Raw genomic sequence first — 57131 nt, forward strand, 5'->3', positions numbered from 1 at the left:
GCTGGCCGTCATCCGATATTGATTTGGGGGGTAACCCGGCAGGACGCCGGGTTAGCCGCGCTGGGCCATGGATGGCCCATCGCGGCGGCCCCCCAAATCAATGTCGGATGACGGGCACACCGAGCCTAGGCGAGGTGCCGAGTGGTGGGGCAAGAGCCCTTTTGGTTACTTTTGGGGCTCTTTTCCAAAAGTGACCCGCCGTAAGGGCGGAACCCTAAGTGGCCGTGACCGCAGCAACGGATATGTACACAAACCCAAGAAGCACCAGAGAAAAGAGTTATGTAGAAACTCATGCCCATCGCAGCCTCACCAAAGCTCAACAGCTCCCACATTAGGTCAGTGTGACACTCGACCATTCCTCGCTCAATTGCGCTGCTTGCAGACGGCTGGCGCACACCTAGGTATAGTGCCGCCCCTCTTCGCATGCACGATCGTCAGCCGCATGCGAACGCCGAACTAATAACAACCCGCGACATGGAACCGGGACGAGCCCTCGCCCCACCTATCGTGCTGTCTGCGAAATGGTGTGGAGTCGAGCCGTCCGGCTTTTGCCTTTACAGAAAACAGCGAGGAATACTCCATGCTAGAAGTCATCAACGACTTCCTCTCAGGAAAAGTACTGATCGTGCTCATTGTCGGGCTCGGTGGTTACTTCACGATCCGCTCGCGTTTCGTTCAGTTTCGTCACTTCTTTCATATGTTCGCGGTGTTTCGCGACAGCCTGAAAAGCAGTGCCGGCCAACTCAGTTCGTTCCAGGCGCTGATGCTCAGCCTGGCCGGGCGGGTGGGTGCCGGTAACATCGCCGGAGTCGGCATTGCCGTGACCCTGGGCGGCCCGGGCGCAGTGTTCTGGATGTGGGTCACCGCGCTGGTAGGCATGTCCTCGAGCTTTATCGAGTGCTCCCTGGGCCAGCTCTACAAACGTACCGACGCCGAAGGCACCTACCGTGGCGGCCCGGCCTATTACATCCAGCACGGCCTGCAAAAACGCTGGCTGGGGATGGTCATGGCGTTTCTGCTGCTGGTGACCTTCGGGTTCGCCTTCAATGGCCTGCAAGCCCATGCCGTGACCCACTCGCTGAACAACGCCTTTGGCTTCGACACCACCTACACCGGCCTGGCGCTGGCGGTGTTGCTGGGCCTGGTGTTTATCGGCGGGATCAAGCGCATTGCCTCGATTGCCGACCTGCTGGTACCAGTCAAGACCCTGGTCTATATCGCCGTGACGGTCTACGTGATCGTGCTGCAATTCGACCAGGTACCGGCCATGCTCGCGACCATCGTCAAGAGCGCCTTTGGCCTGGACCAGGCCTTCGGCGGCCTGGTGGGCAGCGCGATCATCATGGGTGTGAAGCGCGGCGTGTTTGCCAACGAAGCGGGCCTGGGCAGCGCGCCCAACGTGGCAGCCGTGGCCTCGGTGGAACACCCGGTCGCCCAAGGTGTGGTGCAAGCGTTCAGCGTGTTCCTCGACACCTTCATCATCTGCACCTGCACCGCCCTGCTGATCCTGCTCTCGGGCTTCTACACCCCAGGCTTTGAAGGCGACGGCATTGCCCTGACCCAGAACTCCCTGGCGGCGGTGGTCGGTGACTGGGGCCGGATGTTTATCTCGGTGGCCCTGGCGTTGTTCGTGTTCACCTCGATCATGTACAACTACTACCTGGGCGAGAGCAACCTGCGCTTTTTGGTGGGCAACAACCGCAAGGTGCTGATCGGTTATCGCGCGCTGGTGCTGGTGCTGATCTTCTGGGGTTCGATCGAGAACCTGAGCACCGTGTTCGCCTTCGCCGACATCACCATGACCATGCTGGCGTTCGTCAACCTGTTCGCCCTGGCGTTCCTGTTCAAGATCGCCATGCGCATCCTCAACGACTACGACAGCCAGCGCGCGGCGGGCATCAAGACCCCGGTGTTCGATTCCAGCCAGTTCCCTGACCTGGACCTGGACCGCAAGGCCTGGCCGGCCAACCCGGTGCAGCCGGAGCCAACGGTTCAAGCGACTGCTGAACTGAACGCCCAAGTGCAACGCTGAGCCTAGATAGATGACACGCCGCCCGGCCTTGGGCATGCTCTGGGCCCGGCGGCGTTTTTCGTTCAGGAGATTCTTCGATGTCCAAAGCTAACACCATCATGGTGCTCTACACCGGCGGCACCATCGGCATGCAGGCCAGCGCCAACGGCCTGGCGCCCGCTTCGGGCTTTGAAGCGCGCATGCGCGAACAGCTTGCCCACCTGCCAGCGCCAGCCTGGCGCTTTCGGGAAATGTCGCCGCTGATCGACAGCGCCAATATGACGCCCGCCTACTGGCAGCGCCTGCGCAGCGCCGTGGTCGAGGCTGTCGACGAGGGCTGCGATGGCGTGCTGATTTTGCATGGCACCGACACCCTGGCCTACAGCGCGGCAGCCATGAGTTTCCAACTGCTGGGCCTACCGTCGCCCGTGGTGTTCACCGGTTCAATGCTGCCGGCCGGCGTGCCTGACAGCGATGCCTGGGAAAACGTCAGCGGCGCCCTGGCAGCGTTGGGCGAAGGCCTCGCGCCCGGTGTGCACCTGTACTTCCACGGCGCACTGATGGCGCCGACCCGCTGCGCGAAAATCCGCAGTTTTGGCCGCCATCCCTTTGCTGCACTGCAGCGCAACGGTGGCGTGGCCAAGGCCCAGGCCCTGCCCGCCGCCCTGGACTACCGCCAGCCCAAGGCCCTGGCCAATGTCGGTGTGTTGCCGCTGGTGCCGGGCATTGATGCCGGGCAACTGGACGCCCTGGTCGCCAGCGGCATCCAGGCGCTGGTGCTCGAATGCTTTGGCAGCGGCACCGGGCCCAGCGATAACCCGGCGTTCCTCGCCAGCCTGCAGCGCGCGCTGGATCGGGACGTGGTGGTGGTCGCAATCACCCAATGCCATGAAGGTGGCGTGGAACTGGACGTGTATGAAGCGGGCAGCCGCTTGCGTGGGGTCGGCGTGTTGTCCGGTGGCGGCATGACCCGCGAAGCTGTGTTCGGCAAGCTGCAAGCCCTGCTCGGCGCCGGGCTGCCCAACGACGCAGTACGGCGCCTGGTCGAACTGGACCTGTGCGGCGAACTGAGCTGAGCGGCATATAACTTGCTCCACTTCCAGCCATCCCCTGGCTGGAAGTTCCCATGCTGCACTCCCACCTCACCACCCTCAATGCCGTTTCCCTGGTGCTCAGCACCTTCAAGGCCGAAGGCTTGCCCGCCGAAGCGCTGCTGGCCGGCAGTGGCATCTGTGCGGCGGACTTGAGCCGCGCCGACACACGCATCGCCACGCACCAGGAAATGCAGGTGTGCGCCAATGCCGTGGCCTTGCAGCGTGATATCGGGCTGATCGTGGGGCGACGGATGCACGTATCGGCCTACGGCATGCTCGGCTATGCGCTGCTCACCAGTGCCACTTTCGGTGACGCTTTGCGCCTGGCCCTACGTTATCCGGCGCTGTTGGGAACACTGTTCGAGCTGAGCCTGGAGCAAGACGGTGAGCGTATCTGGTTCACCGCCAGCGATTACCGCGAAAGCCCGGCACTGACCGCCTTCAATGTGGAGCTGTGCCTGGGATCGCTGAAGGTAATCTGCGACGACTTGCTCGGCCACCCGCTGCCGCTGCTGGGTGCGCGCTTTGAGCATGCCGCGCCGGATTATCAGGCGCGCTACGCCGAGTGTTTCGACTGCCCGCTGCAATTCCAGGCCACTGCCAATGCGTTCGCCTTTGACCAACGCTGGCTCGCCCAACCGTTGCCCCTGGCCGACACGGTGACCCATCGGGCGATGGCCGAGCGCTGCCGCAAACAGAACACCGAATTCACCGGGCGCGAGGCCTGGCTGGGGCGGGTGCGCCAGTTGCTCGCGGCGCAACTGCACGCCGCCCCCGGGCTGGATGGCCTGGCCCAGCAGATGAACTGTTCACCCCGCACCCTGCGCCGGCACCTGCATGACCTGGGCTGCAGCTACCAGGAACTGCTGGACGAACTGCGCTTTGAGCGCGCCAAGCAACTGTTGGCGCAAGACCAGTGGCCGATCTACCGCATCGCCGAGCAGTTGGGTTTCAGTGAGACCGCGAGCTTCCGGCACGCCTTTGTACGCTGGAGCGGTGTAGCGCCGAGTCAATTTCGAGCATGACGCCCCATGTAGGGGCGAATTTCGGACAGACAATTTGGCCATATTTATCCCCTTTTGGCCGCTCCTGCCGTTCTCCAAACCTGCGTACACCGCAACACTGCAAGGCATCCCAACCTGCCTGCGGAGAACAATAAAAATGCTGACGATCTACTCGGACGATCACCACCTGCACCATGGCCGTTGCGAATTGATGGACGGCCAGTTGATGCCCTGCTTCGAAATGCCTTCGCGCGCCGACCATGTGCTGCAACGGGTCAAGGACCGTGAACTGGGCCCGGTGCAAGCGCCGCAGGACTTTGGCCTGGCGCCGCTGCAACGTATTCACAGCCGCGACTACCTGGAGTTTTTCAAAGGGGCATGGCAACGCTGGACGGCCTTCGGCCAGGACGGTGACCTGCTGCCCTACACCTGGCCCGCCCGCACCCTGCGCCGCGTATTGCCCACCAGCCTGCATGGTCAACTGGGCTATTACAGCTTCGATGGCGGTGCGCCGATCACCGCCGGCACCTGGCAAGCCGCCTACAGCGCAGCGCAGGTCGCGCTGACCGCACAACACGCGATCCAAAACGGTGCCCACAGTGCCTTCGCCCTGTGCCGCCCGCCGGGGCATCATGCCGCCAGTGACTTGATGGGCGGTTATTGCTACCTCAACAACGCCGCCATCGCCGCCCAGGCCTTTCTCGATCAGGGCCACAAAAAGGTCGCGATCCTCGATGTCGATTACCACCACGGCAACGGCACCCAGTCGATTTTCTATGAGCGCAGTGACGTGCTGTTCACTTCGATCCACGGGCATCCGGAGGCAGAGTTTCCGTTTTTCCTCGGCTACGCCGATGAGCTGGGCGACGGTGCCGGTGAAGGCTTCAACTTCAACTACCCACTGCCGGCCGGTTCCGCCTGGGACACCTGGAGCGCCGCACTGGAGCAGGCCTGCCAGGCAATCGAAGGCTATGGCGCGGACATCATCGTCGTGTCCCTGGGCGTCGACACATTCAAGGACGACCCCATCTCGCAGTTCAAGCTCGACAGCCCGGACTACCTGGCCATGGGTGCGCGTATCGCTCGCCTGGGCAAGCCGACGCTGTTTGTGATGGAAGGCGGCTATGCGGTGGAAGAAATCGGCATCAATGCCGTCAACGTTCTCGAAGGTTTTGAGGGGGCTGCCCAATGAACATGCTCAAGTCGCTTGTGCTCTGTGCCGCCGTGCTGAGCACCGCCGCCCACGCCGAAGAAAAAACCCTGCGGGTCTATAACTGGTTCGACTACATCACCCCCAAGGCCCTAGACGACTTCAAGGCCCATAACCCGGCGATCAAACTGATCTACGACATCTTCGACACCAACGAGGCCCTGGAGGCCAAGCTGCTGACCGGCAACTCCGGCTACGACGTGGTAGTGCCGTCCAACGTGTTCCTGGCCAAGCAGGTCGAGGCCGGGGTGTTCCAACCCCTGGACCGCAGCCAGTTGCCGAACTGGAACCACCTCGATCCCAAGCTGATGCAGTTGATTGAAGCCAACGACCCGGGCAATAAATTCGCCGTGCCCTATATGTACGGCACCATCCTGATTGGCTTTAATCCGGACAAGGTCAAGGCCGTGCTGGGGGCCGACGCGCCGGTGGACAGCTGGGACTTGATCTTCAAGCCCGAGAACATCAGCAAGCTCAAGCAATGCGGGGTCGCGCTGCTGGATTCGCCATCGGAAATCCTGCCCCTGGCCTTGCAGCACCTGGGCCTGGACCCCAACAGCAGCAACCCCAAGGACTATGTAAAAGCCGAAGCGTTGCTGATGAAGATCCGCCCCTCCATCACCTACTTCCACTCCTCCAAGTACATGGCCGATATCGCCAACGGTGACATTTGCGTGGCCGTCGGCTACTCCGGCAGTTTCTCCCAGGCGGCCAACCGCGCCAGGGAAGCCAAGAACGGGGTGATTGTCGACATGCGCCTGCCCAAAGAGGGCGCGCCGATCTGGTTCGATATGCTGGCCATTCCCAAGGGCGCGAAAAACCCGCAAGACGCCTACACCTTTATCAATTACCTGCTGCAACCCCAGGTCATTGCGCCTATCAGCGACTTTGTCGGCTATCCCAACCCGAACAAGGACGCGACCGGGCTGGTGGATCCGGCAATCCGCAACAACCCTAACCTGTACCCGACCGAGGCGGCGATGGCCACGCTCTACACCCTCAAGCCGCTGGCCCGTGACGCCGAACGCGCCAGGACCCGCGCCTGGACCAAGATCAAGTCCGGGACCTGAGCAATCATGGCCGGGGAGCACCCTCTCCGGCCCCGGCGCCACCTCACCGAAAGCGATCGCGCGCCCAGATCATCCCACCCGCCAGGCCTTGCGCAGCCGCGCCAGGGCCTGGGCGATAGCCGCTTCGGGCACGGCGGCAAACCCCAGCACCAGGCCGGCGCGCTGGGCCGGTGCCGAGTGGGTGTCGGGCAGCCAATAGCTGCTCAGGGCGTTGATTTCTACATCCGCTGCCAGGGCCTGGGCGACTAACTGCGCCTCACGGGCCAGGCTTTCCACCCGTACTGTGAGGTGCAAGCCTGCCGCGACACCGGGCAGGCTACCCACGCCAGGCACGTCGTCGGGCCAACCGGCCAGCAAGACATTGCGACGACTCAAGGCGGCGCGGCGCATGCGCCGGATGTGCCGCTGGAAGTGCCCCGCTGCCATGAACTCGGCCATCACCGCCTGGGTGCTGACCTCCGAATGCCGCACGTCCACGGCGCGCCGCTGGGTGAAGGCGCTCACCAAGCCCGGCGGCAGCACCAGATAACCCAGGCGCAACGCCGGGAATGCGACTTTGCCGAAAGTCCCCACATAGAGCACCCGATCACTGCGATCCAGGGCCGCCAGCGGTGCCAGGGGCGCGCCGCTGTAACGGTACTCACCGTCGTAGTCATCCTCGATGATCCAGCCGCCCGTGCGCTCGGCCCAGGCCAGCAACTCCAGGCGCCGGGCCAGGCTCATGACCACCCCCGTCGGGTACTGGTGGGAAGGCGTGACATAGGCCAGGCGGCAGTCGTTGAGCGCGTTCAATGCCGTGCAGTCGATGCCCTCTGCGTCCACCTCCACGCCCTGGAGTTTTGCCCCGGCATTGGCAAACGCATGCCCTGCCGCCCGGTAGCCGGGATTTTCAATTGCCACGCTATCCCCAGGGCCCACCAGTAGCTGTGCACAAAGGCTGATTGCCTGTTGCGCGCCGCTGGTGATCACAATTTGCTCAGCGGTGCATTGCATGCCTCGCGAGCTGCGCAAGTAAGCCGCGATCAGCCCACGCAATCGCTCATCCCCGGCCGGGTTGCCGTAACACAGTTGTTGCAGGTCAGGCTTGCGCCAAAAAGCCGCATTCAGCTTGGCCCAGACGTCAAACGGGAACAGATCGAAGGCCGGTACACCGACACGAAAAGCCCGTAGAGGGCCACTGGGTGGCAGCGGTAAATGGTTGTTTTCCAGACGACCCAGAGCGGGACTGTGGATAACTTCACTGGATAAATTCCCAGTTATATTTGCGGGTTTTGTGGATAAGGCTGGGGATAAGCCTGTTGATAACCCTGTGGACACTTTTGTGGATAATTTTTTTGTGCCCGGGTCGGTGGTGGGCAATTGCGCCACATAGGTCCCATCGCCCACGCGGCCTTCGATAAAGCCTTCGGCATACAACTGATCGTAGGCCCGCACCACACTGTTGCGGGAAATCGACAACGCCGCCGCCAGATCCCGGCTGGCTGGCAGCCGGGTCCCACTGGCCAGCCGCCCGTCCAGCACCCGCTGGCGCAGGGCCTCGTACAGCTGGCGTGTCAGGCCCTGACGGCGATCCAGTTCAATACCCGCAGGGTTGAATGACATGGGCGACATATTGGACCTATGAAATTGGCCTTAGATGGCTCTTACAACAGACCATTAGCCTGCCTAGGATGCAGGCATTCGCCAAGGAAAATATTTATGTACACGCCTCGCGCCTTTGCCCTCGACGATTTGCCCGAACTGCAGCAACTGATCCGGCACACGCGCCTGGCGCAGTTGGTGACCTTTGGCGAGCACGGCCTGCAGGCCAGCCATTTGCCGCTGCTGCTCAACCCCGATGAAGGACCCAATGGCACCCTCTACGGCCATCTGGCCAAGGCCAATCGCCAGTGGCAAGACCTGCAGAACGGCAGCGAGGCCCTGGTGATTTTTGCCGGTGCCGAGGCCTATGTCAGCCCAGGGTTTTATCCGGCCAAGGCCGAACACGGCAAAGTGGTGCCCACCTGGAATTACCTGGCGGTCCACGCCTATGGCCAGGCCGAGGTGTTCACCGATGCCGAGCGCCTGCTCACACTGGTCAGCGCCCTGACCGACCGCCACGAAAACGGGCGCGCCCAACCGTGGAAAGTCAGCGATGCCCCGGCGGACTACATCGACGGCATGCTCAAGGCCATCGTCGGGTTCGCCCTGCCGATCCAGCGCCTGCAAGGCAAGCGCAAGCTCAGCCAGAACCGCAGCGCGGCGGATATCGCCGGCGTACGCGAAGGGCTGGCCGCAAGCTTTGACGTGCGTGACCAAACCCTCGCCCGATTCATTCCCAAGGAGCCCTTATGAGCCAGATCGACATCCGCCGGGTGCAAGCCGCCGACCACGCTGCCTGGTTGCCACTGTGGCAGGCCTACCTGCGCTTCTACGACACGCAGTTGCCGGACGCCGTCAGCACCAGCACCTGGCAACGCCTGCTCGACCGCAACGAGCCGACCCATTCGGCCCTGGCCTGGCAGGACGGCAAGGCGGTGGGTATGGTCAACTTCATCTATCACCGCTCCAACTGGAGCATCGAAAGCTCCTGTTACTTGCAAGACCTGTTCGTGGACGCCGCCCAGCGCGGTGCCGGAGTTGGTCGCAAATTGATCGAATTCGTCTACACCACCGCCAAGGCCGAGGGGTGCTGCAAGGTCCACTGGTTGACCCATGAGACCAATACCACTGCGATTGCGTTATACGAACGCATCGCCGAACGTCCCGGCTTTATCCAGTTTCGCAAAGGCCTATAAGGAGCACAGCATGTCGACCTCACTCGCAGACTGGAAAGGCGCCCCGGCGCCCACCGCCCAACTGATCGAAGGGCGCTTTATCCGCCTGGAAAAGCTCGACCCGGCCCGCCACACCGATAGCCTGTGGCAAGCCCTCCAGGGCCCCGGTGCCGACCCCAAGCTGTGGGACTATTTGCCCTACGGCCCGTTTACCGAGCGCGCCGTTTTTGATGCGTGGCTGAACAACCATGCGGCCAATAGCGATCCGTACTTTTTCAGCGTGATCGACCGCGCCAGCGGCGACGTGCAGGGCATCCTCAGCCTGATGTCGATCGTCCCGGCCCAGGGCCGCATCGAAATCGGCCACGTCACCTTCGGCGCCCCAATGCAGCGCTCACCGAAAAGCACCGAGGCCGTGTATCTGCTGGCCCGGCACGCGTTTGAGCTGGGCTACCGGCGCCTGGAATGGAAGTGCAACAACGGCAACGCCCGCTCCAAATACGCAGCCGAGCGCCTGGGGTTCAGTTTTGAAGGGGTGTTCCGCCAGCATATGGTGGTCAAGGGGCAGAACCGCGACACGGCGTGGTACTCGATCCTCGATGGAGAATGGCCGAAGGTCGGCGCCGGGTTTGAGGCCTGGCTTGGGGAGGCTAACCAGACGGCCGATGGGCAGGCGAAAACCCTGACTGAATGTCGGGGCTGACGTTCAGCTCAACGGACGCCGAACCTTGACCACGCCCATCTGCAAGCCGAACGGCCGGAACACCGCGTTCAACAACTTGAGCGTCTGATTGCCCTCGCCGTGCTCGATATGCACCAGGGTGCGCAGGGAAATCCTGCACATCCTGGCGAACTGGCCCTGGTGCAGGCCGGTGACCTCCACGCGCAGCCGGCGCACGGCTTCGCCGACCTGCAGGGTACCCTCGGCCAGGCCCTGCTCCACACTCTCGATCAACAAGGCGCGTGTATCCAATAAAATACACCTTCCTCCAGGCCACAACCCTTACGCCTTTATTCACCTGGCACTGAAGATCTCTCCCGCAAACCGCAAACGCTTACCCTGACAGTTATCCCTCCAGCGCCTCGCTAAATTTCCCGCCTCACATCTCAGAGGTTCGGACCTATGCCCTGCACATCCAAACGACTCGCCCTTGTCATCACTTTCGCGCTGAGTGCGTTGAGCATTCAATTGGCCGCTGCACGCGGGGATATGGGGCCGCCGCCCAGCGAACCTGAACCGGCCAGTCCTTTTTATTTCATTGACTACGCCACCACCGGCAATGGCCGGGCTGTGGCCCAGGTGCTGGACCGTGCGGTGGATGCGTTGCTGGAGTCGGGCGACCTGAGCGCGCGAGAAAAGTATCTGATTGCAGATGACGCCCGCTATATGGGCAACCTGGCCCCTGGAAGAATCGGCGCGGTGCTGGAGCAACTGGCTGCCAGCCAGAACGCCAACCTGGGCAGCGCCACCCAGAACAGCCTGAAGCCACTGCAGAGCAGTTTGCTGGCGGCCATGAGCGACGTGAGCGGCGATGCCAACGGTCGTGTCTGGCTGCAGGGCCTGGGCAACGCCGGCAGCCTGGACGGCCAGCACGGCGGTGGCGATTTGCAACAGCGTAACCAGGGCGTGGTGCTGGGCGCCGATTGGGCCGTGGACCCCGCCTGGCGCATGGGTGTGATGGGGGCCAAGACGACCAGTGACCTGAGCGCCAAACGCTTCAAGGCCGCGCTCGACAGCTGGCACCTGGGGGCTTACGCGGTGCGCCAGGATGGGCCGCTGGCCTTGCGCCTGGGGGCGATCCACAGCAACCACGCCGGGTTGAACAAGCGCAGCGTGGATTTTGATTTCATCGACCATCGCGAACAACTCAAGGGCAAGTACACCGCGCAAAGCCAGACGGTTTTCAGCGAAATGGGCTATCGCGCGGACCACGGCAGTTTTACCGTCGAACCGTTCGCGGGCATCGGTTATCAGCGCTACCAGCGCGAGCGCTTCAAGGAAAAAGGCGGCCTCAGCGCCCTGAGTGTCGGCGAGCAGACCCAGCAGAACCTGAGCAGCACCTTCGGCCTGCGCATGACCAGCCTCTATACCCTGGACAACCAGATGCCCCTCAAACCCCATTTCAGCGCCCGCTGGAAACACCTGTATGGCGATGTCGGCAACCGCGTGCGCCAGTCCTCGGCCTGGGTGGACAGGTCGGTGTTCAACAGCGATTTCACCATCGAGGGCACTGCCCTGGACCGCAATAGCATGGCCCTGCAAGCCGGGCTGGGGCTGGGCGTATCGACCACCCAGAGCGTGGGCCTGACCTACACCGGCGATTTTGGCGCGCGCAGCAGCAACCAGGCCGTGATGGGCCAATGGACCCTGACGTTCTGATTTCGCACGGTTTGCAGACAAAAAAAAGGGGGCACATGCCCCCCCGAGGATTAAGCGGTAGTCTCGAAGGCTGGGGATCAGCCTTCGATTTCGATCAGGATTTCACCCGGGTTGACCCGGTCGCCCTTGGCTACGTGAACGGCGGTGACTTTGCCGGCGATGGCCGCCTGCACTTCCGTCTCCATCTTCATCGCTTCAGTGATCAGCACAGCCTGGCCGGCCTTGACCACGTCGCCTTCCTTGACCAGCACATCCACGATATTGCCCGGCATCGCCGTGCTCACATGGCCCGGCTCGCTGGCCTGCTTGCGCTTGCTGGTGCCGCCGCCGACGAATTCGTTGAGCGGTTCGAACACCACTTCTTCCGGCATGCCGTCGATGGACAGGTAGAAGTGACGCTTGCCTTCGGCCTTGACGCCAACACCAGTGATATCCACGCGGTAGCTTTCGCCGTGCACGTCGATCACGAACTCGGTCGGCACACCTTCACCGCCGGCACGGGCCACGCCGCCGGCTTCCGGGATCGGCAGCAATACTTCTGGGGCCAGGGTGCCGGCGTCGCGCTCTTCAAGGAACTTGCGGCCGATGTCCGGGAACATCGCGTAGGTCAGCACGTCTTCTTCGGACTTGGCCAACGCGCCGATTTCGCCACGCAGCTTGGTCATTTCCGGCTTGAGCAGGTCGGCTGGGCGCACGTCGATCACGTCTTCGCTGCCGATGGCCTGGCGACGCAACTTCTCGTTCACCTTACCCGGCGCCTTGCCGTAGCCGCCTTGCAGGTACAGCTTCACTTCGTTGGTGATGGTCTTGTAGCGCTCGCCGGCCAGCACGTTGAAGAACGCCTGGGTGCCGACGATTTGCGAGGTTGGCGTGACCAGCGGCGGGAAGCCGAGGTCTTCACGTACCCGTGGGATCTCTGCCAGCACTTCGCTCATGCGGTTGAGAGCGCCCTGCTCTTTGAGCTGGTTGGCCAGGTTGGAAATCATCCCGCCCGGCACCTGGTTGACTTGCACACGGGTGTCGACGGCGGTGAATTCACTTTCGAACTGGTGGTACTTCTTGCGCACGGCATAGAAGTACAGACCGATCTCCTGCAACAGCTCCAGGTCGAGGCCGGTGTCGAACTCGCTACCTTTGAGGGCGGCGACCATCGACTCGGTACCCGGGTGGCTGGTGCCCCAGGCGAAGCTGGAGATGGCGGTGTCGATATGGTCGGCACCGTTTTCGATAGCCTTGAGTTGGCACATCGCGGCCAAACCGGCGGTGTCATGGGAGTGGATAAAGATCGGCAGGCTCTGCTCGGCCTTCAGCGCCTTGACCAGTTCGCCGGTGGCATACGGGGTCAGCAGGCCGGCCATGTCCTTGATCGCAATGGAGTCGCACCCCATGGACTCCAACTGCTTGGCCTGGGCCACGAACGCCTCGATGGTGTGCACCGGGCTGGTGGTGTAGGCGATGGTGCCCTGGGCGTGTTTGCCGGCCGCTTTTACCGCTTCGATGGCCACGCGCAGGTTACGCACGTCGTTCATGGCGTCGAAGATACGGAACACGTCGATGCCATTTACCGCTGCCTTTGCCACGAAGGCTTTGACCACGTCGTCGCTGTAATGGCGGTAGCCCAGCAGGTTCTGCCCACGCAGCAGCATTTGCAGGCGCGTGTTGGGCAACGCGGCGCGCAGTTTGCGCAGGCGCTCCCACGGGTCTTCTTTCAAGAAGCGTACGCAAGCGTCGAAGGTCGCGCCGCCCCAGACTTCCAGGGACCAGTAGCCGACTTTGTCGAGCTTGTCGCAGATCGGCAGCATGTCGTCGGTGCGCATGCGGGTGGCCAGCAACGATTGGTGGGCGTCGCGCAGGATGGTGTCGGTAACGAAGATCTTCTTGCTCATTGTTATATTCCTCACAGGCCTGCGTGGGCGGCGATGGCGGCGGCGATGGCCAGGGCCAGCTCTTCGGGTTTGCGCTTGATCGAGTAGTTGGTCAGCTCAGGATGGCTTTCCACAAAACTGGTGTTGAACTGGCCGCTGCGGAATTCCGGGTTGCGCAGGATTTCCTGGTAGTAGGCGGCGGTGGTCTTCACGCCTTGCAGGCGCATGTCGTCCAGGGCTCGCAGGCCGCGGTCCATGGCTTCTTCCCAGGTCAGCGCCCATACCACCAGTTTCAGGCACATGGAGTCGTAGAACGGTGGGATGGTGTAGCCGGTGTAGATTGCCGTGTCGGTACGCACGCCGGGGCCGCCGGGGGCGTAGTAACGGGTGATCTTGCCGAAGCTTGGGAGGAAGTTGTTCTTCGGGTCTTCGGCGTTGATACGGAACTGCAACGCAAAGCCACGGTGCTGGATATCTTCCTGTTTTACCGACAGCGGCAGGCCGGACGCGATGCGGATCTGCTCGCGAACGATATCAATGCCGGTAATTTCTTCGGTGATGGTGTGTTCCACCTGCACCCGGGTGTTCATCTCCATGAAGTACACCTCGCCCTCGGCGAGCAGGAACTCCACGGTGCCGGCGTTCTCATAGCCCACGGCCTTGGCCGCACGCACCGACAGGTCGCCGATGTAGGCACGCTGTTCGGGGGTCAGTTGGGGGCTGGGGGCGATTTCGATGAGCTTCTGGTTACGGCGCTGGATCGAGCAATCACGTTCGAACAGATGCACCACGTTGCCAAAGCTGTCGCCGAGGATCTGCGCCTCGATGTGCTTGGGATTGACGATGCATTTTTCCAGGAACACTTCCGCCGAACCAAAGGCCTTGGTGGCCTCGGAGATGACGCGGGGGAAGGCTTGTTCGAGTTCTTCACGGCTGTTGCAGCGACGAATGCCGCGACCGCCACCACCGGAGGTGGCCTTGAGCATCACCGGGTAACCAATGCGGTCACCTTCGGTCAGCGCCTCGGCGATGTCGGCGACGTTGCCTTCGGTGCCCGGCGTCACCGGCACGCCGGCCTTGATCATGCTGCGGCGCGCTTCGGTCTTGTCGCCCATGCGGCGAATGACTTCGGCCGATGGACCAATGAATTTGATTCCACGTTCGGCGCAAATGTCCGCCAGTTCGGCGTTTTCCGAGAGGAAGCCGTAGCCAGGGTGCAACGCGTCGCAGCCGGTTTCCACAGCCAGGTTCACCAGCTTGCGCGGGTTCAGGTAACCGGCCAGGGGCTCGGCACCAATGCTGTGGGCCTCATCGGCGCGCTTGACGTGCAAGGCGTGCCGGTCAGCGTCGGAATAGACCGCCACCGAACGAATACCCATTTCGGCACAGGCCCGCACAATGCGGACGGCAATCTCACCACGGTTGGCGATCAGGATCTTTTTTATCACTTGGAAATTCCCTTGAGCCGATTGCTGCGTTCTTCGACCTGCTAGACCAGGTCGGCGCGTGACTAAATGTTTCAGGTCAGTCGCCAGACACACACTATGCGCACTTAGGGATTAACAAAAATCAATAATTATTGGGTTGTGTATAAGTAAAGACTTATAGTTGACCCCACCGCCCCCTGCGAGCCGCTTTGAATTATGCGTAAGTCACTGATGCGTATGACATTACGTCAATTGCAGATCTTCAATGAAGTCTGCGATTTGCGCTCCTACAGCCGCGCTGCCGAGGAAATGTCCCTTACACAACCCGCCGTCAGCCTACAGATTCGCCAGCTCGAAGAGCTGGTCGGCCAGCCGTTGTTCGACTACGTGGGCAAAAAGCTTTACATGACCGAAGCCGCCGAAGCCCTGCAGCGGGCCAGCCGGGACATCTTCGGGCGCCTGGAAAACCTTGATATGCAGCTCTCGGACATGCAGGGCTCGCTGCAGGGGCAATTGAAGCTGGCGGTGGAGTCCAGTGCCAAATACTTCGTGCCGCACTTGTTCGCGGCCTTCAAGCGCCAGCATCCCGAGGTGCAGTTGCACCTCACGGTGGTCAACCGCGCCCAGGTGATCCGCCGGCTGTCGGACAACCGTGACGACCTGGTGATCATGTCCATGGTGCCGCAGGACATGGGCCTGGAATTTTTGCCCTTTCTCAACAACCCGATTGTCGCGGTGGCCCCGCCGGACCACCCACTGAGCCTGCAAGGCCCATTGCGCCTGCAGGATCTGGAACCCTACACCTTGCTGTTGCGCGAGCCGGGCTCCGGGACGCGCCTGGCCTGCGAGGAGTACTTCAAGGAAAAGCGCGTGCACTTCACCCAGACGGTGGAAGTGGCCTCGGCCGAGGCACAGCGCGAGTGCGTCGTGGCGGGGTTGGGCGTGGCGCTGCTGACGCGCCACGCCCTGAACCTGGAGCTGGCCACCGGCGGGCTCAAGGAGTTGCCGGTGGAAGAGCTGCCGCTGTACCGCAGCTGGTGCCTGGTGCAGGCCAAGGCCAAGCGCCTGTCACCGGTGGCCCATGCGTTCCTGGGCTTTATCCGCAACGAGCGGGTGCAGATCAGCGTGCTGGCTGAACGCTTCGCTGGGCAGCCGCGGGCGCCTGCCAGTGCAGCTCCGGATAGTCGCTGATGCTCTGCAGCAGTTGACGCTGGTCACAACGGTCTTCAATTGCACGACGGAACGCCATGCGGCGCTGGTCTTCCTGCTGACGACGGGTTTTGACGGTGCTGGTGCTGTCTTCGTAGTGCCGGGCCATTTCGAGTCTCCCAATGCGAGTACGGGGAGTTCAGGATGGGCGCGGGGGATGACGGTTTGGCGGCACGCGGGTTACAGGACGATGAATCTTGCCGGTGCAACACCGAGCAAATCTGTGGGAGCTGGCTTGCCTGCTCTCACAGTTGACCGAGTGCCACCTTGGGTCAGTCGTCGAGGGCTTTTACGGACTTGGGCGACAGCCGCAGGCTGCGCAAGCTGCGCTTGACGCTCTTGAGGTGGTTGACCAGGCTCGGACCACGCGCCATGGCCACGCCCATCGCCAGCACGTCGATCACCACCAGGTGGGCAATCCGCGCGGTCAGCGGGGTGTAGATCTCGGTGTCTTCGTGCACATCAATCGCCAGGTTGACCGTGGACAGCTCCGCCAATGGCGTCTGGCTCGGGCACAAGGTGATCAGTGAGGCGCCGCTTTCACGCACCAGGTTGGCGGTGATCAGCAAGTCCTTGGAGCGGCCCGACTGGGAAATACAGATCGCCACATCGGTGGGTTTCAACGTCACCGCCGACATCGCCTGCATATGCGGGTCACTGTAGGCCGCCGCCGTCAGCAGCAGACGGAAGAACTTGTGCTGGGCATCCGCCGCCACCGCACCCGACGCGCCAAAGCCATAGAACTCCACGCGCTGGGCCTGGGACATGGCAGTCACGGCTTTTTGCAGCTCGATCGGGTCGAGCTTCTCCCGCACTTCCATCAGGGTGTGCAGGGTGGTGTCGAAAATTTTCAGGCTGTAGTCGGCGACGGAGTCGTCTTCATGAATCGCGAACTGCCCGAAGCTGGCACCGGCCGCCAGGCTCTGGGCCAGTTTCAGCTTCAAGTCCTGGAACCCCGAGCAACCGATGGCGCGGCAGAAGCGCACGATGGTCGGCTCGCTGATCCCTACGCTGTGGGCAAGGTCAGCCATGGAACTGTGCATCACGGCCGCAGGGTCAAGCAGCACGTGATCGGCAACCTTGAGTTCCGATTTGCGTAACAGGTGGCGCGACTGGGCGATATGTTGCAACAGGTTCAAAGGGCAGGACTCTTGTTATTGGCAGACGCCAGGGATGTAGCAAGCTTGTAGTTATACTACAAGAATTGCTGATTTGCCCGCTCGATGCATCACTAAATCGCCCTACTGCCCCCTGAATCAGCGGGCAAGTGCGATGTAGCACCCGATGGCGCCTGGCTAGCCGTCAGGAAAATCTGCATTTTTCCGTAACAAATCCGCCAGTCCTTCGGCCTCGATCGGCCGGCTGATCAAATAGCCCTGCACCTCATCGCAGTTTTCAGCGCGCAGGAAATCCAGCTGCTGCTGATCTTCCACACCCTCGGCCACCACCTTGAGCGACAACCCATGGGCCATGGCAATGATGGCCCGGGTAATCGCCAAGTCTTCACGCCCCTGGCCCAGGCCGCGGATAAAAGTCTGGTCGATCTTCACGTAATCCACCGGGATGCGCTTGAGATAACTGAGGGACGAATAGCCGGTGCCAAAGTCGTCGATGGCCAGCTTCACCCCCAGATCGCGCAGTTGCTGGAAGGTGGCGATGATGTGCTCGACACTGTCGAGCAACTGACTTTCAGTCAGCTCCAACTCCAGGTACTGCGGGGCCAACCCGGTTTCGTCCAGCACCTGGCGTACCAGGCTGACCAACTTGCCCTGGCGCAACTGGTGCACCGACAGGTTGACCGACACGCGGATCGGCGCCAGGCCCTGACGCTGCCATTCACAGGCCTGCCAGCAGGCCTGGCGCAATACAAACTCGCCCAATGGCACGATCAACCCGGTCTCTTCCGCCAGCCCGATAAAATCACCCGGCGGCACGCTGCCCCACTGCGGATGGTCCCAGCGCACCAGCGCCTCGGCGGCGTTCATCTTGCCGGTGGCCAGGCACAGCTTGGGTTGGTAGAACACCTTCAACTGGCGCTCATCAATGGCTTTGCGCAACTGGTTTTCCAGCTGCAAACGCTCAAGGGTGCTGGCCTGCAAGCTGTCGGTGTAGAACTGGAAGTTATTGCCGCCCAGGTGCTTGGCGTGTTGCATGGCCATGTTTGATTGGCTGACCAATGCGGAAATTTCCCGCGCGTTATCCGGTAACAGGCTGACTCCGATTGAAGCGCTGACCACCAGCTCATGCCCCTCCACCGCCACCGGCACCCGCAGTTTGGCCAGCAGTCGGGTGGCCACCCGCGCCAGGCTCGACAGGCTGCCATAGGCGTCGAACAACACCGCGAATTCGTCGCCAGACAGTCGCGCAATGGTGTCGGCTTCCGGCAAGGCATTGATCAGGCGCCGGGCCATTTTTTGCAGCAATTGGTCGGCAATTTCGTGGCCCAGGCTGTCATTGAGCAGCTTGAAGCGGTCCAGGTTGATATGCAGCAACGCCAGGCTGCGGCCGCCTTGACGCACCCGTTGATGGGCCTCACGAAGGCGCTCGCGGAACAGCGAGCGGTTGGCCAGGCCCGTCAGTTCGTCGTAATGGGTGAGGTAGCGCATGCGCTCCTCGGACTCGCGGCGGGCGGACAAATCGGCGAAGAAGCCCACGATATGACTGACATTTCCCCGAACATCGCGCACCACGCTCAATTGCAGCCATTGCGGGTACAGCTCGCCGTTCTTGCGCGCCTCTACCAGTTCACCCTGCCAACTGCCGTGGTTCAACAGGGCCTGGCGAATCACCGGGAAGTGCCGGCGAGCGTCGCGGCTGCACGGCAACTCCACGACATTGCGCCCCAGCATGTCGTCGATATCAAAGCCGGTGACACGGCTGAAGGCTTGGTTGATCGCAATCAACACGTACTCCGGGTCCAGGATCACGATGCCTTCGCTGGCCGCCTCGAACACCGTGGACGCCAGCCGTAACTGCTCTTCCACCGCCTTGCCGGCGCTGATATCGCGCCGGGTACCGAGCATGCGCGTCACGCGCCCGCTGGCCGTGCGCTCTACGGCGCGCCCACGGTCCTCGATCCACACCCAGCGCCCGTCGCCATGGCGTACGCGGTACTCCACCTGATAGTCCTCGCTGCGCCCTTTCAAGTGCTCCACCAGCGCGTACTTGAGCAGCGGCAAGTCGTCCGGGTGCAGGCGTGGCTTGAGGTCGCGCAGCATCGCCGTGACGTATTCCGGCTCCAGGCCGAACAACTCCTTGAGTTGGGTGTGGTGGACTTCATCGGTTTGCAGGTTCCAGTCCCACAAGCCCAGCTCACTGGCCTGCAACGCCATGGCCAGGCGCGCCTCGCTTTTGCTCAGGGCCAGGCTGGCGGCGTCCAATTGCTGGCCGCGCTGTTCGACGCGCTGTTGCAGGCCGACCTGGGCCTCGCGCAGTTCCTGCTCGATCTGGCGGCGCTGCTCGACCTCGCGCACCAGGTCCTGATTCAACTGCTCGCTACGCTGACGCGCCTGTTGCAAGTGCTCGATCAGGGCCTGGTTCTGGAAGCGCCGCAGCAGACCGCGCTGGATCAGGCGGTTGACCTGCCATGCCACCAGGCTCAGGGATGCCAGCAGGATCAGGCCCAGGTAACTCCACCCCTGCAGTTGCGGTTCGCCGCTGCAGAATAGATAGAGGATGGTGGGCACCAGGCAGGGCAAGGCAAACGACAAAAACGCCGGCAAACTCACGGCGTAGGCCACGCTGGCCGATAAAGTGGCCGCGCCAATCAGGCCAAAGACCCAGGCCTGCTGCACGAAGCTATCCAACGGCACCAGGGCAATGGCCGCACTCGCCAGGGTCAGGCCACTGGCCGCCGAACCGAGCATGAACATCCGCCGCCAGACCGGCTGAGCCTGTCGGCTGGGCAAGGCGCTGTCGAAGGCCGCCACCTGGATCACGCGCATCGCCACCAGGGCCAGCAACCACACCAGCCAACTGCCGACCAGCACATAACGCTGCGGGCTCCAGAGCAACCAGGCGCAGACCAGACCGTTAATCAGCATCAATAACGTGGGCAGCAACGACCCCTGGTACAACAGACGCGTGCGCTCGACCGCCATCTCCATGGCGTAGTGCTTGCGGATAACCTGCTCCGGCGCGACAGAAGGGCCGGGCAAGTCAGTGCTGAGGGTCATAGGCAGTGTTCTTATAATGGTGAGCCCGAAACGTCGACGGAGCATACACAAGCAGACGGGCAGACCAAACTGCTCTGGATCATAAAAATCCGCGAATAAACCCCCGCAAACCATGGACCCAGAGGGGCTGAACAAGACAGGGCGCGGGCTACAGACGATGACTTACCAGTCATCACCGTGGCTGGAATATTTACCGATTGAACAGCGCCGGCGGTTTTTTTGTAGCGACCACCCGGCAATGGGATTTGCCCCCCTTCCCCCGGCACCCTAGAATGCGCCGATGCGCGATGATCTCTCCCTTTTGCTGAACTCCCTCAACGATGCCCAACGCCAGGCCGTAGCAGCCCCCGTTGGCCGTCAGTTGGTCCTGGCCGGTGCTGGCTCCGGTAAAACCCGCGTGCTGGTGCACCGTATCGCCTGGTTGATCCAGGTCGAGAACGCGTCCCCGCATTCGATCCTGTCGGTGACCTTCACCAACAAGGCCGCTGCCGAGATGCGCCACCGCATCGAGCAGTTGATGGGCATCAGCCCGGCCGGGATGTGGGTCGGCACCTTCCACGGCCTGGCGCACCGCCTGTTGCGGGCTCACTGGCAGGAGGCGGGCCTGGCCCAGACCTTCCAGATTCTCGACAGCGATGACCAGCAACGCCTGGTCAAGCGGGTAATCCGCGAGTTGGGCCTGGATGAACAACGCTGGCCGGTCCGCCAGGCCCAGTGGTTTATCAACGGCCAGAAAGACGAAGGCCTGCGCCCGCAACATATCCAGGCCAGTGGCGACCTGTTCCTGGCCACCATGCGCAGCATTTATGAAGCCTATGAAGTGGCCTGCCAGCGAGCCGGCGTCATCGACTTCTCCGAACTGCTGCTGCGCGCCCTCGACCTGTGGCGTGACAACCCCGGTTTGCTCGCGCACTACCAGAAGCGCTTCCGGCACATCCTGGTGGACGAGTTCCAGGACACCAACGCCGTGCAGTACGCCTGGTTGCGCCTGCTGGCCAAGGGCGGCGACAGCCTGATGGTGGTGGGCGACGACGACCAGTCGATCTACGGCTGGCGCGGCGCGAAAATCGAGAACATCTACCAGTACTCCGACGACTTCCCCGACGCCGAGACTATTCGCCTGGAGCAGAACTATCGCTCCACCGCCGGGATCCTCAAGGCCGCCAACGCCTTGATCGCCAATAACACCGGGCGCCTGGGCAAGGAGTTGTGGACCGATGGCGGCGAAGGCGAGGCGATCAACCTCTACGCCGCCTTCAACGAGCACGACGAAGCGCGCTATGTGGTCGAAACCATTGAAAGCGCCCTGAAAACCGGGCTGGCCCGCAGCGATATCGCTATTTTGTACCGTTCCAACGCCCAATCGCGGGTGTTGGAAGAAGCCTTGCTGCGCGAGCGCATCCCGTACCGCATCTATGGCGGCCAACGCTTCTTCGAGCGTGCGGAAATCAAGAACGCCATGGCCTACCTGCGTTTGCTGGAAGGCCGCGGCAACGATGCAGCGCTAGAGCGGGTGATCAACGTACCGGCACGGGGCATCGGCGAGAAAACCGTCGAGGCGATCCGCGAGCATGCGCGTCACAGCGATGTGTCGATGTGGGAGGCCATGCGCCTGCTGATCGCCAATAAAGGCCTGACCGGCCGCGCTGCCGGGGCTTTGGGTGGGTTTGTCGAGTTGATCGACAGCCTCGCCGCCAAGTGCCTGGAAATGCCGCTGCACCTGATGACCCAGACCGTGATCGAACAGTCCGGCCTGATCGCTTATCACGAAGCGGAAAAAGGCGAGAAAGGCCAGGCCCGGGTAGAAAACCTTGAGGAACTGGTCAGCGCCGCCCGCGCGTTCGAGAACAGTGAGGAAGATGCCGACCTGTCGCCATTGGCGGCGTTCCTCGGCCATGCCTCCCTGGAAGCGGGCGATACCCAGGCCGACGAGCACGAAGACAGCGTGCAGTTGATGACCCTGCACAGTGCCAAGGGCCTGGAATTCCCCTACGTGTTCCTGGTGGGCATGGAAGAAGGCCTGTTCCCGCACAAGATGAGCCTGGAAGAGCCCGGCCGCCTTGAGGAAGAGCGCCGCCTGGCCTACGTGGGTATTACCCGGGCGATGCAGAACCTGGTGATGACCTACGCCGAGACACGGCGCCTGTATGGCAGCGAAACCTACAACAAGGTCTCGCGTTTCGTACGGGAAGTGCCGAAAGGGCTGATTCAGGAAGTGCGCTTGTCCAATAGCGTCAGCCGGCCGTTTGGCGGCGGCCAGCAGCAGAACTCCAGCAGCATGTTTGCCGGTTCGGAAATTCCCGAGACCCCGTTCAGCCTTGGCCAGCAGGTCAGGCATGCGATCTTTGGCGAAGGGGTGATCCTCAACTTCGAAGGCGCCGGGGCCCAGGCCCGAGTGCAGGTGAACTTCGCCGAAGGCAGCAAGTGGCTGATGATGGGTTACGCCAAGCTCGAAGCGGTCTGACTGAGCGTTCCCACGCTCTGCGTGGGAACGCCCGGACGCTCTACCTCAGTGTAATGGGTCGCCTTGCCCTTGTTTTTCACACGTACGGGCCAATATCTGTAATTAGTCCTACAGACCATTCCGAATAGGTCTTACGCAAAAGCCCGAAACATTATGCCGCTAGCCACTGCCTCTACACCTGTGCAACATGGCGCGCGTGCAATCCACAAATGGGAATTCCCTTTATGAAACGTTTTCTTAGCATCGCCATGGCGTTGTGCATCGGCCTGACGATGAGCCTCGACGCCAACGCCAAACGCTTCGGTGGCGGTAAAAGCTCCGGCGCAGCGCCGAGCCACCAGACCAGCCAAATGGCCCCAGCCGCTGGCGGCATGGGCGGAGCGGCTGCCACCGCAGGTGCAGCCGGTGCCGCAGGCGCTGCTGCCAAGGCCGGCGGTGCTTCGCGCTGGTTGGGCCCTCTGGCCGGTATCGCTGCCGGTGGCCTGCTCGCTTCCATGTTCATGGGCGGCGGCTTCCAGGGCATGCAGATCTTCGACATCCTGATCATGGCCGTCATCGCCTTTGTGATCTTCCGCTTTATCGCCGCCCGTCGCCGCAAGCAGCAGGAGCACCTGGCTCCAGCCGGCGCGCCGATGCAGCGTGAAGTGTTCGAGCAAAAGCCTGCCATGGGTTCGATCTTCGGCGGCTCGGCGGCACCGGCTGCTGCCGCCCGTCCGGTGATCAATGCACCAGCCTGGTTCAACGAAGAGCGTTTCGTCGAAGCGGCCCGCAACCACTTCCAGTCCCTGCAGCAACACTGGGACGCCAACGAAATGGACAAGATCGCCGAGTTCGTGACCCCGCAACTGCTGGAGTTCCTCAAGCGCGAACGTGCCGAGTTGGGCGACGCTTTCCAGTCGACCTATATCGACGACCTGCGCGTACAACTGGAAGGGGTGGATGACCGCGCCGACAAGACCATCGCCACCCTGACCTTCAGCGGTGTGTCGAAGACCTCGCGCTTCGACCAGGGCGAAGTGTTCAGCGAAAGCTGGAACATGGAACGTCCCCAGGGCGAAAACCAGCCTTGGCTGGTAGCCGGTATCCGCCAGAACGGCTGATCCGCAAAGGCCTACAGCCTGCTGTAACGAACACCCCGGTCTTGTGCAGTGCTTTAAGAAGCCTGCACAGCCGGGGTGTTTTTTTGCCTGTGGAAAAGTCGGCATGGGGTTTTGCTGGATTAATGAGAACGACTCTCATTATACTCACCCTCCCCGGTTCTGCCCGAGCATAGGAAAGTGCCGCCGTGCTGGAAAAACTGTTCACTCAACATGCACCCGCGTTGCATCGCTATCTGTTGCGCAAAAAGTGCTCCCCAAGCCTGGCCTCGGACCTGGTGCAGGACACTTTCCTGCGCATCGCCCAGTTGGAGAGCCTGGAGCGCGTGCTGTGCGCGCCGTCCTATCTGTTTCGGGTAGCGCACAACCTGATGATCGACCATCACCGCCGCTATGGTGAAAAGCGTTACGACAACGACCCCAGCGCCTTCTTCGCCACCCTGGTCGACGAAACCAGTTGCCCTGAAGAACAGGCCCTCGGCGCGTTGGAACTGGAGCACCTGGAAAGCCTGCTGGAGCGCATGCCACCGCGCACCCGCGATGTGTTCATGCTGTGCCGGGTGGAGGGCATGACGCACAAAGAGACCGCGCGCTATTTACGGATATCCACAAGCTCTGTACAAAAACACATGGCCATGGCCCTGGCCAGGATTGGCCGGGCGCTTGAGCCGGGCCAAGAGGGCTGAGCCTTGTGTACGACAAAGAGCCAAAAGGTAAATAGACCGAACCGTGAACGCCTCCCCACAGACTATCGACCCGGTAGAGCGCAAAGCTGCCGACTGGGTGATGCGCCATCGCCAAGGACAGCTTTCGGCACGTGAACTCGAGGCTTTTCAGCGCTGGCTGGCCGCCGACCCGTTGCACGCCGCCGCCGCCGAGCGCGCCAATCGTGCATGGCAGGCTACCGCCCAGCTCAAGCAACGCCCCGGTTATGTAAAACCCCAGCGCCCGCCGCGGTCTGCCTGGTTGCGCATGCCGGTGGTCGGCGGCAGCGCCGTGGCTGCACTGGTGTTGGGCTGCTGGATGCTGCTGGCCCCACCCTTCTGGCTACAAGCCCTGAACAGCGACTATCACACCGGTTTTGGCGAAGTGCGCCAGATCACCCTGGCCGATGGCAGCCAGGTGGAATTGGGTAGCCACAGTATCCTGAGCCTGGTCTACGACGATCAGACCCGGCGGGTGCGCCTGAGCCAGGGCGAGGCGGTCTTCACCCCTGCGCCAATGAATGAACAGGAGCGGCGGCCCTTCACCGTACAAGCGCCCGGGGCCGATATCACCGCGCGAGGCACGCGTTATCTGGTCGGTGTGGGCAAGGATCGCGAAGGCTGGGTGGGTGTGCTGCAACACCGGGTCGAGGTCAACCTGACCCCGCACGGGCGCGATGAGGCCACCGGCTCCGCGCTGCTGGAGCAGGGTAACAGCCTGCGCTTCAGCCCCAAAACGGGCCTGGTGCCGCTGAACACCAACCCCGAGGAACTGGCCAGTTGGCAGGAAGGCCGGCTGGTATTCCAGCGCGAGTCCCTTGCCGATGTCGCCGCCCGCATCAACCGTTACCGACCCGGGCTGGTGCTGGTCAAGGGCGAGGCGCTGCGCAACGCCCGGGTCAGCGCGGTGATGCGCCTGGATAACCTGGACGACGCGCTTGAACACCTGGTGGCGCAAGTCCACGGGCGCATGGTCGACCTGCCAGGGCTGACGCTGATCTACTGAGTAACCTCAGGCAGCGTAAGTTTCTAAATCGGATAAAAAACTACATACATAGATCATAACGATCTATCGCGTTTTTGCAGCTGGGCCGTTTCTACTACATGTGAATAAATCTTATTTACTTTAGTGAGGCCGGTTTTGCAGACGCAAGAGAACAACAAAAAACGCCAGGGAACAAAACGTACCCGGCTGAGCCTGGGGATCCAGTTGGCCGTCATTGCGCTGGTCGCCGATGCCGCGACCATCAGCGCGGTGCTGGCGGCACCAGCCGCCAGTGCAAACCACGCCCCGGCCACTGACCTATACACGTTCAACGTACCCACCCTGGCGCTGGACGAAGCCTTGGTGCTGTTGGCGCGTCAAGCCGGTGTCGAGCTCTACCTGGGCAGTAACGACCTCACCAAAAGCTACGGTAACCCAGTCAAGGGTCGCCTCTCCCTGGATGCCGCACTGCAAACGCTGCTGGCCAACCAAGGGGTCAGCTACAGCCTCACCGGCTCTGCCGAACGCCCGATCATCCAAGTGCAATCGATGCCGAACTCGGCGGGCATCCAGGCCGGCGACCTGCATCCGACGTACATCATGGGCATGGAAGGCAAGCAGTCCCGGGACGAGAAGGGCTACAACGATATCTACGACCAGGACATCTCCTCGGTGTATGCCGGCAAGGAGCAGATCGAACGCTACAAAGGCGCGGCCCCCGCCGATATGTTCAAGGGCATGCTCAACGTGTACAGCGGCGACTCGCGCAACAGCGGCGCACTGGACCCAAACATCCGCGGCATCCAGGGCCCCGGCCGCGTGCCGGTGACCATCGACGGCACCGAGCAGGCAATCACCGCTTATCGCGGCTACATGGGCGCCAACAACCGTAATTACATCGACCCCAACTTGATCGGCAGCATCAAGGTGCTCAAGGGCCCGAACCTGGAGCGTAACGTCTACAGCGGCGTCGGGGGGGCAGTGGTAGCCAGCACCCTGAACGTCGACGACATACTCAAGGAAGACCAGGCGTTCGGTGGCGAACTCAAGATCGAAGGCAGCAACAATTCGGTGTCGCCCAAGCTGCCGACGCTGCTGACCGGGCAGACGCGCAGTCCCGACTATCAGCACATTCCCCTCCACTCTTACTACGATCCTTCGCTGTACAAACATCCGCGCACGAGCAGTAACAACAAACTCCTGTCCAGCGATGATTCTGCCTATCGTTTAGCCTTGGGCACACGTCAGGAGAAATTCGAACTGTTGGCGGCCTACGCCTTCCGGGAAAAGGGCAACCACTACGCAGGCAAGAACAAGACCGACTTTTACTCCACCGGTAAACAGATCAACGGCCAATTTGACTACATCCCCAACCTGGCAAATATCTACAAGCCGGGCGATGAGGTACCCAACACTTCCAGCAAGATGGAGTCCTGGCTGGGCAAGGCCAAACTCAAGATCGATGAAGGCCAATCCCTGGAGTTCGGCTACCGCGATACGGATGCGCTATATGGCGAAATCATGCCATCGCGCATCTCGTTCTTCAGGCCCCAGGACCTCTATGACGCAGCCACTTACGGCGTACCGCAGTGGCCCTTGAGTCATGTACAAAGCAAAGCCTACAACCTGGAATACAATCTCAAGCCTGAGGGCAACCCATGGGTGGACTTCTATTCCAACCTCTGGGCAACCAATACCCGCAGCGATACTTACAGCAGCGGCGGTGTACCCAATCAGACCACCGAAGATGATCGAGTGTACCGGAACACGGCCGTAGCCAATGCCCAGCATGACCGCGTCGGTTTGACTGCAAGCAACAAACTCAAGCTGCTCGACAGCCTCGACCTGACCCTCGGCGGCAGCTACCAACATGAAAAGCTGGGCTCGAACGATAACTATCAAGACCCCATCATCGGCGACACATTGCGCATGTATCCCCGCGCCGGACGCCGGGTGGAAAAAGAGTACAACTTCAACTTCGATTGGAGACCCGTCACATTTGCCCGATTCAACGCCGGGATGCGTTATTCATCGTATTGGGCATTTGATGACTATCTCAAAGGCGACCAAGACAAGACAGGGACAATAACGCAAGACGTACCAACCGGTCGGCGAGTGTCTTACGTCACTCAAAAAACGCTGACAGACCACGAATTGAAAGTATTGATTGATGAAAAAATAGCGTACGAGAGCCAGTTTTGGGATGGCTTCGGTATGACGGATGAAGAGCGTTTAGAGGATGTAGAACGGATCAAACGAGATACGAAGCGTATTCAAGATACCAAACACCTTGTTAACTGGGCACATGATGGAAAAGGTCGTTATTCACGCGATAACAATCCGTGTATTAATGGTGTGAACGCTGGGGAAAATATTATTCAGTGCACGGCAGACGACAATTATATTACCGAGCAAAAAGATATCAGTGCCAAACATCAGAAAGACAGCGGCTGGGTGCCAAATTTATCAGTGACCTTTTACACCTCGGAAAATGGTCGAGTTTATCTTCGCTACAGTGAAGCCATCCGCTACCCAAGCATGTTTGAAAGCACCATAGGATTCTCGTCGTCTACAAACCCTTGGGGACTTGAGCCGGAGCACGCCTATAACTACGAAGTCGCTTACATTCATAACCTTGCCGGGTGGGGTGGTAGTGAGAGCGCCGACGTCAAATTGACCTATTACAACAACACCACGAAGAACGTGATTGAACGCAGCCCCCAACTGCGCTTCAGTAACCTGGAAAAACAGATGACCTCCGGCGTGGAGTTTCAAGGTCGCTACGATAGCGGGCGCTTTTTCACCGATTTCAGCCTCGCCCATGTCCTGAAAAATAAAGTCTGTGATGAAGATTCAGCCCTATCCATCAGCACCGATGGCAGTACCCCTGACTGCGTGGATGATGGCTTTGTGGGCGGTTACTTGGTGAGCATGTCTCAGCCCGAGTGGTCAGCCAACCTTGGATTGGGTGCACGTTTCCTCGACCGTAAACTAGAGATCGGTGGCCGCGCGATTTATTACCGTCAGCACGAGAGCAAGTTCAACAGCAATTACCCAAACAGCGCCATGGTCAGTTACTACATCAACACGCCCATGTCATGGGACAAAATCGTCACTTATGATGCTTATGTAAACTACAAGTTGACCGATGATGCCTCCATCGAGCTGACGGGCACTAACTTGAGCAACCTCTACTATATCGACCCGATGACGCGTTCGGCCATGCCCGCACCCGGCCGCACATTAAAACTTGCATTTACTACCACTTTTTAAATTTCAAGGCTCAGCAAACCAGAGACAGTAACGCCTGAATTAAATGTCCAACGTATACATCACCAAGGGGAGCTTCTTCGGTGCCGGCACCAATGCATCGCTGGCCGGTATCGCCAAATTTACGAATCGTGATTACGACACCGCTTTCGGCGGGGTTGTTAAATGAACATAAGTTTCTATTGAAATCATTTTATCACTACGTTCCAACTTGCGAGGTGTGACATGGGAGGCTAAAGAAGCAATCGGCAAATGCTTGACGTGTTGACTTAATTTAAATCACTCAATGGATGATGAAATGAAATCTTTCAAACACACAGTATTGGCAGTGGCACTTCTGGGTCTGGCTGGCGTTGCTCAAGCAGCCACTTCTTCTGGTCAAAGTTACGATGGCACCATCGTTGTTGACGGTTCCAGTGGCACCGGCTCTACGAACCACCCTGGCTCGGCGGGTCAGCCTGCCATTGGCGTAAAAGCGTTTTACAACGGTACAAAAGTTGCCTTCAGCGGCTTGAAAGGCATGGCTGCCAACGACGCAAATGGTGTATCCACCATTACTACCGCGATGATGCCGGCTTCCCACTCCACACTGGGCAACTTTGACTTCAAACAAGTCGCCAACCAACAGGTGTACTACGGCGAGTGGTCGCAAACCGGCGCCAACAATGACCCAACCCGTGTTGTGTACTACTCCGGCGACACCACTGGCCGCGTACTGCCAACTGCCAACGTGACCTATGCGGTACAGGGCATTAACAATTACTCCGGCGCTAACGTACTGTCCGGCGACCTGACCGCTTCCTTCGGTACAGCGGCACCAACCCTGACCGGCTCGTTGAGCAACAGCGCCCTGAAAGTCCAGTTGTCGGCCAACATCAACACTGCCGATGCCAGCTTCGCCGGTACTGCACGAGCGCGTGACGCCGTGAGTAACGCAAGCCTGTCAACCGGCACCACCCAAGGCAGCTTCTTCGGCGCAGGCTCCACCGCGTCGCTGGCCGGTATCGCCAAGTTCTCCGATCGCAACTACGACACCGCCTTCGGTGGTGTCGCCAAGTAATCGCCGGTTGAACCTGTTGTAGCACCACCTAAGCAAGTGCCTGCCCCCAGGCACTTGCTTTGGGCGTTTTGAAGCGATCCCGAGAGCCCGGTAATGCCCCAGCCCTACTGCAAGCGATCCCTCACGCTCCACGTTTTGCCCTTTTTCCTACTGCTGTCCATAACCCCTACGGTATTTGCTGCCGACCAGGACACCAGCCTGCGCCTAAACCAGACCATCGAGTACCGCGCCAATGAGCAAGAGCGCGAGTTGCTCAAGGATGAAATGCCCAGCGACGTCGCCGCGCCACTCTTGAACATCGACGGTCAGGACTACACCGTGGGCAACACCCTGGATGAGTTGGGCCGTGCAGTGTATGTGTCGATCTCGCGCCATAACTGGTCCCAAGCCAGGGACTACCTCAAGCGCTACACCGCCCTGCCCGGCCACGACCCGATGCTCACCGCCTATGCCAAGGGTGGCCTGGCCCGCGCCGATGGCGACCTGGAGCAAGCCGAAGATTATTACCACGAATTGCTGGCGATACAGTCCGACTTCCTGCCGGGCCGCCTGGAGCTGGCGCGGGTGCTGTTCGAAAACCGCAAGGATGGCGAGTCCAACGCCGTATTCCAGCAGATCAGTAGTGGCCTCAGCCCCTCCGACGCGCAGGCCATGGGCCTGGGCAAGACCGTCGACAGTTTCAAGCAGGCCCTGGATCACCGTGAAGACTGGCAAGGCTCCTTCGCCATCGGCCCGACCTGGGGCAAAAATCTCAACCAGTCCCCCGAAAGCACAGTGACGTATCGCTATGTCACTGCCGAAGAAACCATTCTGGTCCAACGCTCGCTGCCCAAGGCTGTGTCTGCCCACGGCACCGATTACGAGGCAACGCTCAACAAGCGCATCGCCCTTAGCGGCCATCACGGGGTGTTCATGCGCTCGCTGTTGTACGGCCAGGCGTATGAAAAGGAGAGCAAGTACAACGAAAGCACAATTATCAACAGCGCCGGCTACAGCTATCACGATGCGAAAAACCAGTACGCCCTCGGGCCATCCTATGAATTCAACACCATCGCCGACAACGCCATGTACAGCGCCTGGGGGCTGCGCGGCGAATGGATTCACACGCTGTCAGCCACGCGGATGTTCAAGCTGGAAGGCGAATACAAGGACATGGCCTACAAACACGAAATCAATAGCAACCTCGACGGCGGCATCAGTTCTTTCTACGCCACTCTGTGGCAGGCCCTGCCCCAGCGCTGGACGTTGTTCGGCGGCGTGGACCTGAGCCAGCGCAACGCCCGGGACAGCACCCAGGCTTACCTGCAAAAAGGTGTGCGACTGGGCGTCGCCAAGGATTTCGAGGTGGGCGTCAGCGCTGTGCTGTTCGCCTCATACCGCCAGCGCCAATACGATGCCTACAGCGCCATTGTCGATGAGCGACGCAACGACGATGAACAGGGCTACACCTTTATCCTGCGCGCCCCACGCCTGGCGGTGATGGATGTGGTGCCCAGTCTGACGGTCAAGTACAACAAGGTCGTCAGCAATGTCGACTGGCTTTATTCCTACGATAAAAACAGCATCAGCCTAAAGCTGGAAAAGCAGTTTTAACCAATAACCCCGGGGTTTCTATTTCGCGGTTGCACTTATAGCGAGCTACTGTATAAAACGCCCCTATAAACCGCGCCATTTAGCATGAGGATCCCGGCCGTGGAAGAAGTTATCGAACAATTGCGTGAAGCCAACGAACCGGTACCGGTTCCTCTGGAACTGCCCGACGAAGACCAGTTGGTGGAAGTCGAAGAACAGCTGTTTATCAACATCCCGTTTGTGTTCAAGGAATTCCTGCTGACCGTCAGCGATGTGGTGTATGGCAGCCTGGAACCGGTGACCATCACCGACCCCCAGTCCCACACTTACCTGCCGGAAGTCGCCGCCAATGCCTGGGATATCGGCGTGCCTCGCGAACTGATCCCGATTTGCCAGGATGGCGACGACTACTACTGCGTCGAAGAAGACGGCACGGTGGTCTTGTGGTCCGGCGAAGAAGAACTGGTAACCGAAGAGTCATGGGAATCGGTGTGGCACTGGGCGCGGGACGTGTGGCTGGAAAGCTGAGCCAAAACCAGTGACAAGGGGGCGGTGTGCAAAGCCCCCTCGCCACATACGCTCAATGCTCCGGCGTGTCCTTGTGATTATCCAGGGTTTCCAGCAAGGCCACTTGCATGCGCGTATGGATGCGGATGAACCAGCGCCAGAGCACGGCAGCCACTGCGGCCGTCACCACCGCAATCAATACCAGCAACTTGTTGGTCGGCAAAATACTGGCCGACAAGGCCGCCAATAGCAGGAAGATCACCAGCAGCGAGAGAATCGGGATCAGTTCGGCAATCACCCGCCGTACACGTTGGGTATGGCGCCCAGCCATTTCCGGCTTCACGCTCATCTCCGCCAGCAGCATCGACAGCGCCTTGAGCTTGCGATATGCGGCAATCAGAAACGGCAGCGACAGTAGCAACGCACCACCCCAGATCAATGCCTTCTGCCAGCTCGGATCACTGATCCAGCCTTCCAGATACCCTCCAATGCGCGCGGCGAAAAAGCTGCCGGTAAAGAAGATCGCCACCACCAGCGCCAGGTTTACCCCTACCTGCAAGATGATCTTGCGGATCATCGACGCCAGCATCGCGCCTTCGCCCTGGGGCGAAATGCTGCGCAGCCATTCGCCATACATGCCAAACACCCGGCTCAGACGCTGTGGCATCACAGCCGCGATCTTCAAGGACAATGGGTCGGCGCCACGAATAAGGTATGGCGTGAGCAACGTAGTGATGGCGGAAACGGCCACCGCCACCGGGTAGAGAAAGTCGCTGGTGACCTGCAAGGTCATCCCCAGCGCCGCAATGATGAAAGAAAATTCGCCGATCTGTGACAGGCCCATGCCCACCCGCAACGAGGTGCGGCCGTCATTACCGGCGATAAACGCGCCAAGGCCACAGGACAGCATCTTGCCCAGCACCACGGCCACAGTAATCACCGCAATCGGCCACGCGTATTGCAGCAAGATCTGCGGGTCGATCATCAAGCCAATGGCAACGAAGAAGATGGCACTGAACATGTCGCGAACCGGCTCGATCAGGCGTTCTATTTTCAGCAACTGCCGGGACTCGGCCATGATCGCACCGATCAGGAAGGCGCCCAGCACCATGCTGTACTCCAGCTTGACCACCAGCAGGCAGAAGCCAAAACACAGGCCCAGGACGGTGATCAGCAGCATCTCGTTGCTTTCAAACTTGGCCACGTAGGCCAGCAGGCGTGGCACCAGCAAAATGCCAATCACCAGGGCCACGATCATGAACAGTGAGAGCTTGCCGACCGTGGAAAATACCTCGCCGGAGCTGACCGTGCCGCTGACGGCGATGCTCGATAACAAGGCGATGATGCCGATGCCCAGGATGTCCTCGACAATCAGCACGCCAAAGATCAGTTGGGCAAAGCGCTGGTTTTTCATCTTCAGGTCGTTGAGCGCCTTGACGATGATGGTGGTCGAGGAAATCGCCAGGATCGCACCGAGGAACAGTGAATCCATGGTGTTCCAGTCGAACCATTGGCCAATTTCATAGCCAATCCAGATCATCAGGATGATTTCCAGGAAGGCCGCGATAAACGCCGTGGCGCCGACCTTGAACAGCTTGCGTAGGCTGAACTCCAGGCCCAGGCAGAACATCAGGAAAATCACCCCCAGCTCGGCCAGGGTCTTGATGGTGTCTTCGTCGTGGATCAGGCCGAAAGGCGGGGTGTGCGGGCCGATGATAAAGCCGGCGACGATGTACCCCAGGACGACCGGCTGCTTGAAGCGATGGAACAGGATGGTCACCACCCCTGCCACGAGCATGATCACGGCCAAGTCCTGGATAAAACTGATGGCGTGCATGGCGAGGGGCTCCTTGAGGGTACTGGCACTGTCCCGAATTCCAGGCAGCCGCCACAACGGCGCGCAATATGCGGAAGGAAAAGTCTGCCTTATTCGTAAGAAATGCCCTTGAAATGGGCTTTTCAAGGGTAACACCGCGACTTGCGGCAGAAAGCCGGTGCAATATATGGAAACAGATCGCCCTGGGCGTGACGGCAAGCCCCGTCCCGGCGTCCCGTTAGGGATGGCGCTGTAATGATTCGAGCATCCGCAGAGGTGCCCCCCCCAACCAATGCCTACAACCGTGAGTGTGCTATGGAACCCGGAAACGCCCAGCTGTCGATGACGGTATTGATGACCCCTGACATGGCCAATTTCTCAGGCAATGTCCACGGCGGTACCCTGCTCAAGTACCTCGACGAAGTGGCCTACGCCTGCGCCAGCCGTTATGCCGGCCGCTATGTCGTCACACTGTCGGTGGACCAGGTGATTTTTCGTGAGCCGATCCATGTGGGCGAACTGGTGACATTTTTGGCTTCGGTCAACTACACCGGCAACACGTCGATGGAAGTGGGGATCAAGGTGGTCACCGAGAACATCCGCGAGCGCTCGGTGCGCCATACCAACAGTTGCTTCTTCACCATGGTTGCCGTCGACGACGCCCGTAAACCGGCCGCCGTGCCAGCGTTGCAGCCACAGAACAGTGAAGACAAGCGCCGGTTTATCCAGGGCAAACAGCGCCGGCAGATTCGCCAGGAGCTGGAGAAGCGCTACCAGGAAATCAAAGCCGACGCGCTGTAAAACACAATCCCCCTGTAGGGGCTGGCTTGCCAGTTCCTACAGGGGGATTTTGGGTGTTACAGACTGATCGGCGTGGCTTCAAAGCGCACGCGCGGATGGGCGATGCGGTCCTGGGCCCGCACCAATTCCAACTCGTAACTGGCGCATGCCTGGGTTTCTAGCAGCACTTCATGCACAGCCGACGCCGTGAACTCGAACGCGGCCAGCAGGCTGTCGCCCAGCAGCACCCGCGCCAGGAACAGGCCCGATGTCAGGTCGCCAACCCCCACCGGCTGGCGCGCAAATGCCAGCAGCGGCCGGCGCAGGTGCCAGCTGCCTTCGGCCGTCACCAGCAGCATCTCGAAACCGTCCGCCAGCTTGCCGGGGTAGTCCAGGTGCTTGACCAGCACCGCTTTGGGCCCACGCGCCAGCAGGGCACGCGCCATACCCAGGCAATCGAACAGCGACTGCGGTTTACGCCCGCAAAAGCTGTCCAGCTCCAGTTGGTTGGGGCACAGAAAGTCGGCCATGGCCACCGCTTCGTCCAGCAAAAAATCACTGACTTCCTGGGGTACGATGCAGCCTTTTTCCGGATGGCCCATCACTGGGTCGCACAGGTACAGGGCCCTGGGGTTGATCGCCTTGATCCGCGCCACACCGCTCAGGATCGCCCGCCCCTGGGCGGCGCTGCCCAGGTAGCCGGACAGCACCGCATCGCAGTTGCCCAGTTCGCCAATCGCCGCAATCCCCTCCACCAGCGCCGGAATTTGCTGCGGCGCCAACACTTCTCCCGCCCAGTGGCCATACTGGGTATGGTTGGAGAACTGCACGGTGTTGAGCGGCCAGACATTCACCCCCACTCGCTGCATGGGAAATACGGCGGCGCTGTTGCCGGCATGGCCGAAGACCACATGGGACTGGATCGCAAGCAGATGAGGTGTGCGTTTCATGCAGGAAACTTCCGTAAAACCGTTGAATTCTGGCCGCGCAGTATGCGACTAAAAGCATCCTGTACGACAGACCGGAGACACAGTTAAGCTGGCCTTACTTTGTTGGAGCAAATCGCATGCTGACCCTGGGAAATATCTTTGTGCTGATGCTAGTGGCGGCGGCTGCCGCCTGGGTGTGGCACAACCACGGCTTGCGCGAGCGTGCGCTGGAGAGGGTCAAACAGCATTGCGCCAAGCTCGACATCGAATTGCTCGACGGCGCCGTGGCCTTGAAACGCATCGGCTTCGTCAAGGACGCCAGCGGCCGCCGGCGTTTGGCGCGGGTCTACAACTTTGAGTTCACCGTGACCGGTGAGGCCCGCCACCCTGGCACCATCACCCAGTTTGGGGCCCACAGTGCGCAGATCGAACTGGCGCCCTACCCGTTTGAAATAAAGACTCCGCCGCCCAGCGCCGAAGTGATTGAACTGAGCCAGTGGCGTCAGGAGCACGGCAAGAGCCGTCACTGACGGCAAGCGGCCAGGGCCTTTTGCAGTTCTGCCACGTCCTTCTCTTCGCTGAAGATCAGCTCGATGCGTGAGTCCCGGCGCCATTCGCTGGGCTGCCAAGTGAGCATGGTGTTATCCACAGCGTTGGCCGAAACCCAACCATCGGAGCTGTGGATAACCAATTTGGCACGGCGCCAGTCCAGGCCCTGCAACCATTGCCGCAGCAACGCGGGATCGAACTGCTGGCTCGGGTGCCAGCGCCAACCGATGCTCCAGCCGCCTTCCTGCGCCTGGTGCAGGCAAATCGGCACGCACGGATCGCTCCAGATTGCCGGGATTTGCGTCAACCCCTTGGGCACTTCAAAGTTATCCACAGGCGATCCGGCCTGTGCGCCGAACCCTGGCAGGCGGACCAATGGCAGTTGCGCCTGTCGAGTCCAGTAAACCTCGCAGGCTGGTAATGTGTTTTCGATAACGCTGCGTTGCGCGGCATCCAGCCCTTCTTCCTTGTTCAGCACCAGCAACCCGGCACTGGCCAATGCCTCGCGTTGCGCGTCGGGCAACGGTCTGCCTGCCGCCAGTGCCTGGGCATCCAGGACCAGCACACAAGGCTGGACGGCCAGCACGGTTTGCCAGGGCGCCTGGCGCAACTGCGCCAGCAATTGCGCCGGGTGCCCCAACCCTGAGGGTTCGATAAACAGGCGGTCCGGCTTGGCCTTACGCAGCAGGCGACCTAGCCCTATCTGGAATGGCGCACCATTCACACAGCACAAACAGCCACCGGCCACTTCGCCGATGGCAATACCGTCGTCATCCAGGGTCAGCAGCGCAGCATCCAGGCCAATCTGCCCGAACTCATTGATCAACACCGCCCAACGCTCATTGGCCGGGCGCTGGGTGAACAGGTGCTTGATCAAGCTGGTCTTGCCAGCCCCCAAGGGGCCGGCAATCACATGCGTGGGAATATTCTGCAGCATCGTGGACATTATTCAGGCCGTGTAGAGACGATTGATCCTACCCGGTTATGCCAGCCAATCCAGCGTCAGAATCAGCCGTCGTTCATTGGCGGCCAGCGCCGGCGAACGATGAATCAAGCCGTAGCCTTCATTGCCACGCCACTTTTCGCCTTTGAGCAGGGCGACTTCACCGCAGTGGATCTGTTCGATGCGCTCGGTGGGCTCCGCGTCCGCCTGACTCAACTGACGTCGGTCCATCACCCCTTCGCGCAACCATTGGCTGCCGATACCGGCATAGGTGGTGATCAAGCGCACGGGCACATGATCGACGTGAAAACGCGGGCACATGGCCTTGTCCAACAGCCTTAACCGCACGCCAATACGCTTGGCGCCCAGCAGGCAGGCAAAGGCGCTGACCAGCCATGCCACATCGGCGATAAACCCGTCGTAGCCTTCAAGGTCACGACAACCTGCGGCCAAGCCCTGCAAGTTGGGCTCAGCATCTTCACTGTCCAACTCAACCACCAGCGATTCTGCCAGCGGCTCGTTCAGCGAGACCAGCAACGCACCAAACTCGGCGATATGCAGCGGCAACTGGCGCTGCCACAGCGCCAGGTTCACCCCGTTATCGAGGATATCGGCGAGCGCCAACGGGGTTTCACCACGGGTCTGGCGAATCACCGGGCGCAGTTGAATCACAGGGGCCAACATCAGGCGGCTGCCTCCTCATACCAAGGGCCAAAAGGATCGACCAGCAGGCGCCAACCTTCGACGCCCTGGGCCATTTCATCGTCGGTCAGCAGGCACGCGTCCAACTCCGCGCGCAGGCGCACGAAGTCGATGTTCTGCCCGATAAACACCAGTTCCTGGCGGCAATCGCCGGTGCTCGGTTGCCAGTTCTCCATGATCGCCGCGACGCTTTGCTGGTCCTCGGGCCATTGGCTCTTGGGCACAAAGCGCCACCAGCGACCAGCAAAACCATGGCGCATCAAGCCACCGGCCTGGGACCAACTGCCGGCGTCGCGATGTTTGCTGGCCAGCCAGAAAAATCCCTTGGAGCGCAGCAGCCTGCCGTTGACCCACGGGCGGTCGATAAAGTCGAAAAAACGCTGGGGATGGAATGGCCGGCGCGCCCGATAGGCCGTGGAGGCGATGCCGTATTCTTCAGTCTCCGGCACATGTTCGCCGCGCAGTTCCTGCAACCAGCCCGGCGCCTGGGCCGCGCGCTCGAAGTCAAAACGCCCGGTATTGAGGATCTCGGCCAGCGGCACTTCGCCCATGACCATGGGAATGATGCGCGCCTGGGCATTCAGGCGTTCAAGGATGGCCACCAGTTCTTCACGTTCGTGGCTGCTGATCAGGTCGATCTTGCTGATAAGGATGACGTCGGCAAACTCGATCTGCTCGATCAACAGGTCGGTGATGGAACGTTCATCATCTTCACCCAGGGTTTCGCCCCGTGACGCCAGGCTTTCGGCGGCTTGGTAGTCGAGCAGGAAGTTCATGCCGTCGACCACGGTGACCATGGTGTCCAGACGCGCAATGTCGGCCAGGCTCTGACCGTTTTCATCGCGAAAGGTGAAGGTTTCTGCCACGGGCAGCGGTTCGGAAATGCCAGTGGATTCGATCAGCAGGTAGTCGAACCGACCCTCCCTGGCGAGCTTTCCGACCTCAACGAGCAAGTCTTCGCGCAAAGTGCAGCAGATGCAGCCGTTGCTCATTTCCACCAGTTTTTCTTCGGCGCGATTGAGGCTGACGTCGCGCTGTACCGCAGCGCCATCAATGTTGATTTCGCTCATATCGTTGACGATCACCGCCACTCGCAGGTTTTCGCGGTTGCGCAGGACGTAATTGAGCAGCGTGCTTTTACCGGCGCCGAGAAAGCCGGACAGCACGGTTACGGGTAGACGGTCGGTCATCGGGTGTTCCTCATCAGGTTGGCCGGTCAAATCGCCCGTTGATGGCGTTCGCGCAGCTCTTCACGTTCTTTGGCTTCAATACACAGGGTGGCCGTGGGCCGCAGCAACAGACGCTTGAGGCCAATCGGCTCGCCTGTCTCACGGCACCAGCCGTACTCACCACGGGCGAGGTGCTCAAGGGCCTCGTCGATCTTGTCCAGCAGCTTCTTTTCCCGCTCCAGCAGACGCAGTTGCCATTGGCGCTGTTCTTCGGCGCTGCCGACATCGGCGGGATCGCTATGGGGCTCCTGCTCGCGCAGCACGATGAACTCGGCTTCGATGCGCGCTTGCAGGTCATAGCGCTGAGCCAACAACAGCTCGCGGAAAAAGGCCTGCTGGGCCTCATTCATATAATCAGCAGGTGGTTGAGCGAGCAGGTCTTGTTCAGTCATCAGGTCGGTTCACGGGTCAGGCTGTATTTTGATGTTATAGTATAACAATGCAAATAAGCTAATCCCCTCTTGCCCGTCACGACGAAGGGCGCAATCCTTGAACGCCTCCAGGCCCCGAGAAACGCGATGAAATCCCTGTTATGCGGTGTGTTGCTGCTGGTAGCGACCCAGGCCGGCGCCCAAGTAGCCAGCCCCCTGGCCACGTGCACCCGCAGCGCCACCCTGCTGGCCTGTGTCGATGCCCAGGGCAATGCCTACAGTGTCGCAACCGCGGGCAACACCACGTATTTGCGCGGATTCGAGGTGATCGGCAAGCGTTACTGGGCGCAGACCAATAGCCGCTACGGCCAATTGACGTTCTTTACCGGTCTGGCCTCAGACGGTGAGGCGTGGGTCGGCTACACACGGCGTGTGGGCTGGACCACGATCAACCGGTTCTCCAGTTCCGGAGGCTCCAGCGCCAAGTTCACCTGCAGCCGTATCAGCGGGTGCTAGAGCGGTCGTAGAAAAATCATCGTCGATCTAATTGTTATACTATAACATGTCGGATTATCTCCAACGATGGACCTGCTCATGAATGCGCTGACTCTACCCGATATCGCCGCGCAGGCTTCTCGCCAAGCCTTGCCCCTCGACTGGGTGGGTATGTGCGGCATTGCTCTTCCCATCCTGATCGACGGCCAACGTTTGAGTGCCAAGGCCGATGCCGGCGTAAGCCTGGATGACGGCGAGGCGCGGGGCATTCATATGTCGCGCCTGTACCTGGCGTTGGAAATGCTCGAGCAACAAGACCTGCAACCGGCGCTGCTGCGTCAGGTGTTGCAGCGATTTCTCGATAGCCATGAAGGGTTATCGAGCAGCGCCTACCTGCGGATTCACACCGATTTGCTGCTCAAACGCCCGGCGTTGGTCAGCCCGCTATCGGGCTGGAAGACTTACCCGGTGACCATCGAAGCGCGTCTGGAAAAACAGATGTTCCACGTGGAACTAAAAATTGACGTGACCTACTCTTCCACCTGCCCATGCTCTGCGGCCCTCGCCAGGCAGTTGATTCAACAGCAATTTGTTGATCACTTCGGCAACAAGTCGTTGCAACACGAAGATGTACTGGCCTGGCTTGGCAGTGCCAATGGCATCGTCGCCACGCCCCATAGCCAACGCAGCAGTGCGCTGTTGCAGGTCCATCTGCAGCCCGACGTCCAAGCCTTGCCCCTGACGGCCTTGATCGACCAGGCCGAAGCAGCCCTCGGCACCGCCGTGCAAACCGCTGTAAAGCGCGCCGATGAACAGGCGTTCGCCTTGGCCAACGGCCAGAACCTGATGTTTTGCGAAGACGCCGCGCGCCGCTTGAACCTGGCACTGAAACGCTCGGATGCGGTGCAAGCCATCCAACTCAAAGTCATCCACGCCGAAAGCCTGCACGCCCATGACGCCGTGGCCGAAAGCCATTGGACGAGAGGCGCCTCGGGCACCCCATGAAACTGACGATGCTCGACCTGGAAGCGGCAGCCGTGGGTAGCCGTTTTCCCCTGGCCCCCGTATTGGATGCCCTGCCGTGGAACAGTGACGGCCTGATCGCCGCCATCGCCCAGCAACACGGCAGCGGCGCAGTGTTGATGCTGGCCTGGATGAACCGCCAGGCCCTCGACGAGACCCTCGCCAGCGGCCAGGTCTGCTACTGGTCACGCTCGCGCCAACAGTTGTGGCGCAAAGGCGAAAGCTCTGGCCACCAGCAGCAGTTGATCGAAGCACGCCTGGATTGCGACGGCGATGCCGTGTTGCTGATCGTCGACCAACAAGGCCCTGCCTGTCACACCGGCCGACCCACCTGTTTTTACAACGCTATCGAAAACGATCAAGTGCACATCATCACCGCGCCTCTCAAGGAACCTACAGCATGATCCGCAAGAACCCTTCCGGCGATCTGCCGGTCATTGCCGAGTCGGCCTACGTCGATAAAACCGCGATCATCTGCGGCAAGGTGATCATCGGCGAGAATGTATTTGTCGGCCCCTATGCGGTGATCCGCGCCGACGAAGTCGATGCCACCGGCGACATGGACCCGATCACCATCGGCGCCAATTCCAATATCCAGGACGGCGTGGTGATCCACTCCAAATCCGGTGCGGCGGTGACTATCGGCGAGTTCAGCTCCATTGCCCATCGCTCGATTGTCCACGGCCCCTGCACTGTCGGCGACCGGGTGTTTATCGGCTTCAACAGTGTGCTGTTCAACTGTGTGGTGGGTGATGGCTGCGTGGTGCGGCATAACTCGGTGGTCGATGGCCGCGACTTGCCCGCCGCGTTCTACGTGCCGTCCACCACGCGCATCGGCCCCAACACCGATCTGTCGCAGTTCCCGCCCGTGAGCGTCAGCGCATCGGAGTTTTCCGAAGACGTGGCGCGTACCAATGTCGACCTGGTGCGCGGCTACAAAGCCCTGCAAAACGAGTTCTAAACATGAGCCGCTTGCTGATCCGCAACGCCCGCCTGGTGAATGAAGGCCAGGAATTCGATGCCGACGTGCTGGTCGCCAATGGCCGTATCGAAAAAATCGCCAGCAGCATCCAGGGGCAAACAGCCGAGATTGAGATTGATGCCCAAGGCCAATGGCTGCTGCCGGGCATGATCGACGACCAGGTGCATTTCCGCGAACCTGGCGCGCCGGACAAAGGCAGTTTTTACAGCGAGTCCCGCGCCGCAGTGGCCGGGGGCATTACCAGTTTCATGGATATGCCCAACACCCAGCCCGCGACCTTGACCCTGGAAGCTCTGGCCGACAAAAAGCGCCGCGCCGCACTGCACTCGGTAGCCAATTACGGGTTTCACTTTGGTGTCAGCAACGACAACCTCGACACCGTGGCTGCCCTTGATCCGCGGCAGGTCGCCGGGGTCAAAGTGTTTATGGGCGCCTCCACCGGCAATATGCTGGTGGATGATCCACGCGTCCTGGAGCGTTTATTTGCTGAGGTGCCGACCATTCTCCTCGCCCATTGCGAGCACACGCCGAGCATCCAGGCCAATGAACAACGCTTGCGAAACCGGTTTGGCGAGGCGATCCCCGCCGTCGCGCACCCGCTGATCCGCGATGCCGAAGCCTGCTATCGCTCCTCGTCCCTGGCCGTGGAGCTGGCGCGCCGCCACGGCACGCGCTTGCATGTGCTGCACCTGACCAGCGCCCGGGAACTGTCGTTATTTGAAGATAAACCGCTGGCAGAAAAACGCATCACGGCAGAAGTGTGCGTGCACCACTTACTGTTCGACGACCGCGACTACGCCCGCCTCGGCCACCAGATCAAATGCAACCCGGCGATCAAAACCCGGGCCGACCGCAATGCCCTGCGCCTGGCACTGCTGAGCAATCGCCTGGATGTGATCGGCACCGACCACGCGCCTCATACATGGGAGCAAAAACAGCGGCCGTACCGCGAGGCGCCAGCGGGGTTACCCCTGGTGCAACATGCGCTACCGGCATTGATGGAGTTGGTGGCGGACGGCCTGTTGCCCCTGACCACATTGGTGGCGAAAACCAGTCATCGCGTTGCCGACCTGTTCGCCATTCCCGACCGGGGGTACCTGCGCGAGGGCTACTGGGCCGACCTGGTGCTGATCAAACCCGAGCCCGAAGGCAAACCGGTGAGCAGCCAACCGATCCTCGCCCGCTGCGGCTGGACACCCTTTGCCGAGCGCAGCTTTCGCCATAGCGTCAGCACTACTCTGGTGTCAGGCCATGTGGCCTGGCACCAGGGGCAGGTGATCGACAGTTGCCAGGGGCTGCCCCTGCATTTTCTGCGCTAAAACCCAGGAGCCGTTCAGGCCCGGGGTTTGACCGTGCCACAGTCGTTGCCCAGCCACTGCGCATGGGTGTCGAGGCTGCCGTTCTGCTGCACGCCAGTGGCATTGAAAGTACCGTTGACCGTGGTGGTGAACGCCTTCTGGCTCTGGAACGTGGCCACGCCAGTGCCCTGGGCTTTCGGGCAACTGAAGCGGAATTTCCACTGATTGCCGGTCTTGTCTGTGACCTCTTGCTTGCAACCCGATTGCGGGTCGGTCAGCGGGATGGAATCAGAGGCCACCTGGGCCGGGGTCAGGCAGACCTGCACGCCCTTGCCAGCCATGGTGATGCCTTGTTTTTCCAGCATTGCGCGTTGTTCCGGGGTCATCTGTTGCTTCAGTTGACCGAGGATCAACGACAAGTCCGGCAGATTCTGGTTATCGACTTTCATATTGCTGGTGGTCAATTCCCACAAGCCCGGCGCCAACATCTGCGCCTGCGCTGCCACCGGCAGCGTCAAACCAACAACCATGGCCAAACCAAGCAGACGAGCATTCATCGGGTAACTCCTGGGTAATTGTCGGCGTTAGACGTCGTAAAGTGCTCGGCGTTGCATGCTCAATAAAATAGCGACAATCGCCGCCGAACATGGTCTGTTACGCATTGGATTGTCAGGAGTACCGTTGCCCATGGATTTCTTCGGCCCGCACTTGCTTGGCTACTTCATCGCAACCCTGCATTTTCTCGGCTCGCTGGCTGCCCTGCACGCGGTGCTCACCGTGCGTACCGCCCAAGGCTCAATCGCCTGGGCACTGTCGCTGATGTTCATGCCGTACCTGACGCTGATCCCCTACCTGATCTTTGGCCGCAGCAGCTTCGACGCCTATATCCAGGCGCGGCGCCAGGCCAACCAGGAAATGCACAAGGCAATCACTGAGTTGAACTGGCGCCCTTGGGTCGAAGAAGCCCTGGCTGCGCGTAACTCCCAGGCCTACGCCTCCCTGCGCGCCATGCCCAAGCTGGGACGCATGCCGTGCCTGGCGAACAACCAGGTGCGTTTGCTGGTCAATGGCGACGCCACCTTCAGCGCCATCTTCGACGCCATCCGCGCCGCCAAGACTGCCGTGTTGGTGCAGTTCTTCATCATTCATGACGATGAACTGGGGCGCCAACTGCATGCACTGCTCAAGGCCAAGGCCGCCGAAGGTGTAGCCATCTACGTGCTGTATGACCGCATTGGTAGCCACTCCCTGCCCCACCGCTATGTGCAATCGCTGCGCGATGCCGGGGTGCAGATCAAGGCGTTTGCCACCCGCAGCGGCTGGCTCAATCGCTTTCAGGTGAATTTCCGCAACCACCGCAAGATTGTCGTGGTCGATGGCCTGACCGGTTTTGTCGGCGGGCATAACGTCGGCGACGAATACATGGGCAAGAAGCCGCCGCTCGCCCCCTGGCGCGACACCCATGTGCAAGTCAGCGGCCCCGTGGTGGCGTGCCTGCAAGAATCGTTTGCCGAAGACTGGTTCTGGGCCGCGCGCGAACTGCCGCCGCTGATCCTGCCCGACACTTATGCCGATGACGGCGTGCTCTGCCAATTGCTGGCCAGCGGTCCGGCGGACCCGTATGAAACCTGTTCGCTGTTTTTCGTCGAAGCCATTCATGCGGCGACTGAGCGGGTGTGGATCACCAGCCCGTATTTCATCCCCGATGAAGCGGTATTCGCCGCGCTGCGCCTGGCGGTGTTGCGTGGCGTGGACGTGCGCTTACTACTGCCGTCACGCCCCGACCATCGCATTGTGTACGCCGCCTCCAGCCTGTACGCGATTGAAGCGGTGCGCGCCGGGGTCCGGGTGTTCCGCTACAAACCGGGTTTTTTGCATCAGAAAGTGGTGCTGGTAGATCGGGAAATCAGCGCCATCGGCAGTGCGAACCTGGACAACCGTTCGTTCCGCCTCAACTTCGAAGTGATGTTGCTGACCGTCGACGAAGCCTTCGCCAGCGAGGTGGAACACATGCTGCTGGATGACTTCGCCCAGGCCCACGAAACCAGCCAGGAAGAAAGCCAGCAGACCCGCCGCCTGCAGCAACTGGGCATGCGCGTGGCGCGGCTGATTTCCCCTATCTTATAAATTGCGCCGGACAGAAGGTGGGAGCTGGCTTGCCAGCTCCCACACTCAGACATCGGTTGGCTCAGCGGTAGAGATCTTCCCGCGTCCACGGCAACTCATGGCTGCCATCGGCATGGGGCTTGACCGCCAGGATCTGGTGCAGGTTGATCCACCCACGCGCAAACGCATAGGCGCAACCCGCCAGGTACAGGCGCCAGATACGCAGTGCCTGGGCCGGGACCATTTTTGCCGCCGCCTCCAGGTTGTCTTCCAGGCGTTCGCTCCAGTGGTCGAGGGTGCGTGCGTAATGCAGGCGCAGGCTTTCCACGTCGACCACTTCCAGGCCGACTTCGCTGATTTCGGCGCTGATCATCACCAGGTGCGGCAGCTCACCATTGGGGAACACGTAACGCTCGATAAACTCGCCGGCACCGCGCCCCACCGGGCGGCCATCGGTATGTTTGGCGGTGATGCCATGGTTGAGCACCAGCCCCCCTTCACGCACGGCGCCGAACAGGGTCTGGCAGTACTGCGCCAGGTTGGCGTGGCCGACGTGCTCGAACATGCCGACGCTGACGACTTTGTCGAACCGCCCGTCCTGGGGCAGGTCGCGGTAGTCGAGCAATTTCAACTCAACCAGGTCTTCCAGGCCCTCAGCGATTACCCGCTCCTTGGCCAGTGCCAATTGTTCCTTGCTCAGGGTGATGCCGAACACCTTGACCCCGAACTCGCGGGCCGCATAACGCGCCAACCCGCCCCAGCCACAACCGACATCCAGCAGGTACTCCCCAGGCTGCAGGCGTAGCTTGCGGCACAGGTGGCGGAATTTGTCTTGTTGGGCTTGGTCGAGGGATTCGCTGCCGGTCTCGAAGTAACCGCAGGAATAGGCCATGTCGCGGTCCAGCCAGAGCTGGTAGAACTCGTTCGACAGGTCATAGTGGTAGGAAATCGCGGCCGCATCCGTAGCCTTGTCGTGAATCGAACGCACCGGGCCGGCGTGCTCGTCCTCCTCTAGCAGGGCGTGGCTCAATTCGTCACACACCCGGATTACTTCGCTGATCGAGCCTTCCAGCTCCAGTTTGCCTTCAACGAAAGCAGCGCCCAGGGAATCGAGCGTGGGGTGGGTCAGTTGCGTCACCATCACCGGATCCTTGACCACGATGGTAACGCTGGGCTCCGGGCCCAGGTTGAATTCATGGCCATCCCAGAGTCGCAGACGCAGCGGTAGCTGAAGATTCTGTAAGGCCGGTGGAAGTTGCGCGAGCATGAGTAGTCCCCCTTGTTTCAGACGTCCGAAATGAGGGTAGACCATCCACAAAAAGTAGCAGGCTATCGGTTCGATAACGCCCTTTTATGGTGCCCGACGTTGCAGCAAACCGTCCTCAACCCACTGTTTCAACCACGTGACAGCTTGCAGCGGCGCGCCCTCTTGATAAGTGACTGCCAATTCCGCGCACAGTTCTGAAAAACTCCACCCGCTGTCGGCCATCCCGGCCAGGGCGTACGCCTCGGCAGGCTCCAGGCTCCGGTAACGGCACACCTGTTGGTTACGCCAGATCAGGCACACCTCGGCCAGCGGCAACGCCTGGCTACCGGGAAACCCAGCCTGCGCCTTGACCGCACGCCAGATCTGCAGGCTGTTGAAGCGACACAGCACTTGCTGCACCGCCGGCGTCCACTCAACCTGCAATAACGGCCAGGCCTCGGGCGCCAGCCGGGCCATGTCTTCAAGAGTCAGGGGTTGGCCCGCAGGCGCATCAAACGCCAGGGTAAAGGCCCATTCCAGGCGCGCCAGCTCCACCAGGGGGGCGGCTTGTTCGGCGACCAGATGCTCGTCGATAAAGTCTGCAAACCGTTGCCCCAGCCAGCGCAGGCTGAAATGCGTGGATGGATAGCACTGCACATAGGCCACCACCAGCCCGGCAAACTCGTCGTCCCCCAGCCAATGCCACACCGCCGGGAAATCCCCCTGCATCACTTCCAGCAAACGGGCCCGATAGGCGTTGTGATAGATCGCCAGGCCGGTGTCGACATCCAGTGTCGGGCCCCCGATCAAGGTGTCGGCAAAGCCAGTGTCGTCGGCGTCTGCCAATAAATGCCGTTCAAACGCCAGTTGCCAGTCGGTCAGGCGCATAGCGACCTCCGGGCCAAGGCATCCGCCCCCAACTCACGGGCCTTGCCCAACTCGTCGAGCAGCTCGGCAAACGGCGGGAAATGGTCATCGCGCTCCAGCAACGTCGCCACTGGCCCCAGGTGTTCCAGTGTCTGTTGAAACAGCTGCCACACCGGATCACACACCGGATGGTCATGGGTATCGACCACGTAGTCGCCGTAGTCCATATGCCCGGCCAAATGCAGTTGGCGGATGCTCTGCGGCGGCAGGTTGCGGATAAAGGTCCAGGCGTCGAAGCCATGGTTGCGCGAACTGACATACACGTTGTTGACGTCCAACAGCAGCTCGCAACCGCTGAGGTGGCTCAAGGCGCTGAGAAATTCCCACTCGGTGAATTCATCGGCCTTGGATCGCACATAGCTGGAGACATTTTCCAATACCAGCGGCCGCTCCAGCACCGCCTGTACCTGCCGCACACGGGTGGCGACGTGGTAGAGACTTTCTTCGGTGTAGGGCAGCGGCAACAAGTCATGCAGCTGATGGGCGTTGCCCCGGCTCCAGCACAGGTGATCGGAGACCCATGCCGGCTTGACCCGGTCGGCCAATTGCTTGAGTTGCTTGAGGTAGTCCCTATCGAGGGCATGGGGGCCGCCAATGGACAGGGACACCCCATGCATCACCAGCGGATAACGCTCGGCGATGGCGTCCAGGTAGTACAGGGCCTTGCCGCCCTGGACCAGATAATTCTCGGAGACGATTTCGAACCAGTCCACCTCCGGCGACTGCTCGATGATGTGTTGATAGTAATGACTGCGTAGCCCCAGGCCGTAGCCCAGGCAAGGAACCGATACCGACATGACGAACTCCTGGAAAGTGTCCGCAGCGACGTGCACACCGCTGCGGGATCACGTATTCGCGGTTACTCGCCGACTTTGCCGCCAGCCGCATCGCAAGCGGCCTTGGTCATTGCCTTGAAGCCATGGCCCTTGCAGACAGCCTGGCCTTTACAGGCGTTTTCAGCGGTCTTGCAGTCGTTCATGCCTTTGCAGGAGGTCACGCCATAGCAATGCACGTTCGCCTCATCGGCGGCCTGCGCCTGGGTCGCGACACCGGCAAACATCGTGGCGGCAGCAATGGCCAGGGCAGCACCGGAAACAGCGTTCTTGAAGTTCATTGTGGTATTCCTCATGGGTCTGTAGGGGGTCGGCTGAACGGTTTGTCCAGTCCCGACACAGCACTAGAGTGAGGTGCCGCAGGGGCGTTACAGCGCCGTGAAAATTTTCCTGGTTTCCTGAATCCTTGTAGGAGCCATCACTAGTGCGCACCGCGATTTATCGTCACACTCACAGCAGATTTTTCGTGGGATCACGGACAAGGAAGCGTCACCCTCATGATTTCGATCTATCAGCTCAAACCGCGTTTTCAAAACCTGCTGCGGCCCCTGGTGCAGCGCCTGTATGACAACGGCACCACCGCCAACCAGATCACCGTGCTGGCCGGGATCGTGTCGTTGCTCGTCGGCCTGCTGATCGCGGGGTTCGCCCAGCACGCCTGGGTGTTCGTACTGATCCCGCTGTGGATGATCCTGCGCATGGCCCTCAATGCCATCGACGGCATGCTCGCCCGGGAATTCGGCCAGCAATCACGCCTGGGCGCCTACCTCAATGAACTGTGCGACGTGATCGCCGACAGCGCGCTGATCCTGCCATTTGCCCTGCTCCCCGGGGTCAGCCTGGCGCCGGTGTTGCTGGTGACGCTGCTGGCTGTGTTCAGCGAATACGCCGGCGTACTGGGGCCGATGGTCGGTGCCTCGCGCCGCTACGACGGGCCCATGGGCAAGAGTGATCGGGCGTTTGTCCTTGGCGTACTCGCCACCGGCGTGGCCCTGGGCTGGCTCGGCGCCGGCTGGGTCGACGGGGCGATGTGGCTGGTGGCGGCATTGCTCGCCTACACCCTGGTCAACCGTGTACGCCAGGGCCTCAAAGAACAATCCGACATCTCTCCGACGGCATAAGGATCTTGCGATGCGCGAACAGCAACAGCACACCTTCAGTACCCATGACGGCGTAGAGCTTTTCTATCGGCATTGGCCCGCGACCAGTGCCACCGGGCCTGAGCCACGCCAGGCGATCCTGCTGTTCCATCGTGGCCACGAGCATTCCGGGCGCATTGCGCACCTGGTGGACGAGTTGGACCTGCCACAGTTCGATTTCTTCGCCTGGGACGCCCGTGGCCATGGCCAGTCCCCCGGCGAGCGTGGCGACAGCCCGAGCTTTGCCACCAGCGCGCGCGACGTGCAGACCTTCTGCGACCATATCGGCGCCACCTATGGCATCGCGCCAGAAAACCTCGCAGTGATCGCCCAGAGCGTAGGCGCAGTGATTGCCGCCACCTGGGTCCACGACTACGCCCCGAGTATCAGGGCCCTGGTGCTCGCCTCCCCGGCGTTCAAGGTCAAGCTCTACGTGCCCTTCGCCCGCTCGGGCCTGGCGCTGATGCGGCGCTTTCGCGGCAATTTTTTCGTCAACAGCTACGTCAAAGCCAAGTTCCTCAGCCATGACCCCGAGCGCGTCGCGTCCTATGACACTGACCCACTGATCACCAAGGCGATCTCGGTAAATGTGCTGTTGGGCCTGTACGAAGCGGCCGACCGCGTGGTCGCCGATGCCCAGGCGATCCAGTTGCCGACCCAACTGCTGATCTCCGGCTCGGACTTTGTGGTGCACCGCAAACCCCAGCAACAGTTCTTCGAGCGCCTTGGCAGCCTGAAAAAGGAACTGCACATCCTGCCCGGCTTTTTCCACGACACCCTCGGCGAACGTGACCGCGCCGTGGCACTGGCCAGCGCCAGGCGTTTTATCCTGCAAAACTTCGCGCACCCGCTGGACCGCGCCAGCCTGCTGGACGCCGACAAGATCGGCGCGACCTGCGCCGAATCCGAATCCCTCGCCGCGCCGCTGCCGCACAACTCCCTGCGCGACCTGTACTGGCGCATGACCCGCGCCAGCATGGGCCTGGGCCGCAAGCTGTCCGAGGGCGTGAAGCTGGGCTTCGACACCGGCTTCGACTCGGGCAGTACCCTGGACTACGTGTACCGCAATACCCCCACCGGCAAGGGCGCGCTGGGGCGGATGATTGATACCAACTACCTGAACTCCATCGGCTGGCGCGGGATTCGCCAGCGCAAACTGCATGTTGAAGAGTTGTTGCGCCTGGCCATGGCCAAGCTGCGCGACGACGGGCGCGAAGTGCGCATCGTCGACATTGCCGCAGGGCATGGTCGGTACATTCTGGAAGCCTTGCAGGGCGTTTCGCCGCTGCCTGAATCAATCCTGTTGCGCGACTACAGCGATATCAACGTGCGCGACGGTGGCGCGCTGATCCGCGAGAAAGGCCTGGGGGAGATTGCGCAGTTCGTCAAAGGCGATGCCTTTGACCGGGCCGACCTCGCCGCACTGGCGCCCACGCCGACACTGGCAGTGGTGTCCGGGCTGTACGAACTGTTTGCCGATAACGCCATGGTCGGTGGTTCCCTGGCAGGGCTGGCCGAAGCCGTGGAGCCCGACGGATACCTGGTGTACACCGGCCAACCGTGGCACCCGCAACTGGAACTGATCGCCCGCGCCCTGACCAGCCATCGCCAGGGCCAGGCCTGGGTGATGCGCCGTCGCAGCCAGGCGGAAATGGATCAACTGGTGGAAGCAGCGGGCTTTCGCAAGATCACCCAGCGTGTGGATGAGTGGGGCATCTTCAGCGTGTCGCTGGCGCAGAAGATCTGACCATGCGCGAACCAGGTCTCTTCAAACCAGCCCTGCTCTGGCTGCTGCTGTTGGCGCCGCTGTTTTTCAGCACCTACGGCTTTGCCACCTGGGTCACCAGCCAGCGCAGCGACGTGGGCACCCTGGTATTCGGCTGGGAAACCCATATGCCGTTCTGGGCCTGGACCATCGTGCCCTACTGGTCGATCGACCTGCTCTACGGCTTCTCCCTGCTGCTGCCTAACAGCCGCCATGAGCTCAAACAGCATGCCCTGCGTCTGCTCAGTGCGCAGGTGATTGCCGTGAGCTGCTTCCTGCTATGGCCGCTGCGCTTCACCTTTGAGCGCCCGGAAATGGACGGCGTGTTCGGCTGGCTGTTTGCGGTACTGGCCGGGTTCGACAAACCGTTCAACCAGGCACCCTCGCTGCATATCGCTTTGCTGGTGATCCTGTGGGTGATGTACCAGCGGCATAGCCAAGGCCTGTGGCGCTGGCTGGTGCATGGCTGGTTCGCGCTGATTGGCATTTCGGTGCTGACCACTTACCAACACCACTTTATAGACTTACCCACAGGCGCCCTGGCCGGCTGGCTGTGTGTGTGGCTATGGCCGGTGGATCAACCCAGCCCGCTGTTGCATGCGCGGCCGGCCAAAGACCCGAAACGTTGGCGCCTGGGGTTGCGCTACGCCATGGGCGCCCTGGTGCTGACAATAGTGGCCTTTACCGGGGGCGGTGCCTGGCTATGGCTGCTGTGGCCTGCCGTCGCGGTGTTGCTGGTGGCGCTCAACTACTGGCTGCTGGGCGCCGCAGGCTTTCAGAAACGCGCAGATGGCCGCCTCAGCCCGGCAGCACGCTGGCTGTATGCGCCTTATCTCGCGGCGGCGTGGCTCAACTCGCGGCTGTGGACGCGCAAGCATCCGCAGCCTGACCGGGTTGTGGATAACGTATGGTTGGGGCGAATTCCGACGCCAGCGCAGCTGAGTTCTTTCAATGCGGTGGTCGATCTGTGTGCCGAATTGCCTGTTTATCCACAGGGCCGCGCTTACCATGCCCTGCCCGTCCTCGACCTGACCGCACCCACACCGGCACAGTGCCTGGAGGCGGCCCAAGCCATCAAGCGCTTGCGCGAGCACGGCCCGTTGCTGGTGTGCTGTGCCCTCGGTTATTCCCGCAGCGCCAGCGCCGTGGCGGCCTGGCTGCTGCACAGCGGACGGGCGGCCACGGTGGACGAGGCACTGGCTATTATTCGTACAGCACGATCAGATGTGGTCCTGCATGCCGATCACCGCCAAGCCTTGGGAGCACTGCCCTATGCCCGCTGATATGCAACTCCAGGTAGTCGCCAGCCTGCTGCGCCGCGGCCGTTCGCTGGATCAGTTATCCACAGGCCTGACCCTGCTCGGGGTACTGTTTGGCCTGGCGCAATTGTTGATGGTCAGTATCACGCCGATCTGCCTGTTGCTCAGCCTGTGGATGATTATCCTCGGGCTGCTGCAAAAGTACTGGGCGCTACGGGTGGCCTTCGACGCCGACCTGTTTGCGCTGATGGCCAAGGACATAGAACGCACCGGCGAGCTGGACCAGACTCTGCAAACCCTGGGCCTGCAACCCGTCAACCGCGCAAGCCGACCCTGGACCGAACGCCGGCGTGGCGCCCTCAAATTGCTGCGCAAACAGGCCTACCTGCTGGGTGCGCAAGTGTTACTGACATTGGCCGTCATCCTGGCCAGCCCGTGGCTGCCCTTCGCCGGATAAGGAATCCTTATGTTCGAACCCCTGGTCGCGACCCTGATTACCTCCATGGCCCGCACAGTGACCGGCGCCCGCAGCCTGTGGCTGGGCTGCGCCCCAGAACCCGTGCAGCGCATCTACTTTGCCAACCACAGCAGCCACGGCGACTTCGTGCTGCTGTGGGCGTCGTTGCCGCAGAACCTGCGCAAGGCCACGCGCCCGGTGGCCGGCACCGACTACTGGAACAAGAGCGCACTGCGCCGCTACATCATCAACCGGGTATTCAACGGCGTGCTGATCGACCGCGAACGCAAAGACCCTGTGGATAACCCGTTGCAACCGATGCTCGAAGCCCTGGAACACGGCGATTCGCTGATCATTTTCCCCGAAGGCACGCGCAACCTGGAGGATGGCCTGCTGCCCTTCAAGAGCGGTCTGTATCACCTGGCAAAAAGTTACCCACAGGCGCAACTGATCCCCGTGTGGATCGCCAACCTCAACCGCGTGATGCCCAAGGGCCGTGTGCTGCCACTGCCGCTGTTGTGCACCACCAGCTTTGGCGCACCGCTGCAGCTTGCAGACGGTGAAGACAAGGCCCTGTTTCTTGCCCGCAGCCGCGACGCCCTGCTCGCCCTCGCCCCGGAGCATTCCTGACATGGATAGCCAAACCCTGATGTTGTTCGGCGGCATCGGCATGATCCTGGTGCTCGCCTCGCTGATCGGCCTGATCCTCAAGCTGCGCACCCGTGGCACACCCAATGCGGTGATCGACAACCTCAACGCCCGCATCAATGCCTGGTGGGTGATGGTGGTGGTGATCGGCGTCGCCTTCTGGCTCGGCACCGGTGCGGTAATCCTGCTGTTCTACGCCGTGTCGTTCTACGCCCTGCGCGAATTCCTCACCCTCACGCCCACCCGCCGCAGCGACTACCCCGCACTGGTCGCCGCGTTCTACCTGGCGCTGCCCCTGCAATACCTGCTGATCTACTTTGACTGGTACGGCCTGTTCTCGATCTTTATTCCGGTCTACGTGTTCCTCCTGCTGCCCATCCTTGCCTCGCTGGGCGGCGACAGCACGCACTTCCTGGAGCGCGCATCGAAAGTACAGTGGGGGCTGATGATCGCGGTGTTCTGCGTCTCCTTCGTACCCGCCCTGCTGACCCTCGACATCGTCGGCTACGAGGGCCGCAACCTGCTGCTGATCGCCTACCTGGTGATCGTGGTGCAGCTCTCGGACGTGTTGCAGTACGTGTGCGGCAAACTGTTCGGCAAACACAAAATCGCGCCCAACCTGTCACCGTCGAAGACCGTGGAAGGCTTTGTCGGCGGGATCCTGCTGTCCTCCCTGATCGGCGCAGCACTGTGGTGGACCACCCCGTTCAACCCTTGGCAGTCATTCCTGATTGCCCTGCTGATCAACCTGCTGGGCTTTGCCGGCGGGATTGTGATGTCGGCGATCAAGCGCGACCGAGGGGTAAAGGACTGGGGGCATATGATCGAAGGACACGGCGGGATGCTGGATCGGTTGGATTCGGTGTGTTTTGCGGCGCCGATTTTCTTTCATTTGGTGCGGTATTGGTGGACCTGAGTCACACCGATCCAAAGGCTAACGACGCTCCCACAGAGAGCTAAAACTGTCGCGAAGGGTGCCCGTATTTCGGGGCTTGCCGCGTCGTATAAAGGAACCGCAAAACAGCTGCACCCAGTAATCACACGACATCCACGTACATTTGATGGAACCGCTTGCGGCGAGCCTCTGGGTCGGACCAAGGAGCAGGGTTCGGCATTACCCGCGTTATGTCTTAACATGGTCGGTTGCCCAAAGAGCCGTCATGGCCAAAGCCATGACGGGCTTCCATCCTTTACAAGTAAGTGTGATGAAGATGAACAAGCCTTTCATTTCGCTGTGCCCTGAAATTACTCGGGCGCACGCGCTGACGCTGATGGATTGGTTGGAGGATGAACGCGTCACCTGCTATCTGAGCGATTCGCGTCATGTCTCCCGCTCCATCGAGCAAGCCATCGATCGGACTCAATCGCCGATCCTGACCCATCTATTCAACCAGGGCGGCCGATTCTTCATGGCCTATGACCGACATGACTCCCCGGTGGGCTTTGTCCGTCTGATCAAGACCGGCTCAGATTGCGAGATAGTCCTGGTCATCGGAGACAGCGATAAATGGGGCCAGAACCTTGGCGCCCGCACGATACGCGAAGGCATGAAACTGGCCTTCCTTGACATGCGGGCCAAGAAGCTCATCGCCAAGATCCACCCGGACAACGCGCGCTCGCTGAACGCCTTTCTGCGCAGCGGCTTTCTGCTTGAAAGCGAAACGCCGACATTGAAGTCATTTTCCATGACGGCGGGGCGCTATCTCCAGTTCTTGCGCGAAGGTGCCGCTGGCGACGCCACCAGGATCTACATTACTGAAATCGACAAGGCCAGGCTCGAGAGCCTAATCGCGCTCGAGCAAGGCCCGACCGTTGTTGAACTCGAACATGAGCTTGAGCGAGCCATTGTCGTCAAGCCGCAGCAGGTGGCGTGCAATGTCGTCACGATGAACTCTAGGGCCTTGCTGCAACTGGACGAAGAAGAGATCGAAGTGGCCTTGGTCTACCCTGAAGACGCGGACAGCACCGCAGGGAAGCACTCCGTGTATTCCGACATCGGCGCCGCCATCCTGGGCTATCAGGAGGGGGACGCCATCGACTGGCGAATTTCTGATCGGACCCGCCGGATTGAAATCAGGAAAGTGCTTTACCAGCCGGAGGCGGCGGGCCACTTCCACCTGTAATTGCGCCTTTTGCTAGAGAGGGACGTCGTTTGGAGCCCCGAGGGGCCCCAAACGGGACCGTTTTTAATCCTGAAGACCGTACCCTCGGTCTGGACGTCGATCAACGACGATGGTTGGAAGCAAGCCTTCAGCCGGGCGCTCCAGGCTGCTGGATACGAAATTGATTGGAATAAGGTAATGCGCAGCTAGGCAGGCTGGGCTACAGCACGGCATCGCGCAGCAGACAGCATTGAAATGACCGGAGGGGCTCCCTCTTTATAAGCCATTTCCCTTCAAATCACTCTTACGACTCCGGTAAATCTTCTCTGCCAACTCAATGAATGCTTGAGCTGCAGCAGTAGTCTCGCTGCAATCCAGCACCGCGATTCCGACTTGGCGCCTGACTGCCGGATCGAGTGTCCTAACCACATAAAGCTCCTCGCTATCGTCGGGCAACGAAGACTCAGCCACAATCGTTACCCCATCTCCGCGAGCCACTGCGGCCAAGGTACTCATTAACTGAGAGGTCTTGTAGCGAATACACGGCTTCAATTTGACAGCCGCAAAGAGCTGCGAGACCAGTTCGGATGAACCAGCCTCGGTTAGTACAAACGGATCAGAACACAAGTCCCCCAATGTCACTCTTTCGTTTGAAGCGAGAGGGTGCGCAATCGGTAGCACGGCAACCATTTGGTCCTCGAGTAAAGGCCAGGTGTCAAACTGGGCTTCAGGTAAGGTGACAAACCCTACGTCCACCTCCCTGTCTAACAACCATTCCATCACTTGGCGATCAGGCCCCTCGCTCACATGAACTTCAATATTGGGGTAAAGGCGGCGGTAGTCTGTAAGAATCCGCGGCAACAAAAGCTGGGATGAGGTTGGGCCAAATGAACCAATTCGCAGGGTGCCAAGTTTCATGCTGCGGGCATCGCTGGCATCCTGCCTAACTGCATCCGCCAGGCCAAGCATAGGTTGCACACGCAGAAGGATTCGCGCCCCTATGTCTGTCAGTTCAATCTGGCCTTGATGCCGAAGTAGCAGTTCGACACCCAACTCCTGCTCCAGAGCCTTTATTGCATGAGAAACCGCAGATTGGGATATTTTCAGTTGAGCGGCTGCGAGGGTGAAGCCACGCCGCTCTGCGACAGCGACAAAAATTTCCAATTGGGTCAGCGTCATTTTTCATCCATGAGTAATCGCTCATTTTCATATGACCATGATTTTGCGTAAGCATAGATGAAACAGGCATAACGAGATAGGCCAGCCCTTTTCGCCAACTTATATCCAAGGATTGTTTTATGGTCGCCCAATGGAAGACTGATGGGATTTCGGCACTGTGGCCTGAAATCAACGGCCCATTCCTGTCCCTACGAGGTATACCCGAGCATCTGATGCCGGTCACCGAGACTCAGGAACTGTACAAAGACCTTCTATTAGGATTCGATGCAATCACGAGTTGCGAGATGAAAGAACTTTACAAGTTCAAACTGTTTCTCAATCGGATGCATCAACGATCGAACTTACCCCCGGAGTTGTTACTGATCCATAAAGCATTTATAGCTTGGGTAAACTTTGAATATGAGCGAGCACGTACACTCTTTACACAACACCTGAAAGCGTACCCCTCCGACATCATCACAATTTTTTTTGTGCACATGCTCGACTTCTGTAC

General features: G+C 60.7%; 54 protein-coding genes (1 of these 54 running past the window's edge). 35 read left to right on the forward strand and 19 right to left on the reverse strand.

Going from position 1 to position 57131, the window contains the following annotated elements; all coding sequences use genetic code 11:
* The first annotated feature begins 580 nt into the window (after positions 1-580).
* From HBR93_RS12695 to HBR93_RS12715, 5 genes are all read left to right on the forward strand, one after another.
* Entirely contained in the window at positions 581-2032 is a 1452-nt protein-coding gene (locus HBR93_RS12695; RefSeq protein WP_169960426.1) for an alanine/glycine:cation symporter family protein, read from the forward strand.
* Positions 2033-2109: 77 nt separating this feature from the next.
* Positions 2110-3087, forward strand: a complete 978-nt coding sequence (locus HBR93_RS12700; protein ID WP_169960427.1) for an asparaginase — start codon at positions 2110-2112, stop codon at positions 3085-3087.
* 50 nt (positions 3088-3137) lie between these two features.
* Positions 3138-4130, forward strand: coding sequence for an AraC family transcriptional regulator (locus HBR93_RS12705; RefSeq protein WP_057440561.1), 993 nt, complete (start codon positions 3138-3140; stop codon positions 4128-4130).
* A 136-nt stretch (positions 4131-4266) separates the two neighbouring features.
* Positions 4267-5301, forward strand: a complete 1035-nt coding sequence (locus HBR93_RS12710; protein ID WP_057440562.1) for a histone deacetylase family protein — start codon at positions 4267-4269, stop codon at positions 5299-5301.
* Entirely contained in the window at positions 5298-6389 is a 1092-nt protein-coding gene (locus HBR93_RS12715; protein WP_169960428.1) for a polyamine ABC transporter substrate-binding protein, read from the forward strand. The genes HBR93_RS12710 and HBR93_RS12715 overlap by 4 nt, the downstream gene beginning before the upstream one ends.
* A gap of 69 nt (positions 6390-6458) precedes the next feature.
* Here HBR93_RS12715 and HBR93_RS12720 read toward each other — a convergent pair whose 3' ends face one another.
* Positions 6459-8000: a PLP-dependent aminotransferase family protein gene (locus HBR93_RS12720; RefSeq protein WP_169960429.1), complete on the reverse strand. Its 1542-nt coding sequence runs from the start codon at positions 7998-8000 to the stop codon at positions 6459-6461.
* Positions 8001-8087: 87 nt separating this feature from the next.
* On the opposite strand from HBR93_RS12720, the gene HBR93_RS12725 reads away from it, so the two are divergent.
* From HBR93_RS12725 to HBR93_RS12735, 3 genes are read left to right on the forward strand one after another with little or no spacing between them, the layout of a single operon-like run.
* Entirely contained in the window at positions 8088-8723 is a 636-nt protein-coding gene (locus tag HBR93_RS12725) for an FMN-binding negative transcriptional regulator (RefSeq protein WP_169960430.1), read from the forward strand.
* Positions 8720-9166: a GNAT family N-acetyltransferase gene (locus HBR93_RS12730; RefSeq protein ID WP_120734363.1), complete on the forward strand. Its 447-nt coding sequence runs from the start codon at positions 8720-8722 to the stop codon at positions 9164-9166. Before HBR93_RS12725 ends, HBR93_RS12730 begins: the two co-directional genes overlap by 4 nt.
* 10 nt (positions 9167-9176) lie before the next feature.
* On the forward strand, positions 9177-9848 hold the full coding sequence (locus tag HBR93_RS12735) for a GNAT family protein (RefSeq protein ID WP_057440566.1): 672 nt from the start codon (positions 9177-9179) through the stop codon (positions 9846-9848).
* Positions 9849-9851: 3 nt separating this feature from the next.
* Here the strand turns inward: HBR93_RS12735 and HBR93_RS12740 are convergent, their stop codons facing one another.
* On the reverse strand, positions 9852-10118 hold the full coding sequence (locus HBR93_RS12740) for a helix-turn-helix transcriptional regulator (RefSeq protein ID WP_169960431.1): 267 nt from the start codon (positions 10116-10118) through the stop codon (positions 9852-9854).
* 150 nt (positions 10119-10268) lie between these two features.
* Here HBR93_RS12740 and HBR93_RS12745 point away from each other — a divergent pair, with 150 nt between their 5' ends.
* Complete coding sequence (locus HBR93_RS12745) at positions 10269-11525, forward strand: autotransporter outer membrane beta-barrel domain-containing protein (protein WP_169960432.1); 1257 nt, start codon at positions 10269-10271, stop codon at positions 11523-11525.
* Between the two features lie 77 nt (positions 11526-11602).
* On the opposite strand, the gene oadA is transcribed toward HBR93_RS12745, so the two are convergent.
* Positions 11603-13411, reverse strand: a complete 1809-nt coding sequence (gene oadA, locus HBR93_RS12750) for a sodium-extruding oxaloacetate decarboxylase subunit alpha (protein ID WP_169960433.1) — start codon at positions 13409-13411, stop codon at positions 11603-11605.
* Positions 13412-13422: 11 nt separating this feature from the next.
* Positions 13423-14838 (reverse strand): acetyl-CoA carboxylase biotin carboxylase subunit, encoded by a 1416-nt coding sequence (locus tag HBR93_RS12755; protein WP_003213442.1) that lies wholly within the window; start codon positions 14836-14838, stop codon positions 13423-13425.
* A 195-nt stretch (positions 14839-15033) separates the two neighbouring features.
* On the opposite strand from HBR93_RS12755, the gene HBR93_RS12760 reads away from it, so the two are divergent.
* The gene (locus HBR93_RS12760; protein ID WP_115129317.1) at positions 15034-16008 is read left to right on the forward strand and encodes a LysR family transcriptional regulator; all 975 of its coding nucleotides are present in this window, start codon (positions 15034-15036) and stop codon (positions 16006-16008) included.
* Here the strand turns inward: HBR93_RS12760 and HBR93_RS26970 are convergent.
* The 3 genes from HBR93_RS26970 to HBR93_RS12770 form a co-directional block, all read right to left on the reverse strand.
* A complete protein-coding gene (locus tag HBR93_RS26970; protein WP_057444237.1) occupies positions 15938-16135 on the reverse strand; it encodes a hypothetical protein in 198 nt (65 codons plus the stop codon). The genes HBR93_RS12760 and HBR93_RS26970 overlap by 71 nt on opposite strands.
* Before the next feature lie 163 nt (positions 16136-16298).
* Entirely contained in the window at positions 16299-17165 is an 867-nt protein-coding gene (gene hexR, locus HBR93_RS12765) for a transcriptional regulator HexR (RefSeq protein ID WP_169960434.1), read from the reverse strand.
* Positions 17166-17321: 156 nt separating this feature from the next.
* Positions 17322-20201: a GGDEF domain-containing phosphodiesterase gene (locus tag HBR93_RS12770; protein ID WP_057961207.1), complete on the reverse strand. Its 2880-nt coding sequence runs from the start codon at positions 20199-20201 to the stop codon at positions 17322-17324.
* A 280-nt stretch (positions 20202-20481) separates the two neighbouring features.
* Between HBR93_RS12770 and uvrD the strand changes: the two genes are divergently transcribed.
* The 9 genes from uvrD (at position 20482) to HBR93_RS12810 (ending at position 31881) form a co-directional block, all read left to right on the forward strand.
* Positions 20482-22665 (forward strand): DNA helicase II, encoded by a 2184-nt coding sequence (gene uvrD / locus HBR93_RS12775; protein ID WP_057961208.1) that lies wholly within the window; start codon positions 20482-20484, stop codon positions 22663-22665.
* 224 nt (positions 22666-22889) lie between these two features.
* A complete protein-coding gene (locus HBR93_RS12780; protein ID WP_029290048.1) occupies positions 22890-23765 on the forward strand; it encodes a Tim44 domain-containing protein in 876 nt (291 codons plus the stop codon).
* A 185-nt stretch (positions 23766-23950) separates the two neighbouring features.
* The gene (locus HBR93_RS12785) at positions 23951-24448 is read left to right on the forward strand and encodes an RNA polymerase sigma factor (protein ID WP_057440570.1); all 498 of its coding nucleotides are present in this window, start codon (positions 23951-23953) and stop codon (positions 24446-24448) included.
* Between the two features lie 43 nt (positions 24449-24491).
* Positions 24492-25472, forward strand: coding sequence for a FecR domain-containing protein (locus HBR93_RS12790; RefSeq protein WP_273867357.1), 981 nt, complete (start codon positions 24492-24494; stop codon positions 25470-25472).
* Between the two features lie 135 nt (positions 25473-25607).
* Positions 25608-28724, forward strand: a complete 3117-nt coding sequence (locus HBR93_RS12795; protein ID WP_120734369.1) for a TonB-dependent receptor — start codon at positions 25608-25610, stop codon at positions 28722-28724.
* A gap of 43 nt (positions 28725-28767) precedes the next feature.
* Positions 28768-28890 carry a hypothetical protein gene (locus HBR93_RS26980; protein WP_258571537.1) on the forward strand — a complete coding sequence of 41 codons (123 nt, stop codon included), beginning with the start codon at positions 28768-28770 and terminating at the stop codon, positions 28888-28890.
* A 129-nt stretch (positions 28891-29019) separates the two neighbouring features.
* On the forward strand, positions 29020-29781 hold the full coding sequence (locus tag HBR93_RS12800; RefSeq protein ID WP_233093208.1) for a Slam-dependent surface lipoprotein: 762 nt from the start codon (positions 29020-29022) through the stop codon (positions 29779-29781).
* A 135-nt stretch (positions 29782-29916) separates the two neighbouring features.
* Positions 29917-31374 (forward strand): surface lipoprotein assembly modifier, encoded by a 1458-nt coding sequence (locus tag HBR93_RS12805; RefSeq protein ID WP_262377292.1) that lies wholly within the window; start codon positions 29917-29919, stop codon positions 31372-31374.
* A gap of 99 nt (positions 31375-31473) precedes the next feature.
* Positions 31474-31881, forward strand: a complete 408-nt coding sequence (locus HBR93_RS12810; protein WP_029290059.1) for an SMI1/KNR4 family protein — start codon at positions 31474-31476, stop codon at positions 31879-31881.
* 52 nt (positions 31882-31933) lie between these two features.
* Here the strand turns inward: HBR93_RS12810 and HBR93_RS12815 are convergent, their stop codons facing one another.
* Entirely contained in the window at positions 31934-33697 is a 1764-nt protein-coding gene (locus tag HBR93_RS12815) for a cation:proton antiporter (protein ID WP_057961209.1), read from the reverse strand.
* A 294-nt stretch (positions 33698-33991) separates the two neighbouring features.
* Between HBR93_RS12815 and HBR93_RS12820 the strand changes: the two genes are divergently transcribed.
* The gene (locus HBR93_RS12820) at positions 33992-34477 is read left to right on the forward strand and encodes an acyl-CoA thioesterase (RefSeq protein ID WP_057961210.1); all 486 of its coding nucleotides are present in this window, start codon (positions 33992-33994) and stop codon (positions 34475-34477) included.
* Between the two features lie 56 nt (positions 34478-34533).
* Here the strand turns inward: HBR93_RS12820 and pdxY are convergent, their stop codons facing one another.
* Positions 34534-35406 (reverse strand): pyridoxal kinase PdxY, encoded by an 873-nt coding sequence (pdxY, locus tag HBR93_RS12825; protein ID WP_057440574.1) that lies wholly within the window; start codon positions 35404-35406, stop codon positions 34534-34536.
* 116 nt (positions 35407-35522) lie between these two features.
* Here pdxY and HBR93_RS12830 point away from each other — a divergent pair, with 116 nt between their 5' ends.
* The gene (locus HBR93_RS12830) at positions 35523-35915 is read left to right on the forward strand and encodes a DUF3301 domain-containing protein (RefSeq protein ID WP_057440575.1); all 393 of its coding nucleotides are present in this window, start codon (positions 35523-35525) and stop codon (positions 35913-35915) included.
* On the opposite strand, the gene HBR93_RS12835 is transcribed toward HBR93_RS12830, so the two are convergent.
* The 4 genes from HBR93_RS12835 to dksA are packed head-to-tail and all read right to left on the reverse strand — an operon-like array spanning position 35909 to position 39200.
* Positions 35909-36871, reverse strand: a complete 963-nt coding sequence (locus tag HBR93_RS12835; protein ID WP_169960478.1) for a CobW family GTP-binding protein — start codon at positions 36869-36871, stop codon at positions 35909-35911. The genes HBR93_RS12830 and HBR93_RS12835 overlap by 7 nt on opposite strands.
* A gap of 45 nt (positions 36872-36916) precedes the next feature.
* Positions 36917-37561 carry a DUF1826 domain-containing protein gene (locus HBR93_RS12840; protein WP_057440577.1) on the reverse strand — a complete coding sequence of 215 codons (645 nt, stop codon included), beginning with the start codon at positions 37559-37561 and terminating at the stop codon, positions 36917-36919.
* On the reverse strand, positions 37561-38769 hold the full coding sequence (gene zigA, locus HBR93_RS12845) for a zinc metallochaperone GTPase ZigA (RefSeq protein ID WP_057440578.1): 1209 nt from the start codon (positions 38767-38769) through the stop codon (positions 37561-37563). The genes HBR93_RS12840 and zigA overlap by 1 nt, the downstream gene beginning before the upstream one ends.
* A gap of 26 nt (positions 38770-38795) precedes the next feature.
* On the reverse strand, positions 38796-39200 hold the full coding sequence (gene dksA / locus HBR93_RS12850) for an RNA polymerase-binding protein DksA (protein ID WP_057961215.1): 405 nt from the start codon (positions 39198-39200) through the stop codon (positions 38796-38798).
* Positions 39201-39326: 126 nt separating this feature from the next.
* Between dksA and HBR93_RS12855 the strand changes: the two genes are divergently transcribed.
* The 5 genes from HBR93_RS12855 (at position 39327) to HBR93_RS12875 (ending at position 42998) form a co-directional block, all read left to right on the forward strand.
* The gene (locus HBR93_RS12855) at positions 39327-39695 is read left to right on the forward strand and encodes a hypothetical protein (protein ID WP_057440580.1); all 369 of its coding nucleotides are present in this window, start codon (positions 39327-39329) and stop codon (positions 39693-39695) included.
* 78 nt (positions 39696-39773) lie between these two features.
* On the forward strand, positions 39774-40679 hold the full coding sequence (gene folE2, locus HBR93_RS12860; protein ID WP_057440581.1) for a GTP cyclohydrolase FolE2: 906 nt from the start codon (positions 39774-39776) through the stop codon (positions 40677-40679).
* Positions 40676-41101: a phosphoribosyl-AMP cyclohydrolase gene (gene hisI, locus HBR93_RS12865; protein ID WP_057961216.1), complete on the forward strand. Its 426-nt coding sequence runs from the start codon at positions 40676-40678 to the stop codon at positions 41099-41101. The genes folE2 and hisI overlap by 4 nt, the downstream gene beginning before the upstream one ends.
* Positions 41098-41658: a DapH/DapD/GlmU-related protein gene (locus HBR93_RS12870; RefSeq protein ID WP_115129320.1), complete on the forward strand. Its 561-nt coding sequence runs from the start codon at positions 41098-41100 to the stop codon at positions 41656-41658. Before hisI ends, HBR93_RS12870 begins: the two co-directional genes overlap by 4 nt.
* A 2-nt stretch (positions 41659-41660) precedes the next feature.
* Positions 41661-42998, forward strand: coding sequence for a dihydroorotase (locus HBR93_RS12875; RefSeq protein WP_115129321.1), 1338 nt, complete (start codon positions 41661-41663; stop codon positions 42996-42998).
* 14 nt (positions 42999-43012) lie between these two features.
* Here HBR93_RS12875 and HBR93_RS12880 read toward each other — a convergent pair whose 3' ends face one another.
* Positions 43013-43534: a DUF3617 domain-containing protein gene (locus tag HBR93_RS12880; RefSeq protein WP_057961218.1), complete on the reverse strand. Its 522-nt coding sequence runs from the start codon at positions 43532-43534 to the stop codon at positions 43013-43015.
* Positions 43535-43664: 130 nt separating this feature from the next.
* On the opposite strand from HBR93_RS12880, the gene cls reads away from it, so the two are divergent.
* A complete protein-coding gene (cls, locus tag HBR93_RS12885; RefSeq protein WP_115129322.1) occupies positions 43665-45104 on the forward strand; it encodes a cardiolipin synthase in 1440 nt (479 codons plus the stop codon).
* A 61-nt stretch (positions 45105-45165) separates the two neighbouring features.
* On the opposite strand, the gene cfaB is transcribed toward cls, so the two are convergent.
* The 4 genes from cfaB to HBR93_RS12905 form a co-directional block, all read right to left on the reverse strand.
* The gene (gene cfaB, locus HBR93_RS12890) at positions 45166-46350 is read right to left on the reverse strand and encodes a C17 cyclopropane fatty acid synthase CfaB (protein ID WP_115129323.1); all 1185 of its coding nucleotides are present in this window, start codon (positions 46348-46350) and stop codon (positions 45166-45168) included.
* A gap of 84 nt (positions 46351-46434) precedes the next feature.
* On the reverse strand, positions 46435-47217 hold the full coding sequence (locus HBR93_RS12895; protein ID WP_169960436.1) for a DNA-binding domain-containing protein: 783 nt from the start codon (positions 47215-47217) through the stop codon (positions 46435-46437).
* Entirely contained in the window at positions 47208-48053 is an 846-nt protein-coding gene (locus tag HBR93_RS12900; protein WP_057961222.1) for a DUF692 domain-containing protein, read from the reverse strand. Before HBR93_RS12900 ends, HBR93_RS12895 begins: the two co-directional genes overlap by 10 nt.
* Before the next feature lie 62 nt (positions 48054-48115).
* Entirely contained in the window at positions 48116-48370 is a 255-nt protein-coding gene (locus HBR93_RS12905) for a hypothetical protein (RefSeq protein ID WP_057440587.1), read from the reverse strand.
* Between the two features lie 216 nt (positions 48371-48586).
* On the opposite strand from HBR93_RS12905, the gene HBR93_RS12910 reads away from it, so the two are divergent.
* The 7 genes from HBR93_RS12910 to HBR93_RS12940 all read left to right on the forward strand — a co-directional run bounded on the left by HBR93_RS12910 (position 48587) and on the right by HBR93_RS12940 (position 55480).
* On the forward strand, positions 48587-49210 hold the full coding sequence (locus HBR93_RS12910) for a CDP-alcohol phosphatidyltransferase family protein (RefSeq protein WP_169960437.1): 624 nt from the start codon (positions 48587-48589) through the stop codon (positions 49208-49210).
* Positions 49211-49220: 10 nt separating this feature from the next.
* On the forward strand, positions 49221-50975 hold the full coding sequence (locus HBR93_RS12915) for a bifunctional alpha/beta hydrolase/class I SAM-dependent methyltransferase (RefSeq protein ID WP_169960438.1): 1755 nt from the start codon (positions 49221-49223) through the stop codon (positions 50973-50975).
* 2 nt (positions 50976-50977) lie between these two features.
* Entirely contained in the window at positions 50978-52276 is a 1299-nt protein-coding gene (locus HBR93_RS12920; protein WP_169960439.1) for a phosphatase PAP2/dual specificity phosphatase family protein, read from the forward strand.
* Entirely contained in the window at positions 52266-52709 is a 444-nt protein-coding gene (locus HBR93_RS12925; RefSeq protein ID WP_115129327.1) for a hypothetical protein, read from the forward strand. Before HBR93_RS12920 ends, HBR93_RS12925 begins: the two co-directional genes overlap by 11 nt.
* 9 nt (positions 52710-52718) lie before the next feature.
* A complete protein-coding gene (locus tag HBR93_RS12930) occupies positions 52719-53339 on the forward strand; it encodes a lysophospholipid acyltransferase family protein (protein WP_057440592.1) in 621 nt (206 codons plus the stop codon).
* A gap of 1 nt (position 53340) precedes the next feature.
* Positions 53341-54273: a phosphatidate cytidylyltransferase gene (locus tag HBR93_RS12935; RefSeq protein WP_115129328.1), complete on the forward strand. Its 933-nt coding sequence runs from the start codon at positions 53341-53343 to the stop codon at positions 54271-54273.
* A gap of 244 nt (positions 54274-54517) precedes the next feature.
* Entirely contained in the window at positions 54518-55480 is a 963-nt protein-coding gene (locus HBR93_RS12940) for a bifunctional GNAT family N-acetyltransferase/nucleoside diphosphate kinase regulator (RefSeq protein WP_169960440.1), read from the forward strand.
* A gap of 255 nt (positions 55481-55735) precedes the next feature.
* On the opposite strand, the gene HBR93_RS12945 is transcribed toward HBR93_RS12940, so the two are convergent.
* Entirely contained in the window at positions 55736-56638 is a 903-nt protein-coding gene (locus HBR93_RS12945) for a LysR family transcriptional regulator (protein WP_169960441.1), read from the reverse strand.
* A 119-nt stretch (positions 56639-56757) separates the two neighbouring features.
* Between HBR93_RS12945 and HBR93_RS12950 the strand changes: the two genes are divergently transcribed.
* Positions 56758-57131, forward strand: partial view of a tetratricopeptide repeat protein gene (locus tag HBR93_RS12950; protein ID WP_169960442.1) — the start only. 610 nt of this gene lie beyond the right edge of the window; the window shows 374 of its 984 coding nt (coding positions 1-374); the start codon lies at positions 56758-56760; its stop codon lies off the right edge, out of view.

The organism is Pseudomonas sp. WS 5411 (assembly GCF_012985595.1).
Lineage (GTDB): Bacteria > Pseudomonadota > Gammaproteobacteria > Pseudomonadales > Pseudomonadaceae > Aquipseudomonas > Aquipseudomonas shahriarae.

Coding starts and splice junctions, on each gene's coding strand:
- HBR93_RS12915 (WP_169960438.1), top strand. CDS start 49,221: ATGCGCGAACAGCAACAGCACACCTTCAGTACCCATGACGGCGTAGAG.
- hisI (WP_057961216.1), top strand. CDS start 40,676: ATGAAACTGACGATGCTCGACCTGGAAGCGGCAGCCGTGGGTAGCCGT.
- HBR93_RS12720 (WP_169960429.1), bottom strand. CDS start 8,000: ATGTCGCCCATGTCATTCAACCCTGCGGGTATTGAACTGGATCGCCGT.
- HBR93_RS12910 (WP_169960437.1), top strand. CDS start 48,587: ATGATTTCGATCTATCAGCTCAAACCGCGTTTTCAAAACCTGCTGCGG.
- HBR93_RS12735 (WP_057440566.1), top strand. CDS start 9,177: ATGTCGACCTCACTCGCAGACTGGAAAGGCGCCCCGGCGCCCACCGCC.
- HBR93_RS12820 (WP_057961210.1), top strand. CDS start 33,992: ATGGAACCCGGAAACGCCCAGCTGTCGATGACGGTATTGATGACCCCT.
- HBR93_RS26980 (WP_258571537.1), top strand. CDS start 28,768: ATGTCCAACGTATACATCACCAAGGGGAGCTTCTTCGGTGCCGGCACC.
- HBR93_RS12925 (WP_115129327.1), top strand. CDS start 52,266: ATGCCCGCTGATATGCAACTCCAGGTAGTCGCCAGCCTGCTGCGCCGC.
- HBR93_RS12905 (WP_057440587.1), bottom strand. CDS start 48,370: ATGAACTTCAAGAACGCTGTTTCCGGTGCTGCCCTGGCCATTGCTGCC.
- HBR93_RS12800 (WP_233093208.1), top strand. CDS start 29,020: ATGAAATCTTTCAAACACACAGTATTGGCAGTGGCACTTCTGGGTCTG.
- HBR93_RS12780 (WP_029290048.1), top strand. CDS start 22,890: ATGAAACGTTTTCTTAGCATCGCCATGGCGTTGTGCATCGGCCTGACG.
- HBR93_RS12835 (WP_169960478.1), bottom strand. CDS start 36,871: ATGCTGCAGAATATTCCCACGCATGTGATTGCCGGCCCCTTGGGGGCT.
- HBR93_RS12855 (WP_057440580.1), top strand. CDS start 39,327: ATGAAATCCCTGTTATGCGGTGTGTTGCTGCTGGTAGCGACCCAGGCC.
- oadA (WP_169960433.1), bottom strand. CDS start 13,411: ATGAGCAAGAAGATCTTCGTTACCGACACCATCCTGCGCGACGCCCAC.
- HBR93_RS12695 (WP_169960426.1), top strand. CDS start 581: ATGCTAGAAGTCATCAACGACTTCCTCTCAGGAAAAGTACTGATCGTG.
- HBR93_RS12940 (WP_169960440.1), top strand. CDS start 54,518: ATGGCCAAAGCCATGACGGGCTTCCATCCTTTACAAGTAAGTGTGATG.
- uvrD (WP_057961208.1), top strand. CDS start 20,482: ATGCGCGATGATCTCTCCCTTTTGCTGAACTCCCTCAACGATGCCCAA.
- pdxY (WP_057440574.1), bottom strand. CDS start 35,406: ATGAAACGCACACCTCATCTGCTTGCGATCCAGTCCCATGTGGTCTTC.
- HBR93_RS12930 (WP_057440592.1), top strand. CDS start 52,719: ATGTTCGAACCCCTGGTCGCGACCCTGATTACCTCCATGGCCCGCACA.
- HBR93_RS12725 (WP_169960430.1), top strand. CDS start 8,088: ATGTACACGCCTCGCGCCTTTGCCCTCGACGATTTGCCCGAACTGCAG.
- cfaB (WP_115129323.1), bottom strand. CDS start 46,350: ATGCTCGCGCAACTTCCACCGGCCTTACAGAATCTTCAGCTACCGCTG.
- HBR93_RS12900 (WP_057961222.1), bottom strand. CDS start 48,053: ATGTCGGTATCGGTTCCTTGCCTGGGCTACGGCCTGGGGCTACGCAGT.
- HBR93_RS12715 (WP_169960428.1), top strand. CDS start 5,298: ATGAACATGCTCAAGTCGCTTGTGCTCTGTGCCGCCGTGCTGAGCACC.
- dksA (WP_057961215.1), bottom strand. CDS start 39,200: ATGACTGAACAAGACCTGCTCGCTCAACCACCTGCTGATTATATGAAT.
- HBR93_RS12705 (WP_057440561.1), top strand. CDS start 3,138: ATGCTGCACTCCCACCTCACCACCCTCAATGCCGTTTCCCTGGTGCTC.
- HBR93_RS12745 (WP_169960432.1), top strand. CDS start 10,269: ATGCCCTGCACATCCAAACGACTCGCCCTTGTCATCACTTTCGCGCTG.
- folE2 (WP_057440581.1), top strand. CDS start 39,774: ATGAATGCGCTGACTCTACCCGATATCGCCGCGCAGGCTTCTCGCCAA.
- HBR93_RS12880 (WP_057961218.1), bottom strand. CDS start 43,534: ATGAATGCTCGTCTGCTTGGTTTGGCCATGGTTGTTGGTTTGACGCTG.
- HBR93_RS12945 (WP_169960441.1), bottom strand. CDS start 56,638: ATGACGCTGACCCAATTGGAAATTTTTGTCGCTGTCGCAGAGCGGCGT.
- HBR93_RS12895 (WP_169960436.1), bottom strand. CDS start 47,217: ATGCGCCTGACCGACTGGCAACTGGCGTTTGAACGGCATTTATTGGCA.
- HBR93_RS12830 (WP_057440575.1), top strand. CDS start 35,523: ATGCTGACCCTGGGAAATATCTTTGTGCTGATGCTAGTGGCGGCGGCT.
- HBR93_RS12700 (WP_169960427.1), top strand. CDS start 2,110: ATGTCCAAAGCTAACACCATCATGGTGCTCTACACCGGCGGCACCATC.
- HBR93_RS12875 (WP_115129321.1), top strand. CDS start 41,661: ATGAGCCGCTTGCTGATCCGCAACGCCCGCCTGGTGAATGAAGGCCAG.
- HBR93_RS26970 (WP_057444237.1), bottom strand. CDS start 16,135: ATGGCCCGGCACTACGAAGACAGCACCAGCACCGTCAAAACCCGTCGT.
- cls (WP_115129322.1), top strand. CDS start 43,665: ATGGATTTCTTCGGCCCGCACTTGCTTGGCTACTTCATCGCAACCCTG.
- HBR93_RS12920 (WP_169960439.1), top strand. CDS start 50,978: ATGCGCGAACCAGGTCTCTTCAAACCAGCCCTGCTCTGGCTGCTGCTG.
- HBR93_RS12870 (WP_115129320.1), top strand. CDS start 41,098: ATGATCCGCAAGAACCCTTCCGGCGATCTGCCGGTCATTGCCGAGTCG.
- HBR93_RS12730 (WP_120734363.1), top strand. CDS start 8,720: ATGAGCCAGATCGACATCCGCCGGGTGCAAGCCGCCGACCACGCTGCC.
- HBR93_RS12710 (WP_057440562.1), top strand. CDS start 4,267: ATGCTGACGATCTACTCGGACGATCACCACCTGCACCATGGCCGTTGC.
- HBR93_RS12935 (WP_115129328.1), top strand. CDS start 53,341: ATGGATAGCCAAACCCTGATGTTGTTCGGCGGCATCGGCATGATCCTG.
- zigA (WP_057440578.1), bottom strand. CDS start 38,769: ATGACCGACCGTCTACCCGTAACCGTGCTGTCCGGCTTTCTCGGCGCC.
- HBR93_RS12770 (WP_057961207.1), bottom strand. CDS start 20,201: ATGACCCTCAGCACTGACTTGCCCGGCCCTTCTGTCGCGCCGGAGCAG.
- HBR93_RS12840 (WP_057440577.1), bottom strand. CDS start 37,561: ATGTTGGCCCCTGTGATTCAACTGCGCCCGGTGATTCGCCAGACCCGT.
- HBR93_RS12815 (WP_057961209.1), bottom strand. CDS start 33,697: ATGCACGCCATCAGTTTTATCCAGGACTTGGCCGTGATCATGCTCGTG.
- HBR93_RS12760 (WP_115129317.1), top strand. CDS start 15,034: ATGCGTAAGTCACTGATGCGTATGACATTACGTCAATTGCAGATCTTC.